This is a genomic window from Mesorhizobium sp. GW821-FHT04C10 (assembly GCF_059420305.1).
This window is the reverse complement of the sequence record NZ_JBWKTL010000002.1, coordinates 230,687-288,357: the sequence shown is the minus strand read 5'-3', so window position 1 is coordinate 288,357 and position 57,671 is coordinate 230,687. Positions and strand designations below refer to the sequence as shown.

Sequence of the window (57,671 nt, the reverse complement as noted above, 5' to 3'; positions counted from 1 at the left end):
CCAGGAAGACGACGTCAAAAAAGCCCCGCTCCGCGGTGCGGGCCATGTCTATCCAAGGTTGCAACTTATGAAAATTCGTCTGGCCCTTCCCTTCGGGATGACGCCAGTAGCCGTGGCTGTGGTGATTGGGCGTGACGTGGGCAAAGGCATTGTAGATCAGTTCGCGTGACATGAGCGACATCCGGCCAAGAGAAAACAGAAGAAGTTGGATCGATCGTCAGCTGACGCCTGCCAGCCACGACTCCGGCGGAGCAGCGCCGTTGACGAGGAAATCGCCCACAATGCGTTCCTTGTAGATCACAGGATTGTGGGAAGAGACCGTGCGGGCGTTTCGCCAAAAGCGATCAAAGCCGAGTTCGCGACTGAGCGCCGAAGCGCCAAGCCCGTTGAAAAGCGTGGTCACTGCCTGCAGGACCTGGTCAATGACGACTATCTGAGCCTGGTAGATCGCGATCTCCAAGGCAGGAACATCGACGGGAATTCCGGACTTCGCGGTATCATACGCCTGCTGGAGATTGTGGGCGGCGTCGATCGCCAAAGTGGTGGCGGCCGCAACCCGCGCACTCACATTCCCCAGGAGCTGCAGAACCTGCGGGTCTTGCCTCGCAACGGCCGCCGCGCCGTGTGAGAAAGTTCTCTTGCGCTGGGCGACATAGCGGACGGCTTCCTCCGATGCCGCGAGACCAATTCCCGCAATCGTCGCGAGGTGAACCACCTGATAGAAGGCAATCTGATAGGGAACGCGTTTGTCCACGGGTATGACGTCTTGTGGAGAGACCTCCACCGCATCGAACACGGCGGTTCCACTGCCGGTCAGGATCTGGCCGAAACCGTTCCAGTCATCGACAACGGTTACTCCCGGCGCCTTCGTCGATACGATGACCAGAACGGTCTCGCCGTCCTGACCGCGAGCGCCAACGCTTACCCATTCGGAGAACAGGGTTCCGGTGGTATAGAACTTCTTGCCGCCTAGTCGCCAGCGATCACCGTCCGTCGAAAGTGCCGTGGAAAAGCCTTTCCAGGCCGCATCCCCTGGTTCGGTCCAGGCCGGAGATACGAGTTCGCCCGCGGCGACCCGCGAACGCCACTTCTTCGAAAATGGCTCCTCCACTGAAAAAAGCAACGTTTCCACGAAGCCGAAATGCCCTCGAAAAATCTGAGCAAGGTTTGAATCGGCTTCCGCGAGCTCGACGAGGAGCCTGAACAGATCGACGAGACTGGCCCCATGCCCGCCCTCATCCTCGTCAAGCCGCAAGGCGCCAAACTTTTCAGCCTTGAGCCATTCGATCTCCTTCGTCGGAAGGCGGCGGTTCGCGTCCCTTTCCACGGCTCCCTGTCGTATGCGCTCGAATACAGGGCGAAATTTCTTGGCGATCTCCTCGTAGCGATCGCCGTGGAAAAGAGCGGGCTTTTTCCATTGGAGCGTCATCGTGTTCTCCTGAGTGCGAAATTCAATATTTCTTGCCAGAACAAGGATTTTTACTTAATGGCCAAGGCATCATCTTTTCCACGACTGACCAGAACTGCCACAACGACCACAAGACCCTTTATGATCATCTGAGTGTAATCAGTAACGCCAAGAAGATTCAGGCCATTGTCGAGCAGCACGATGATCAGGACCCCGAGCAATGTCCGGTGGGGCCCCCCCACGCCGCCAGCCAGGGAAGTACCTCCGACAACGATTGCCGCGATCGAATTCAAGAGCAGATCGGAACCGAGCGAGGGTCCCGCGCCACCGAGGCGTACAGTGACGACCACTGCTCCGAGAGCGGCAAAGAGGCCACAAAGCGCGAAGGCATAGATCTTGTAGCGCCGCACCGGGACGCCGGCCGTATGGGCGACAACCTCACCGCCGCCGATCAGATACATGTAGCGGCCGAAACGCGTTCGCTGCGCTATGAATATGGCGATGCCCCACAAGATGACGGCGAAAAGGAAGATGTTGGGAATGCGCGGGATAATCTGACCGATCGCGATCCACTCCAGGTCGAAGACCTGAAGCTGCACCGCACGCCCCTCGAGCGTTTGCAGGGCGACGCCGGTGAAGATGGACAACGTGCCTAGCGTGACGATAAAGGACGGTATTCGCCCGAAAGCGTAGATCGCTCCATTTATGGCCCCGAGCACCAGGCCAACAACAGCCGCGACGAGCAGCATTCCGAGCCCTATGTCGTGATAGTTGAGCAGCCGAACGGTGATTGCGCCGATCAGCATGACGATCGCGCCAACCGAGAGATCGATGCTGCCCATCAGGATGATGAACGTCGCACCCGCGCCTACGATGAGCAGCGTGCCAGCCTGACCCGTAACGGAGGTAAGGTTGCGCCAAGTGGCAAAAGACGGGCTCGTCAGCGAGAATATTACAATCAGGGCGACAACCACCGCGACCGGGAAAAGCAGATTGAGATCCAGGGCTTGATACCGAAGACGAAGGGGGGATTTCGCCGGACTACTGGCTTCGACAATGCTCATGCGGGGACACTTCTTGAAAGATCGACAAGTACTTTGGATTTTTCGGAAGACATGTTTCCCGGGAGCATGGAAGCGACGAGGTCTTTCTCAGCGGGCTTCTGCTCCACCGGTGCCGCCACTTCCTTGACCAGACGTCCGCGCTGCATGATCAGCACACGGTTTGACAGGCCGATCAGTTCCAGAAGCTCGTCGGTGATAAGTACGATGCCTGCGCCCTTGTCGGCGAGATCGCGGATAATCCGATAGATTTCCTGCTTGGCGCCGGCATCCACGCCGCGAGTAGGATTGTCGAGAACGAGAACTCCGGGATTCCTTACCAGCCATCTGGCAAGGACAACTTTCTGCTGATTGCCCCCCGAAAGACGCGCGCATCTTATCGTCGGCGTACCAGAACGAATGGCAAGCGATGCGATGTAGTCGCGTGCCGCAGCCGTTTCCCGTTTTGGCCGCCAGAAGCCCAGCCTGGAGGCGAAGAGATCGTAGCCGCTAGCGAGAGAGATATTCCAGGAAAGCCTTTGCCCAGCGATCAAGCCTTCGGTGAGACGCTCTGCCGGAATATAGGCAAGCCCTGCCTTTACAAGCTTGCGGATTTGCGGCCTCAGCGGCGAACTCCCGCCGAGGATGATGCTCCCTTCCGTTGGCGGAACGACCCCCGCAATGCCTTTGCCGAGGGGGGTCTTACCCGAGTCCAGAAGGCCACCGATGCCGACGATCTCGCCAGCCCGTACCGAAAGGGATATGTCTTCGTAGTCGCCGCGCCTGGACAAGGCCTTGACATCCAGTACGATCGGCGTTCGCACTCCTATATCGGCCCTTTGCCGCTTCTCGAAATAATAGTCCGCCGCGCGCTCCCTTCCCACCATGAGCCCATGTAAGCGCGATTCATCTGCTTCTTCCGGCCGTAGACGCGCGACAAGCTTGCCGTCCTTGAGGACATAGATCAGATCGGAGTGAGCAAGCACCTCCGACAGGCGGTGCGAGACAAACAGCAGGGAACTGCGCTGTCTCAGACGGTCAAGAAGGTCGAAGAATACTTTCTCGTCGCGGCGATCGAGTGCTGACGTGGGCTCGTCAAGCAGGATGAAGGGATGCTGTACACCCGCGAGATGCGTTGCCTGAAGACAGGCCCGGGCAATCTCAATCGATTGTCGCCGAGAAAAATCATAGTCACCGGTGCGACGGCGCACGTCGACATCGATTCCCGCTTCGTCAACGATGCTCTGCGCGGCGGCGATTGCCGCCTTGCGATCGACGACCTGGCCGAAACGGACAAAATCCGCTTCAAATCCTAGAATGAGGTTTTCATATACGGGCACTTGCAGGACGAGCGATTGCTCTTGGAAGACGCGCGAGACGCCAGCCCTGACAGCTTCGCCATAACCAGCAGGCGCAAATGGCTTGCCGCCAAGCCACAACTTGCCGCTGTCGGCCTTTACCAGACCGCTGAGAATATTGAGCAAGGTTGATTTGCCGGCGCCATTCTCCCCTATGATGGAAACAACGCTGCGCCCGGGAATGTCGAAAGATACATCGGAAAGGACGGTATTGGGACCGAAGGCCTTTTCAAGGCCTTCGGCGAAAAAGAAGGTCTCGTTGGCTGCCTTGCTCGAGACGGCCTGAACGGGCGCTGCTGTGAAATCGTCCCTAACGTTCACGACGACATCTCCAAGGAAAATGCCCAAACGTCATGCAGGCTTGTATGGAGACGGGCCGTCGAGTTTTATCTTATAGTGGGCATCATACTCCGCCTTGACCGCTTCCCACTCTCCGCGCGCGCGCGCATCCTTATACGCCTTGGGATAGTCCCAGCCGCTTGGCTTGGGGAAAGTCTCCCATTGGGTATCAAGATCGATAGGAAATAGTTCTGCCTGCGGATCCCAGTCATCGGGATGAAGAACCTTGGAAAGCCGCGCATAGTCGAATGGCTCAACGTCGCCATTGTCGACGTACCGTTCAAGATAGGCATCCACATTGTCCGACGTCAGGATCGTGGTGTTCCAATGCAGCTGCCGCTCGGCAGCCCGGGGAACCCAACCATGAGAAACATCGTACAGACGAGCCGCGAAAAGTGCGCCGGTGTATATCGGATTGTTGGCGCTTGTCGTCAGCAGTGCCCCATCCTTAATCGAGCGAGCTGCGAGCGAAGTGCCGTCGTTGCCAGCTACAAATATCTCTTTGCCCGCACGGATGCCCGCATTTCTCAGCGCCGCAAGCACACCCTGTGCCTCGTCATCGTTCTGCGTGACAATGCCCTTGATGTCGGGATTACGCGAAAGCAGCACCTCCGTGGCCTTTAGCGATTCCTCCCGAAGCCAACGGCCAGGCTGCTGATCGACGAGACGCGTCTTGGGGTAGTCGGGGAAGGCAAGATCCCGGCCGCGATTGCGGGCGCGTTCTCCCCATCCTCCCCCGTTCGGAACCAGATCCGCTTCCGTACCGACGACCGCGGCGATATCGCCGCCGCCGAATTCTTCCGTCACCTTCTTCAAAAGCTCAGCGGTCAGGAGCTTGTGGGAGCGAACTTCATTTGGAACCGCGTAGAGCGTAAAATATTCTCCTGCGTCGAACGGCGTGTACCAATCGGGAATTGACCACGAGGCACCGAAGAATACTTTTGAATCGGCGGCAAGCCGCGCTACACGCGGAATGGCACTTCCGTCGACAATGTTGAAAAAACCACCCGTCGCATGCGTGGTGCCCAGTTCTTCGAACTGGTTTAACTGTCGCGCCGCGTTGATCTGGCCATCAAGCAATGCATAGCTGAAGCCATACACCTTGGACGCCGCTTCGGCCCCCTTGCTGACGAGCTGATTGTATTCCGTGCTGGCACTCCAGGCCAGATAAGCAATCTTGCCTGACGGTTCGGCAATAGCGACCTGCGGAAGCCCGAGCGCGCCCGCCGCCGACCCCGCGACAAAGGCAGCTGATGCCAACGATAGAAAATCGCGCCGGGAAACACCCTGCGTGTCGAGCCTATCCATATGACTATCAACGGTTTTTTTGTCGGAGAAATCAGGGAACCTATATCCGCTGCTCATATCAAACCAACCTTCAAATTATGTGCCGGATCGATTAGTAGGGGTAGAAATGCTGCAGTGCGAGAAACGGTTTTCCAAATTATATAAAATCGATAGACTTAATGATCTAATAGGCTATCCGTCTCCGCTATCCTAGGCCGGATATCAGCGGAACGTATGGCCCATCCGTTCGCAAATGGGTTCACGTCCTGAGCGGCCTGCTGCGCTTCAGCTCCAGCCGACCAGGCTCGCCAGAGGGAGTTTAAGCGACAGAGTGAGTCCACCGGCATGCCAGTCGCTGGTTGTTGCGCCGCCCGAGCCTTGCGGCGCCGCTGCTTCTTGCGACAATTGGCTTGCGAGAACAGCCGACCCGTCAGTTTGATGAACATCGTCACCGCATCGTCGGCGAGCTTGATAACCTGCGCCACGATCAGCGCGTGCCGACGACTCGCGTTAAAGTCGTTGGCCAGCCAGGCTGCGTGGCGTTACTCTCTCACGCACCATCTTGTCCCATCGTCCGGACGATATGCGAATCTGCAATTTCGGATCGATCTCCAGCGTGCGCGGGAAGGCAAGCCGTTCGGTCAGGCCGACCAGGTTTGACGCTCCCGGCGCTTCTTGCGCCGAGCGCAGCCAATGGAAGCGCGTCAGGCCGATCGACGGGTCAACCTCTAACAGCTTGTCCAATGAGGCAAGCCGATCGGGCGGGATACCTTCGACGAGTTCTTTTTCGGCGCGTCGCAAAGCTACCCCACGACCGGCAAGGCCAATCTTCTCGATAGAATGCAGCGAAGGAAGGAGCGCAGGTCGTTTCCGGAACTAGGCAACGACTGCTGTCGCGATCGGCAAACCGTGATCGCCATTAGCTGCCGCATCGATTGCGGCCACCGACGCGAAACAGCGTTATCGCGACACCAAGCGAAATGACGAGATCTTACTCCATCAGCAGACCGTCCATTGCTGCACCAAGATCACTGCACTTCAGTTGTGTTAACATAGGGCATCTGTCCACGGCTCGGGCAGGAGATGAAACTTGGTACCGCGTCGAACAACGCGTGCGAAGCCCGGGAAGTCGATATGCGCTCCCGCAACCAGAAGTGCACTGGATGCAACGTCCTCGAACAACGTCGAGCGGGTCAACGCGGCTTGAGTCTGATCACAATCAAAGGTCATTGTGACTTCCGGCCTAGCGATCTGAATTTCAGGTATGTGAATGATATCACCCCAAATCAGAAGTCTATCACCCTGCGACTCAACGAGATAGCCGGTATGACCAGGCGTGTGCCCGGGTAGAGGCATGGCGTTCACGCCCGGAAAGACCTCGACAGTACCTTGGAACGGTCTCCATCTATCGCGGTAGGGCTCGACCTGCGCTCGACCAGTCCTGAAAAAGAAGTCACACCCCAGCTCTGCCGCTGCAGCCATTCTCGCATCGTCAAACCAGTGTTCCAGTTCGTCTTGATGCATCACAAGCGCAGCATTGGGGAAAACCAGACCGTCATTCGACAGGTCTGTGAGCCCTGCCGAGTGGTCGGGATGAATATGTGTGAGCAGGATTGTATCGATCTGAACTGGAGTCAGGCCCGCGGCGGAAAGGTTATGGAGAAGTCGTCCGGCTGTTGGCCCGAAGTAGGAACCGCAACCCGTATCGATCAATGCCAAGCGTCCAGCGGAGTGTACCAAGAAGCAGTTGATCGCGGCCCGCCGTGCTGGCCGAAATTGCGCTTTGAACATCTTCAGCGCTTCTTCGTGATCGATATTGCGGATCTCTTCTATTCCGGCATCCGCATACCCATCCGATAGCGCCGTGACGACGATATCTCCGACCCGGCGGTGATAAACGGCTGGTGCTTGAGACCGTGGTTTTTCGATCATGCAGCTCTCTTCCTTACACACGTTCCGGCCATCGGCCGCCAGTTCCGAGAAACCTATCAGGATACATCTTCTCATACGCCATGGCTGCACTGAGAACGTCGTCGTCGGCACTGCGTGGCCCGATGATCTGCATGCCTATCGGCAAGCCTTCGCGGCTGAACCCGCAGGGGACAGAACAAGCTGGTTGCTGACTAAGATTGATTGGAAAACTGAACGATGACCATTCGACCCAGTTCCGTAGGTCCGAACCGGGTGGAATGTCATGCCCAGCTTTGAAGGGGAGGATTGGGACCGTTGGAGAGATGATGAAGTCGATTTCGGAGAATGCCGCCTCCATCGCCGCGCCAAATCTTCCCCGTGTCAGCTCGGCCTCCATACGCTCTACCGCGGTAAATTGCTGGCCGATTTTCGCAGCCTCAAGAAAGCCCGGATCGAGCATGTCGTGCCTCACGGGGTCTATCGTGGTCAAGCGATAGGCCGCACCGACTAGCCAGTGGCGGTCGTAGACATTCAGCAGTACTTCCGAAAAGGGTAGTATGAACTCTGTGACCTGCGCGCCGGCTTGCCGTAGATCGTCCAACACTGACTCGATCCCCGCAGCCACCTCGGCATCGACACCGCCGACAGGCGGTGTTTTCCAGTACCCGATCGTTTTACCTCGCCAATCGAGATTGGTCGGCAGAGCAGACCGGAACGCTGTTGGAGGCTGGGTCCAGTCGGAGAGATCGCGGCCAGACATCACCTCCAGCATTTGGCTTGCATCGCGAACGGTGCGCGCAATTGGCCCTATATGGGCTACAGTTCCGAATGAACTTGCGGGGCTGAAGGCGACGCGCCCATAGGTCGGCTTATGACCGAAGACGCCAGTGAACGCCGAGGGGATGCGTACCGAGCCCCCTCCGTCGGTGCCGAGATGCAATGGTCCCGCCCCGCAAGCCGCTGCCACGGCACCGCCACCTGAAGACCCACCGGGTGTCCGGCTATAGTCCCATGGGTTGCGAGTGATGCCACATGCGGCACTATCGGTGACAGCCTTCCAGCCGAATTCGGGAGTCGTTGTCTGAGCAATCAGCACCGCACCCGCGCTGCGCAATCTGGAGACAGCGGGCGCGTCATTGGCGTGCGGCGTTGTATCGCTGGTAAGGCTACCGTACCGCACAGACCATCCCTTTACCGGCACCATGTCCTTGATGGTGGTGGGTATCCCGTCGATGACCGACAACGCCTCTCCGGCCCGCCAGCGAGCCTCCGCCTCGCGCGCAGCGCCTAGCGCTGCGTTGCGGTCGATGAAGCTGAACGCGTTCAATACTGTCTGAACCTCTTCCGCACGATCCAATGCAGCTCGGACAACTTCGATTGGAGACAGATCGCGCTTCTGGTAGGCCAGAGAGAGGGCACTTCCGTCCAACCGACAGATTTGTCGAGACGCGCTCATCGACGCGCCGCCCATGATATGCGCAATCGCTCCGCCAATACCGCTGCTATCAAAAGAGCTCCGAGGATTATCATCTGATAGTAAGACGAGACGTTTACGAGGTTCATGCCATTGCTCAAGATTGCGATGAACAGTGCGCCCAGCAGAGCGCCCAGCAGCGAGCCCTCACCGCCACGCAACGAAATCCCTCCCAAGACACCCGCAGTGATGGATTGGAGAACGAAATTGCCGCCGAGATTGGTGTCGCCCGTGGAGACGCGCGCGCTCAGGAGGATGCCGGACAGGGACGCCAGGGTGCCGCTTGTCATGAAGACGAGGATGATGTGGCGACCGACGTTGACGCCTGAAAGGCGAGCCGCCACCGCATTGCCGCCGACGGCGTAGATGTAGCGGCCGACACGGGTCCGGGTCATCATCATATGCAGCATCAGCGCGACGACGGCGGCGATATAGACCGACGTCGAGATGCTGCGCAGATCCGGCGTGCCGAAGAGGTCGACGAACCCCTGCGGCAGACCTGTGACGGGAATGCCGCCCGATATCTGATAGCCGGCACCCGCTGCGATGCCTGCGACGCCAAGCGTGACGATGAAGGAAGGAACGTTCAGATAGGCGACGGTCACGCCATTGGCGAAGCCCAAAATGAGCCCAACGAGCAGCCCTCCCGAGATCGCGATCAGCATGGAGGCCGGCAGGTCGAAGCCGTTCATCGTGAGCATAACGAGAAGCGCGGCCGACACGACGCTCGTCAGCCCAAGTATGGCCGCAACGGCCAGGTCGAAGCCGCCGCTGATCAGTACGAGCCCCTGCCCTAGCGCGACCAGCGTCAGGTAGGAAGACTGGTTAAGGATGTTGATCAGGTTGTTGAGGTTGGTGAAGCGCGTATTCGCAAAAGCGAAGAACGCGAAGACCATAAAGATGAGCAGGCTGATGACGCCCGTGGTTCGCAGGCGCGACATCATCCAACCCCGGAGCCAGGAACCGCGGGCCGGTATTGCGGCATTCGACTGCTGGGTAATGGTCATCCTTGCATCGCTCCTTCAGTCTCGGCCACCCGGTCACGCTTCACAGCAAAGAAGGACGAGAGGACAGACGATTCCGTGATTTCCTGTTGCTGGTATTCAGCGGTCTGCTCACCGAAGGCGAGTACGTAGACCCTGTTGGTCAGATGAAGGATCTCCTGCAGGTCCGATGAGATCAGCAGGATCGCAGCGCCGCCCTCGCAGAGCTCCTTAAGGATGCCGTAGAATTCGAGGCGCGCTCCAACATCGACGCCGACAGTCGGCTCGTCGACGATGAGGACCTTCGTGTCGCGCAGGAAGGTTCGTGCGAAGACTACCTTTTGCTGATTGCCACCCGAATAGGCCGAGACACTCCTGTCAAGAAGCGCCGGCCTGAGCTTGAGGCGGTCCAGCACCTGCTTGACCTTGGTTTTCTCCGCCTGGCTCTTGAGCATTGGCCCCGCGGTGAAGGCCGGCAGCTTCAGGCAGGAGAGGGTCGCGTTTTCTTTGACCGAGCGATTAAGAACCAGCCCCTGGCGACGTCGATCGGGCGGCAGGTAGACAACGCCGGCGTCTAGCATCGCCTGCTGCGACACCGAGCGTACCGGCTTGCCAAAAACGCGCAGCTCGCCGGAACCGAGCCGCTGCTCGCCAAAGAGCGTGCGGCCGACCGCCGACTTGCCACATCCGACCAGGCCGGCCAGGCCAACGATCTCACCAGTACGCACGCTGATCGACACGTCGCGGAACCTGCCGGAAGCGGCACTGGCATGCTCAAGGGCGAGCGCCTCCGGGCCGGGCCGATGCTGGATTCGGGGATAGATATTGAGTGCCTCGCGCCCGGTCATCAGCGTGATCAGCCGATCTTCATCGACCTCCGTGACCTGCTCGGTCGCAATCCGCCTCCCGTCGCGCAGGACGCTGATCCTGTCACCGATCGTTTTGATTTCGGCCATGCGGTGGGTAATGTAGATGATACCGATCCCTTCTTGCTTCAGCTGCCGGAGGATCGAGAAAAGGCGCTCTGTCTCGACGCCGGTGAAGGAGGTTGTAGGCTCGTCGAGGATCAGCAGCCTCGGCCTGGCCTGCAGCGCCTTGGCAATCTCGACCATCTGCTGCTCGGCGCGCGACAGGCTGCCGACCTGGGCGCACGGTTGGATCGATATTCCCAGCCGCTCAAAGGTACGCTCGACGTCCATGTCCATGCGGCGTTCGCTGAGGAGACCGTTGCGCGTGGTCTCACGTCCGAGAAAGATATTGGCTCTCACCGAGAGCGTGTGCACGAGGCTCAGTTCTTGGAAGACGACGCTGATCCCCCGCCCTCGTGCCGAGCGCGGCGAGGCCGGAGGAAGGGCAACGCCATCGATGAGGACTGAGCCGGCATCGGCGGCGTAATTGCCAAGGATGATATTGACAAGCGTGGACTTGCCCGCGCCGTTCTCGCCGAACAGGACATGCACCTCGCCGGAGCGTACGTTCAGCGAGACACCTTCCAGCACGCGGACGCCTGGAAAGCTCTTCTCGATCGCCCTCACTTCAAGAAGGGGGGTGTCCGAAACGCTCGGCAGACCGTCCACGTGCGGCGCGATCATGGCTTGACCGAGAAGACCGGGGTGAAACCGTCCGGAGCGAAGCCCGCCGATGCCGCTGTCGACGCGGCGTTCTGCTTGGTCAACTTCTGCGGAACCGGCCAGACCTCGGCACCGTCCTTGAGAGTGCCCTCGACCGCCTTTACCCCCATGTCGAGGCCGATCGACGCCATCCAGACGATGTTGTCACTCAGCGCCCAGTCGATGTCGCCGTTCTCGACCGCGGTGCGCACCGGGCCCGTCTGGTAGGTCGAGCCGATCTTGACCTTGCCGGTGAGGCCGGCGGCCTTGATCGCGCCGATTGCCGCGTCGGCGGCAACCGCGTTGCCTATGACCCAGTCAAGATCCGGCGTCGCATTTAGCGTATCGGCGATGAGGTTGTACTGCGTGTTCTTGTCGGTATCGCCGTATTTGATCGTAGTCACCTCGATCTTGGTCCCTTCGATGCCCTGCTTGAAGCCTTCGAGGGTACGGGCCGCCCAGTCGGCACCGGCAGGTCCGGGAAAGAGCGCGACCTTCACCGCGGCGTCGCCGACACTCTCCTTCAGATACTGCGCGCTGGCGAGGCCGGCTTGGAAATAGTCGAGGGTGGAACGCCCTGCCAAATTTTCACCGGATGCGATTCGAGGGATGATGTTGATGACGGGGATGCCGCTCTTCTTCAGCGAAGCCACCGCGGAGGCCACGCCATCGGCGCTGATCGGCGCGACCAGGATGGCCTCGGCGCCCTTCACGGCGCAATCGTTGAGCTGGTTGACCTGAGTGCTCAGATTGTTGAACGACCCGGCGTTCAGAATGTCGACGGAAACGCCCAGGCGCTTCGCCTCCTCGACGATCCCGTAGTTTGCAGCGATCCAGTAAGGATCCTGCATCGTGGGGAAGCTGACGCAGATATAGCTCGCCTTCGCCGCCTTCTCCGGGGGAGTCCAGGTCGCTTCTGTCACCTTCGTGACGTCAGCCGGATCCGGGATGAAGATCTTTATCGGTTGCGAAACGAGGGCAACCCCATTCTGCGCGAGTCCGGGCGCCGCAAATTGAAATCCGATTGCCATTACCGCCGTCGCGGCGAGAATGCGCTGGGTCGTTTTGTGCAATGTCATGTTCCGTCTCCAAAGGGTTGATCTGCCGGTTATCCGGCATTGTTGTCAGGCGTTGCCTGCGCTGCCCGCCCGTGCAGCGTCAGGACATCTGTCGCGGTCGGTCGGCTGGCACCTCAAGCGCGTCCTTAGGCGGCCTTCTTGGCCGTGCCGGTCGGAGTCGCCCATCTGTCCACGAAGGCAAGCAACTCGGCATTGACTTCTTTGGGATTTGTGGCGCTGAGGAAGTGATGGCCGCCCTCAATGGCCTTGAACTCGACGTTCCTGGCGCCGGTCAGCAGGCCATATTCGGTCTTGGCATGCGCCACCGAATACACGACGTCCTCAGTTCCATGAAGCCACAGGACAGGGCACTTCACGAAGTCGAGACGGCCGCGTAGCCCATCACGATCACGCAAGTTGATAGTGCACATGCGCAAGCGGCGCCGGCCATCGTTGCCTCTGAAGTTCCTCTTTAGCCGGTCCGTCCAGAACGCGCGTGTCTCGGCATCGATATTGGCGCCGAAGGCCGGATCGACGAGGTCATCGCAATATTGATCGGACGGCACCCAGTCCGGACCGACTTCCGCTGCGAGGTCGCGGATCCAAGGATCGCAGAACGCGTGTGCGTCCCAGCATCCGAGCTCACGACTCGCTGCGCTCTCATAGTCTGTCGAAGTGCCGAGTGGGATGACACCTTGGATCTTCTCAGGCGCGAGGATCGCCATGCGCAACGCGATCCAGCCGCCCTGCGAGGTTCCCATCACGAAAGCGGCGGGGATGCGTAGGCGGTCAAGCACTTCGAGATTGGCGATCGCACTGTCCCAGTATGTGAATTGTTCGCCAGCTGTCTTTGTCTCCCCGTGCCCGTAGGGCTCGAGAGCCAAAAGGTTGACTTTTGTAACAAGTTCGCTCTCGGCGAACTGCGCGCGGTAGAGCTCAGCGGAGGTCGTGAAGGAATTCACGAGCACGACGGTCGGTAGAGCGGGATTGTAGTCCGCGGCAAATCGGTAGCCGATTTGTGAGCCGCCAAGATGTGAAATTTCGATGGTTTTCGTTGTCGACACGTGCCGTCTCCTGATGCGTGTTCAGAATTCAGTAGCGTCTATTTGGCCCTTATTCCTTTCTCAGCTTGCGCATTAAGCAGCAAGAATTGCGGTTCTTGCCCGCGCGTAGTTTCGGGCTGGTGACGGCGCTATCTCGCAGACTTTTGGACAGCGGCGCACCGGGAAGCCTGTTGCGAACTATCGCCTCCATCGCCATCGCGGCCCTAAGCAATTCGCTGTCACGACCAGGCCCACCGGAAAGCAGGAGCGCGGTGTGGAGGCCATGCCCATCATGGCCGCTCGGGATCGAAACGCCGCCCCAATCCAGGAAGCTACCGATCTGGGTATTGCGCAGCATCAGCCTATTCGTCTGCGCAAATGCTTCGTCGTCCTGTTCCAGCAGAGCCATCGCCGGCGCAACGCAGGGCATGGTAGGCAACGAAGGTGGACCCATCGAAAAGCGGTTCCTTCTTTCATAAGGAACGGGCCTCGCGGATCGCCTTTTCCTCGGCAATGCCGATTTCGGCAGCCTTGCGAAGTCGCGCCCGCACACACGGATCCATTCGATCCGCCGCATCCCCTAGCATCCGGTTTCGGTGGGCCTCATATGCCTCAACGGCCACGAGCGTGTCGAGGCGCGAACCGACGGCCAGAACCGGCACAGACCTCTCCTCCACCAAAACGCCTTGATCGGCCATTCGCGCGAGCGCGGTCCGGAAGTTACCGGCGACCGCAGGCTCGACTTCGTCCCAAACCGCATTGGTTGGAACAATTAGACGGAGCCGGTTGAGGTCGCCGGTGCGAAGGTCGGGATCCGAAAGCAAAGTAGCAGCCGCATCGACGATCATCACATCAACAACGAGTTCGCAAGCACGCCTACGCCTTGAAGCGGCCATCTCGAGGCAGATGTTTTGAAGCCCACGAGAGGCTGCTGCGATCCGCACTGAACCGCTTGGTCGGTTCAGATCGAAATCGGAACAAGGCCGCGCGCCACCGCGACGCCAGACCCGGGGACGAGCCACCCGGCATGCGTGCTTGGTCTGCTGATGTTGTGTTCCGAGGCGTAGCGTAGTGCGGGTTAAGTCCCAGACCGGAAAAGGCGAACTCGGTCATATTGACCTTGCCGATCGTCACAGCGCCGGCGTCAGCAAGACGTCGCACCAGTTCGCATCGGCTAGGGCTTGGCGCTCGTCCAGCCTGTACGGGTAACCTCACCCTTCAAGATCGAAAAAATCCTTCCAGGCAACTGGAATCCTGGGGAAAGATCGGCGTGGATCCGACGCGGGGCCGCTGGCCGAATAGATTATTTGGACGCTCAGGCCAAGAACGCACTTTTCGACTATTCGGTGCAATGCAGGCATCGCTACGTCGTACGAAGCGTCTCAGGCCCCCAGGCTAAGTCTGTACCGTCTTGGCGAGACGCCCAAGGCTTTCTTGAAGGCGCGAGCAAGGTTAGCTCCCGACGAAAACCCGGCGGATATCGCAACGTCGTCGATCGTGGTCTCGCAGTCCGCCAAGAGCGACTTCGCCCAACGGATGCGAGCGTCAGCAATGTATTGGAATGGAGCCAGCCCGGTGGCGATCTTGAAAGCCCGGCAGAAATGAAACGTGCTCAGGCAAGCGACCTTCGCGAGCTGATCGAGCGACATGTCCTCCCCGAGGTGGGCATGGATGAAGTCGACCACCCGCTGGAGCCTCGCCCTGTCAAGACCCTTGGTAGATCGGACCTCGAAATAGGATTTGGTGAAGTTGCTCGTGTCCTTGCGGACGTAACGTTGCAGCAGTCTGGCTGCGGCGGCAAGAGCATAGGAGTCTAGCACCAATTGGCCCGTCGGTCGATCAGCGACGCATTGCATCAACTCTTCCGCAACCGCAAAGCCGATGCTTTCCAGCAACGGGTCGCGCAATCCACCCGTGTAGAGCAAGCCCGAACCTTCGGAACTTCCGTCGACACATTTCAGCGTGCCGAAAAGATCGGTCGGCATGGACAAGTGAATCATGTCGAGTGGACCGGAATCGATCTGCAGATATCTGACCGAAACGCCACGCGGGCAGATGCTGGCCGACCCGATACGCGATTTGTATCGCTGCTCAGGCCCGTCTGCCCTCCTGCGGAAGTTTGCACTGCCAGATAAATTAACGATCACCTCGGTAACCGATTGGACGAAGGATTCGCATTCGAGTTTATGATGTTTGTAGATCGCCGCGGTGGCACGGCTGTTCCACCCCATTTGCGCGGATGACTTGAGGAGTTCACTTCCTCCGGCCTCGTATCGCGCCCCAACCGTGGCGTAATCGGAGGAAGGACCCGGCCAACCCGTGGCACGCATCGAGGGGGCTGAAACAGGTACAGTCTGGTCCACGCTAGGTGCGAGCCTCTACAATACTGGCCTCTCTTAGCGAATTCATACCTCGGGGCAGGCTGCACAGCAAGTTGCCGGCCAAGGGCCGCTTGGTGCGATCGAAAATCTCGGACAATCATTCTGAAAACGCGAGAGCGGCGGGCGCTCGTAAGGGGCGAGCGCCTCGTCGCAGACAAGGGGGATGAGGCCTTCTATCCAGCCTCCCGCAGGGCGACGGCCGCACGCGCAAACGCCAGCGCCGATGACAACCATGCCAAGCGTCCAACTCATACGCCAAGCCCGATGAAGATCTTGCCATCTTCTATCTTCACGGGATAGGTCCTGAGATTGATGCAGACTGGCGCGCCGCGTGCCTCGCCCGTCTTGTAGCTGAACCGGCCATTGTGCTTTGGACATTCTACCGCGTCGTCGAGCACGAAGCCGTCGGCCAGATGGACCTTCTCGTGTGTGCAGAGGCCGTCCGTCACGAAATATTCGCTTTCGGGGGCTGCGATAGATCGCAAAGTCCTACCGTCATGATCGAATCGTAGCGCCTCTTCCTCGGCGAGGGCGTCCGATACGCATGCTCGGCTTCAAATCACCAGCATTGGCCGCGATCATCCTGTCCGGCATCGAAATGGTTCACATAATGCGCAAGCGACAGGCGAGGTACGCCTTCAATCCGAACCCATCCCTAGCAATGCATTTCGAAATCCTCGCCGCGTGATTGGCCTCGCATTAGGTCTCTGCACTCCCATTCAATCGTTGCAACAAAACCGTCAGGCCGCTGGACGAATTCGATCGACAATCTGCGCAACTACCCCCGGTCGAGAAATTGGGCTACAGTTGCGCCGAAGGCATCGGAGCGGACAGCACGCAATCGCGGTCAGGCGGACTGCCTAGTTTTGCGCAGGTAAGGTAGAACAGTATCGAAGGCGCCGAACCGCTTTGCGGCTTCTTCGTTGGACACCGCTGCGGTAATGATGACATCATCGCCCTGCTTCCAGTTGGCAGGAGTTGCGACCTGATGCTTAGCCGTCAACTGAATCGAGTCGATCGCGCGCAGGATTTCCTCGAAGTTGCGGCCGGTGGTCATCGGGTAGGTGAGGACAAGCTTGATCTTCTTATCAGGGTCGATAAGGAAGACGGAGCGGACAGTGGCATTGTCGGCGGGCGTGCGACCTTCCGCGCTTTCGCCGACACCCGCGGGCAGCATGTCGTGGAGCTTGGCTACTTTCAGGTCCTTGCCGCCGATCAGCGGATAATCGACCTCGAAGCCGGTAGCGGTGCGTATGTCGCTCTTCCATTTCGCATGGCTCTCGACCGGGTCGATCGAGATCCCAATGATTTTTACACCCCTAATGGCAAATTCACCTTCGAGACCGGCCATTGCGCAAGGACTGCCCAGTTGTCGCCGATCCATTCATGGAACGAGATCAGGCCTTTGGAAGTATCGGCCCGGAAGTCGGGGGCGATGTCGTTGATGCGGAGGCTCATGTTTGATCCTTTCGTGATCGTTGAGCGAAATAGGGATGATGTAGTGGTCAGCGCTGCAAACCCAGCCGTTCCATGACGACCGGGAATGCACCAAGGGGGTGAGCTACACCTGTAGGCGATGACTGCTGCATGAAGTCAGGCGTCAATTCGGACACGCTGTTGACGCCGAGCAGCGCCATGACGATTACCAGTTCCTCCTCCAAAAGCTGGAGAAGCCGGTGCAGGCCCTTTCGCCCGCCGGCGGCAAGAGCCCAGGCCTGCATCTTGCCTATGCCGACGGCCTTCGCGCCGAGAGCCAGTGCTTTGACGATATCCGTCCCGCGCACGAAGCCGCCATCGACGATAACGTCTAGCTGTCCGCCAACCGCTTCGATGATCGCCGGAAGCATCTCGATCGTCGCGGGTGCATGGTCTAGCGCCCTTCCCCCGTGATTGGACACGTAGATGGCATCGGCACCATACTCGACCGCGAGGCGCGCGTCCTGCGGCGACATCACGCCTTTCAGGATGACTTTGAGACCCGAATGCTGCTTCAAGGTCGATATCATCGACCAGTCCATACGAGCGCCATCGAGACCGTCTCCCTCAGGTCCGCTCGGCTGCCGGCCTTCCCTCACCTCACGCAGGAGCGACGAGTAAAAGCGCTCGACCTTGAAGGCCGTCGACACCTTGCTCATCAGATCGCGCTCGCGCCGGGTGTAGAAAACGGTTTCGCTGACGAGAGCGATGGCCTGGAAGCCAGCATCCGCTATAGACCTTGCCAGCGTCTCGAGCGGGGGAAGCCCGGGACGCGGATGCAGAGCGTAAATGGAGGTGCTCGGCGCAGTTCTGCCGACGATGTCGTAGGCAGGTGCCGCATACCCACTCAGGACATGGAGGATCCCGAAGTCGCGTGCCACCTCGGCGGGGGCAAGCGCTGCATCCGGATCAAGGAGATGAACGGAGCCGATCGGGGCAAGAACGACAGGAATACGCAAGGGCATTCCCACGAAGTTGGAGCCCGGATCGATGCGGCTTACATCACGCATGATGCGTGGTAGCAGCGCCAGGCTGTCGAGCGCCACCCGGTTTCGCCTGACGGTCGTCTCGGTTTCTGTTCCGTAAGTCACATAGTCCCAGACGTCAGAGGGAAGGTTTTTCCTGGCAGCCCAAACGACATCCTGGATCGTCGCAAAATCGGCGGAGATTTCGGTCAACTGGCAATCCTGATCAGGAGGCGGAAAGTTTGGCGTTGCTGCGGGCGAACCGCTTTTCCAGCAGATGCGCTAGGATCGAAAGCGGATACGCCATGACGACGTAGAAAGCTGCCGCCACCGCGTAGATTTCCGTCGGCATGAAATACTCGCTGCTAAGAGAGTGCGCGCGCATCATCAGTTCCGGTGCGGTGATGGCAGACGCGAGCGACGTCGATTTCAGCGTGATGACGGCATAGTGGGTGATCGGCGGCACCATGACGCGGAAGGCCTGCGGGATCAGGATATAGCGGAGAGCCTGTCCTTCAGTCATTCCGATCGACAATGATGCCTCGCGCTGTCCGGAATCGACAGAGAGTATCCCCGAACGGAAGATTTCCGAGAGGTAGGCTCCGTTGTTCAGCGTGATAGCAATCACCGCCGCGGTAAACGCCGTGAAGCTGATACCAACCGACCCCAGACTGAAGTAGATGATCAGCATCTGTGTCAGAAGTGGGGTCCCACGGAACAACTCAACAAATCCTGTCGCCCCTCCCCGTAGGATTGCTCTTCGGCTCGTTCGCCCTAGTGCTAGCAACAATCCGAGCATCAGCGACAATGCGAATGCGAGAATGGCGATACGAATCGTGACGAGCGCGCCGTCGAAAAGCTCCGGCAGCCACAGAAACACATCGCTATCGAAGAGCCCGCCGCTCATGACGCCGTTCCGCCATATGCCCGCAGCCGCTTTTCAAGTGCACCTGCCGCCCTGCTCAATGTGAGACTGAGGACCAAGTAAATGGCCGCAGTGTAGAGATACAGCAGATCCACCGCTCCTATCTGATTGGCAAGGTTTTTTGCCCTGAACATCAGTTCAGGCACGGCGATCACCGACGCTATGGAACTGTCCTTCAGCAACTGGATCAGATAGTTGCAGTAGGGTGGAAGCGCAGTCCGGCTCCCTTGCGGAAAAATGATATACCGCATCGCCTGGGGGGTCGTCATTCCGATTGAAAGCGAAGCTTCACGCTGACCGACCGGGACGGCAAGCAAAGCCGCGCGAATAATCTCCGTCACATACGCGCCGCCATGAATTCCGAACCCGATCAGGGCAGTCGGAATCGGCGAGAAGCGGATGCCGAAGGATGGAAGGCCGTAATAGATCACGAAAAGGAGGGAGAGCGTGGGTATGGCGCGGGCGAGTGCGACATAGGTCGACGAGACGGCGCGAACCGCCGCGCGCCTGCTCGTCGAGAGATAGGCAAAGAAAACGCCCAAGATGGTCGCGACCACGCCGCTGCCGAGCGTGACGAGTATGGTCATGCCTGCCGCTTGAATCAGGATACTAGTGATCTCTGGCAGGCGCTCAAAGAATTCCGCGTGCACGGCAACTTCTCCTGAATCAAGAATGCCGGGTTTCGCGGGAAAGGATTCGGGAGAGGAAAGCTGCAGTGCGGTCGTGACGTGGCACCCTGAGAACCTGGCTCGGCGGTCCCATCTCGACGATCTGCCCGGCATCGAGAAAAGCCACCCGGTCGGCAATGTCCTCGGCGAAGTGCATCTCGTGCGTGACCACGATCATCGTCGTTCCAGACCTTGCCAGCATTCGCATGACGTCCATGACCTCACCCACGAGTTCAGGATCAAGCGAAGCAGTGGGTTCATCGAACAGCATGAGCTTGGGACGCATCGCAAGGGCGCGACTGATGGCGACGCGCTGCTGCTGCCCTCCTGAAAGCGTCGCCGGATAGGCGTTCAGAAATCTCGACAATCCCACCATTGCGATGAACTCGCATGCGGTCGCTTCGGCCTCTTTCCTGGGTAATCTCAGAACCTTGGTGAGGCCGATGCTGACGTTTTCAAGAACGGTCAGATGCGGAAAGAGATTGAACCTCTGGAACACCATACCGATCTCGCGACGCCGTTCGGCAAGACGGCGACCCTTCAAATGGTGGGGATCTTCCGATGCCCAGATCGGGCTTCCATCGATTGCGACGGATCCGGCACTTGGCGTCTCCAGCAGGTTGATACACCTTAGGAGCGTCGATTTTCCCGATCCGCTCGGGCCAATAAGCGTCAGAACCTCGCCGGCGGCGACGTCGAGATCTATATTCGTCAGCACCGGCTCGTCTTCGTACCGTTTTGACAAACGCCTGATCTCGACGAGAGTCTTTGCGGGCGTGACCGCTTGGGCCGACACATCGCAGTCAGTCATCTTGATGGAAGCGGTCAGCATTGCTCACGCAAAATAGCCGCTGAAGTCCTTGGGCACATGCGTACCTGGCCCTAGGATCTGGTTTTTGTCGTCGCGATCGACGCCGATTCTGGGGTTGCTTGTCAATGGCTGGAAATACTCGGGGTCGTCCAAACCGTATTTCGCAAAAATCTCCTTCGACTTTCCGCTTGCCAGAGCCCATTTCAAGCCGGCATTGACGGCGTCCAGCAGATCGGGGTTGTCGAACGAAAGCCCGAACACCGACTGGCTTCGCCCGGTCAGGATCGCAAACTCCGGATCATGCTTGAAGACGATATGCTTGAGCTTCAGGCTGGGATCCCGTTTGGTCGCGAATGCGATCAGCGTCGGATCGAGCACGCCGAAGTCCAGGCGGCCCGACGTCAGGTCGCGGATGACGGTGGCGCTGTTGTCGTAGAATTTGACGTCAGCGACGTTCGGGATTTTCTTGAGATCAGGCGTGGAAGATGCGCCGGTCAATGTCCCAACGGTGAGCCCTGAAATATTCGCAACGGTCACTTCCCTGGGTAGATCGCGATCCGATTGTGTGATCGCGCCATATGTGACGTAGTAGGCTGGGTCGGACAGAGCGATCACTTGGGCACGCTTTGCCGTCCAGCGCATGTTTCCGAGCATCAGATCGGCTCGGCCCGACCGCACGGCCTCGATGGTGCCCGCATTGTCGACGGTCGCCGCCTTTACCTTGAGCCCAAGCTTCTCGGCGATCAGTGTGATGATCTCACCGTCTGTGCCCGTCAGGCGCTCGCCCTCGATGCCTGATGCCGGCAGTTCGCCAAGCGCCGCGACAGTCAGGAAGCTTGGCTCTACGGTTTTAAACTGCGGCACAGCAAACGCGAACCTTGCCCCGCCGGCTGCAGCAAACGCCCCGGCCAGGCCGGCTTGAAGTATCGTACGGCGTCGAATTCCATTCGTCAGCATGTTGAAACTCCCTCGGTTCAGACGGATTAAAACGGCCTGCGCAGTTGCTCGCGCTCGGCGAGCGCGGCCCTAAAAGCAGGGATGATGTCCCTGCCGAATTCAGGGATGTCCGCCAGCCTGTGGAAGCCGTCTAGAATGAACATGTTCACGCCGGCATCGACATAATCCAGCAGAGCGGCGACGATCGTCGACGGACTGCCAACGAGAGCGCTGGATTTGCCTCGCTCGGTGACGCCCGAAAGGCCTGTCCACAGCGCCCGGTCGTGGCGTTCAGAAATCCGGTTGGCCTCGACTTGCCGACGGTCACCGGCGCTTGCATCGCGCCCATCCTTCGATGGCAGCCACCGGGTCTCTTCTGGTCGAAGCGATTGCGTCTGCGCCAGCGCATCGGCCTTCAAGGCCTCTGCCTTTCTCCAAGCAAGCTCATCAGTCGCCCCGACAACCAGTCTGACGAGAACAATGATGCCCGGTCTGTCCGGCCTTCCGGAACCCTTCGCCGCGTCGTGAATCTTGGCGATGTCCTGCTTCAAGAATTCGAGAGGCTGCGCATAGAGCGCATAGCGATCGGCCTCTGCGCCGCCAACGTCATAGGCGATATCGGAATTGCCGGCAAAGTAGATCGGTATGCGGGGCTCTTGCCTGGGGAAGATAGACGCAACGAACCCGCGGATGTCGTAATGCTGCCCGATGAGATCGAACGGCTTGCGCTCGGTCCAGGACTTCTTGAGGATCTGTATGAATTCCTTCGTCCGGACGTAGCGGTCCTCCTTCCCGAGCGGATCGCCGTTCTTGCGCGTGCCATCGCTTTCGCGCCCGGTGATGACGTGGAAACCGATCCGTCCGCCCGATATCTGGTCGAGCGTCGCATAGCTTCGCGCGGCCCATGTGGGATTGATCAAACCCGGCCGATTGGCGACGAGAAGGCGGAGCGACTTCGTCTCTGCCGCCGCCAGCGCGGCGATCTGCAGGCTGTCCGGGCCGTCGCTACCGACGCCGATCAGCGCACCGTCGAAGCCAGCATATTCATGCTCGCGAGCCTGGCGCTTGATGTACTCGACATCCAGGCTGGAGCCTGTCGCCAGATGCACCTCCGACTCGTCGCGGTGCGTCAGATGCCCGTAAATTTCAACCGTCATCGAACGACCCTCATTCTGCCGCCTCAAGCGGCGCCTTGGAGACCCGGCTCAGTTCCTCATCCACGTCGAAGAGTTCGACCGTGATGTTCTTGTATGCGGGGTGAAACGTCTGGTTTGCCCGGGCCGCCAGCCACGCTTCGGCCGAGGGACGATCCTCGAACAGGAACAGGCCGCCACCGCGCCGCGCCTTCTCGTCGCGCAGCCAGACCTTCCAGAGGAAGCCCGGTATCTCGGTGCGCCGCTCGGCAGTCTTGATCTTGTCGGCGCGCGTGACTCCGTCCTGGAAATCGCTGTCGTAGTTCACCTGAGCGATCACAAAGCCCATTTTTCAAACTCCTGCGGATGTTCATTCGGCGTACAAAAACCAAGTTGAAGTGTCAATATGTTTTGATCATATATCTATGTTCATGAAATACTATGATAGTGTGTACATATTTGCTGCAACATACGGTTTAGAGTCGCGACAGGCGGAAGGGTTTGATATCCGGCTCAGGAGGGTGACCCCGGTAGATGGATGCGGCCAGTTCCCGGCTTGTGGTAGCCCCAGATGATCCCCATGGGCGGGCAATGGCCACCGTAACGCCAGTCCATATCCGATCGAACTCCGTCCTACTGTAGCTGCCGACACAAATGGTTAGAACGCATGAACTATGCGCAATTATGTTCAGTTTGAAAAAACATATTACGTCCGAAGGTCAAAATGATTTTTCATTTCTCCGCTTGGGGCCTATATGTGTCCACGTAACGGTGAGAATTCGAGGCTCGGGATGTCGGTACAGGTGGGCGAAGTGATCGATGCGGAACGGTTGGCTGCCGCATGTCCTACACGTGAGCCGAACGAGATAGCCGCCGTCATTGCATACAAGATTTTGACGCGTGAATTCCCGCCCGGAGCCCGCCTTCCCACCGTGAGAGATCTGGCGCTGAAGCTGGATGTGAGTTCCAGCACCGTCGCGAATGCATGGGCAAAGCTCCGCAGCGACGGACATGTCGAGACGCGGCGGCGCGGCGGCACGTTCATTATCCAGCAGGGCAGCGTGCAGGATCCGGGTGTGCCTCCAATGCGTCTGGATTTGTCGTCCGCGTCGCCCGATCCCGAACTGCAGCCAGACCTCGGCCCGGCACTGGCCGCCGGCTTGAAGGTTTCAAATCTGCATTCCGCCAAGCTGGACTACATTATCGAGCCCTTGAAGGAACAGGCTCAACGGGAATGGCCGTTCGAGGCGGAAAACTGGACGGTTGCCGGAGCCAGTTCCGAGAGCATACTGCTCGCATTGAGCGGCGCCGCATCGCCTGGAGACACGATTGCCGTCGAGCAACCCACGACGCCACGCCTGCTTCAGATTATGTCACTGCTCGGTCTAAAGGGAATTGGCGTCGAATGGGACGCAGAAGGTCCCAGCGTCGCCTCTTTGGGGAGGGCGCTGCAGAACAAGCCCGTGGCCTTCGTGTTTCAGCCGCGCGCCCAGTTGCCGCTCGGATTGTCGATGAGCGCCAAACGGGCAAAAGAGCTGGCTGGCGTCTTGAAGAGCCTTCCAGACACGTGCGTCATCGAGGACGATCCGCTTGGGCCGATTTGTATGGCTCCCGCGGAGAGTATTGGCAAATGGCTACCCGACCAGACGGTTTTGGTTCGCTCGTTTTGCAAGGCATTCGGCCTGGATCTCAGATCTAGCATCATCGGCGGCAGTGCCCGGCATGTATCTGCAATTCGTCAGTCCCGTTCGATGGGCATCGGCATTGGCAGCCGGATCCTGCAAGGCGCCCTACTTTATCTTCTGACCGATGCCAGCACGCAAAAGATGATGAATAGCGTGCGACAAGAGTACCGCAAAAGGCGGACCCACCTCGTCAACAGCATACGTGCTGCGGGTATCCACGTCCAAGAGCCCGGCGACGGTCTTGCCATATGGCTACCAGTAGACGACGAATTGAAAATGATTGCGACTCTCGCTTCGAAAAACATGGTCGTTGGCGAAGGAAGTCGCCACTTCTTGCAGAAGGCACAACCACATATCGCGATCCACATCGGTCCGCTCTCCGGGGCAGAAAGCCTGATCCATACGGTTGGATCATTACTTAGTATCGCGCGATCGGTCGAAAAGTCGTCACCATTCGATTGATCACAAGAGAGGATCTGTACTAACAACAATGCGGCCCAGCTTGTCATAGTGTAGATCTGCAAGAGCCCAGTCTTGACATATGCTTGGCCGCCACCCGCCCGCCTTTGGACACACTATCGGCATCGCTTCACACCCAATCTGGTGGGAGCTAGATGTACTGATCACTCGAAGTGAAAGATCCGTCCGACCTAGACCGACAAGGGATCGAGACGTCGGGCCCTAAATTGGGAACCCGTGGTATAGCCAAACATCTTTTGGATGCGGTCGCATCGCCAGATATGTCGGCAGGCAGCGCTGCTGGTTCCGCAACTGGCAAATTACGACTAGCTTTCCCTTAGGCGTTGGCCATGGCGCCGGCGAGTTGCCGAAAGGTTACGACGCCGAGCGGCTGTCCGGATGCCGAGACAACCGTCACATCACCCTCAGGGGCGAAAGCGAGCGTTCGGATAGCCTCTTCGAAGGTTGTGCGAATTCTAATCGTTTGCCTGCCCGTTGCGGCATTGGCCCGTAGAGGTGTCATGATGGCGTCGACGTCGCGAGCACGATAAGAAAGACGGTAAGGACTTGGCCCCATAATATCCTTGTCGCCGGCACTTCTTCACCCATAGTCGAACAATCGGAAGCGAATGAGAAATGCCGGATTCTCGCGCGTACAAGAAGAAAAAGATGGTCAGAGCAAGAAAGCGTAGGCGTACGTAGAGAGACCTACTGAATGCGAGGTTTGATTTGAACGGGATCAAAAATGAATCGGCACCTCCTTACCTTACGTCAATACATGACAGCGGCGCTTGGTATAGATTTGTGTTGATGCAACTGGCAATGGCTGCAAAAGATCGAGCATGTCGGGCGCTGCAGGCGTTGAAGGGCAACCAGCATCGGCCAACTTTCGTGCGGCATGCTTAATTCGCACGCGTCCTTGAGACTTGGAGCTCACTGCGAACAAATGCAAGACAAGGTGGCATCGACAAAGAGGCAGCCGGCAAAGAACGGCCAACGGCATGCCATTGCTGCGGAACTGATTGCGGTGCTGGTCGCGGTGACGATTGGTCAGCCCCGCGTCATGACCATCGATCGTGGTCAATCCTTGCCCTCCGGCCCATTCGAGCTTGGACACCGTTCGCTACAATCTGGCCTGAGGGATTGGGTCGAACAGCAGACAAGACACCCTTTGGGTTACATTGAGCAGCTCTATACCTTCGCCGATCGCGACCGCCCGGCAAACGAGAGCGCGCAACGTGTGGTTTCGATCAGCTATCTCGCCTTGACCCGGGAGGAGCAGGCGGCGCCCGCCGACAAAGCCGCTTGGCGCAACTGGTATGATTATTTCCCGTGGGAAGATCACCGAGCCGGTGTTCCCTCCGCAGTATCGGACGTGATCGGTCCGCGACTAAGGGCATGGGCGAATGCAGCTGACGATCGCCCCATGCACGATGACCGCTGGCAACGTGCAGCGATCGCCTTCGGCCTTGATGGCTACGCCTGGAACGAGGAATTGGTGCTGCAGCGCTATGAACTGCTTTACGAGGCGGCGTTTGTGGAAGAGGCGGACCGTAGCCACGGTCCAGACACTGCGCTTTCGGTCTTCGGCCGAGCCATGCAGGCCGATCACCGTCGCATCCTGGCCACCGGCATCGCCAGGCTGCGCGCCAAGATCAAATATCGCCCTGTCGTCTTCGAGTTGATGCAGCCGACATTCACGCTCCTTCAACTTCAGCGCAGCGTCGAGGCGCTGGCCGGTCGGCTTGTCCACAAGCAGAATTTCCGGCGGTTGGTTGAGCAGCAGGAACTGGTCGAAGAGACCGGCAACTCGACGACCGACACTGGCGGTCGACCGGCGAAGCTCTTTCGCTTCCGCCATGGCGTCTTGGCCGAGCGCGCAGTCGCAGGGACGAAATTGCCACTTTCACGTGCTTGACTTTCCTTATGCTCCCTATAAGCATATGCCCGTAATATACTCTTAGTGAGCATTAAAGGGATGGAAAAATGGCGGAAGTCTTGGCTAGGAGTTCCGCGCTCTATGACCGCGTTCGGCGGGTCATTCCATCTATCGAGTGGCCGGCATTCACCGATGATATCGACGCCATTCTCGGTCTGAAACGGCAGCGCAATGCCGTCATACTGGCCCACAATTATCAAACGCCGGAGATCTTCCACTGCGTCGCCGACATTGTCGGCGACAGCCTCGCGCTCGCCCGCAAGGCGATGACGGTCGAAGCTGATGTCATCGTCCTCGCCGGCGTGCATTTCATGGCCGAGACGGCCAAGTTGCTCAACCCGGACAAGACGGTGCTCATTCCGGACACGCAAGCCGGCTGCTCGCTCGCCGATTCCATCACCGCCGAAGATGTCAGCCTGCTGCGGCAGCGTTATCCCGGCATACCGATCGTCACCTATGTCAACACCTCCGCCGCTGTGAAGGCGGAGGCCGACATCTGCTGCACGTCGGGCAACGCCAAGGCAATCGTGGAGGCACTCGGCGTTCCGCAGGTGATCATGCTGCCGGATGAATATCTAGCACAGAACATTGCCGCTCAGACCGCCGTGAAGATCATCGCGTGGAAAGGCCATTGCGAGGTGCATGAGCGCTTCACCCCCACCGACCTCCGCCAGTTACGCGAAGACCATCCGGGCGTCACGGTGCTGGCGCATCCCGAATGTCCGCCGGAGGTGGTCGCGGAAGCGGATTTCTCCGGCTCGACGGCCGCCATGTCCGACTATGTCGGACAAAAAAGGCCGGTGCGGGTCGTGCTGATGACGGAGTGCTCCATGAGCGACAATGTCGCGGTGGACCATCCCGATGTGGAGTTCATCCGCCCCTGTAATCTGTGTCCGCACATGAAGCGGATCACGCTCGCCAACATCCGCACCGCTCTCGAGCAAAACCGCCATATCGTCACCATCGACCCTGAGATTGCCGGCCGAGCACGGCTGGCCGTCGAGCGGATGCTGGCGATATGATCGCCGACACCCGCAGCTTCCTTGGCAGACCTATTGTTATCGGCGGCGGCGTTGCCGGGCTGATGACCGCGCTTCATCTGGCGCCAGAACCGGTGCTTCTTCTGTCTCGGACACCGTTGGGAGCTGACGCATCGAGCACGTGGGCGCAGGGTGGTCTGGCTGCCAGCCTCGGCGATGATGACAACCCGGCACTGCACCTTGCCGACACGCTCGCCGCCGGTGATGGACTGTGCGACACAGAGATCGCTCGACGCATCGTGTGCGCGGCACCCGCCGCGATCGAGGATTTGGTGCGCCTTGGGGTCCGCTTCGATCGTACGCCGGCAGGGACAATGCACCTCGGGCTGGAAGCCGCGCACTGCCGACGGCGCATCGTTCATGTCGGCGGCGACGGCAGCGGGCGCGAGGTCATGCGTGCCTTGGTCGCGGCCGTGCGTTCCACGTCGTCGATCGTGGTCGTGGAAGGCGTTGAAGCGCGCCGGCTGGCGGTGAGCGAGAATGCGGTCCGGGGCGTCTGGGCAAGCTGTTCGACAGGTCCGCTGTTCCTCGCCACAGGACGGGTTGTTCTCGCCTCGGGCGGGATCGGCGGCCTGTTCCACGACACGACAAACCCGCTCGGCAGTTGCGGCCAGGGTCTGGCACTCGCCGCACGCGCCGGTGCAATTCTTGCCGATCTCGAATTCATCCAGTTCCACCCGACCGCGCTTGACGGGCCCTGCCGTCCGATGCCGCTGATCAGCGAGGCGGTTCGCGGCGAAGGTGCGATAATCGTCGATGAAACCGGCCAGCGCTTTCTCGACGGCTTGCAGGGTGCGGAACTCGCGCCGCGCGACGTTGTGGCGCGAGCCGTCGGGAAACATCTTGCAAATGGCCATCGCGTCTATCTCGATGTGCGGGACAAGCCCGGCCCAACATTCGCGCGGCAGTTTCCGACGATCGCATCGGCCTGCCGTCAGGCTGGCATCGATCCGGCGCGTGATCTCATTCCCATCCGGCCGGCTCAACACTATCACATGGGCGGTGTCGCCGTGGATGGCTCTTGTCGTACCTCGGTTGCGGGGCTTTGGGCTTGCGGCGAAGTCGCCTCGACCGGGCTGCACGGTGCCAACAGGCTTGCCAGCAACTCGTTGACCGAGGCCATCGTCTGCGCGCGCTGGGTCTCCGAAAGCCTAGCGGCAACCACCGTGTCGCGAACACAGCCGGCGATTGCAAACGACTACCCCTCCCCCAATCCGGAGACCGTGCACCCTCTCCTGGCGCGCTCGCTCGGCATTGTGCGGGACGGTGAAGGTTTGAAAACCACTGCACGCGCCTTGTTGCCGCTCGCCGAAAGCAAGAATGCGGCATCGGATCCGGCGGCTGTCGGGTTGATGATCGCGATCGCCGCCTTGTCGCGCGAAGAAAGCCGCGGCGCTCACTGCCGCGCAGACTTTCCGCATCGCGCCGCCGTCGCCCGACGTTTCGAGCTCACGCTCGCCGACGCGTTGGCGGCTGCGCGGGAACTCGCACACGCCCCGAACCTTGAAAGGGCCAAGTGATGAAGCTTTCACCGCTTCCCACGGTCATGTTTGAGCCGCTTGTACGGGCAGCTCTTCTCGAAGACCTTGGCAGGGCCGGCGACGTGACCACGGACGCCGTCGTACCAAAGGAACACCATGCCAGGACCGTGCTGGCGGCGCGTCAGTCCGGCGTTGTCGCCGGCCTCGATCTGGCGATGCTCGCCTTCCGCCTGATCGATCCTGACGTCGAAATCTCGGTGGAGCGGGCAGACGGCAGCAACGTCACGGATGGAGAGGTCATTGCCTCAGTGGTTGGCCCGGCCCGGGCCATTCTCACAGCCGAACGAACAGCACTCAATTTCCTGTGCCATCTGAGCGGTATCGCTACGGCCACGGCATCGATCGTAGCTGCGGTTCGCGGACATGGCGCAAAGATTGTCTGCACGCGCAAGACGACCCCCGGTTTGCGTGCAGTCGAAAAGTACGCCGTGCGCGCAGGCGGCGGATCCAATCACCGCTTCGGCCTCGACGACGCCATCCTGATCAAGGACAACCACATCGCCATCGCCGGCGGCATTCGCCCCGCGCTCGAGCGAGTACGAAGGGGGACCGGTCATCTGGTCAAGATCGAAGTCGAGGTCGATACGCTGGCCCAGCTGGAGGAGGTGCTTGGCTTCGCCCCCGATGCGGTCCTGCTCGACAACATGTCCCTCGACCATCTCCGTCGTGCCGTCGCAATCGTTGGCGGTCGCGCTATCACCGAGGCTTCTGGCAGGATCACATCCGATACGGCGCGAGCGATTGCCGCGACCGGCGTCGATCTGATTTCCATCGGTCGACTGACCCACAGCTCACCGATCCTGGATATCGGCCTCGACTATCGGGGCTCATGATCGCCCGAAGAAGGAGTAGAAGCAGGTCAGATGTCTTTTCCGATCGTCGTCATCGGCGTTGCCTTGTCACCATGCACCGTGCCCCAGGCGGGGAAACCGACCTTTTCTCTGGCGCAGGATGAGTTGGAGATCTGAATGGGCATCCATGGCGAGCCAGGTATTCATCGAGGTCCGTTGCTGAAGGCTGATTCCGTCGCCGACGACATGCTCGACCGTCTGCTGGCGGAGGCCCCCGCTGCATCGCAACGACCAGATTTCTCTTCTCGTCAACAGTCCGGGCGCCACCCCCTCTCGAAGAGCTTTACATTCTATTTCGGCGCGTCGCCAATCGCCTTGACGACTGGACGTAAAGATCGTTCGGCTTCTCGTCGGGCGCTATGCAACGTCTATGGAAATGACCGGCACTCTATTACCGGCACTCTATGTCTAGTTTAGGTATCGTGTCACGATACCTAAACTAGACAACCAGTTGATGCGATGGCTAGAGGGCGGCGACGGCCGCAAGCGCCAGCGAAGCGCCGAAGATTGCGCCGAACAATCTGGATCGCGTTTGCGGAAGGCTCATCGAGAAATCCTGTTCACTGTGAAGTTGATTTGAATTGATTGCGCCTCGTCGTGCTCTCACGCTGGACGCCTTCTTTTCTGTGGGGCTCTAGTCCGTCTCGAGATCGAATGTCGCGGCATTTCGGCTCGGTTGATACCGCGCCATTCTTACAGAGCGACCAGCGCCGTGACTGGCTCCAAATATCCGCGATTTGCCGTCAATTCGGAAATCTGTGCCCATTTTGGCCGAATGGCGGATTGGCTTTCCGAGCTCGGCTTGAAGTTGATTTTCGGAGGTCGCCTAGGCAGATGCCTTTGCGCGTTGCCTCTGAAGCTGAAGCCTAGTCCGCGAACACCGTGGTGAACTCTGGCGCGCCGCGCAGCGTGTTGCTCACCGTGCAGATCGTCTCCGCATCCTCGGCGATTTTCCACTTCGTGGCCGCGTCGATATCCCCTTCGATTGCAAGGACAATTCTGAACTGGCCGATGCGGGAAACATCGCCGTGCGCTTTACTGCCCGATACGTCGGCGCGCACGTCGTGCAGCCCGTCACCGACGCCGAGCCTGCCGGCCGCGATGCGGGCGCTCAACACCATGCAGGCCGCCAGGGAAGCATAGAGCAGGTCGAGCGGGTTGAAGCCCGGCTGGTCGACCCCGGTCGCGATGTCGATACGGCCTTTCGTCGGTGTGGTTACCGTCGGCTGCTCGCCTAGGCGCAGTGTTGCGGTGGCGCCGGTCTGCCGCGTTCTGACCCTCAGGCCGCTCATTCAAATTGTCCTTTCCGATCCACACGCCGGCGTCTCGCCGGCACCTCAAGCGGCCGGCCCGACATCGCGGCTCGCCTTGATCGCCGCGATATGTTCGGGGCCTATGCCGCAGCAACCGCCAACGATCGTTGCCCCCTGTTCCACCCACAGCCTTACCCATTTGAGATAGTTTTCGGGGTCAAGGTCATTCCTGATTTCGGAAATTCCCGCATATGGCGTGTCGGAAGGTGGCTCGGGCAAAAGGCATTGGCGTAGACGCCAAGTTCCACCTTGCGCTTGCCCGATGCGGGGATCGCCTTGCGAGCCGCGACGACCGCGTCGCCCATGACCTCGGGCTGGCTGCAATTGAACAAGATCCCCGATGCTCCAGCCTCAACCGTCACCGCTACCGCGTCGGCGACGGGCTCGCCAGATCTCAGCTCCGGCGGGCCGGCGCGCCCATCTTCGTCCTTCAACGTGTAGGAGACAAAGATGGGCAAGCGCGACGTCCTGACCGCCGCGAGCGCCTTCAACGCCTCGACGGTGGAGCTTTGCGTCTCGATAAGCCAAAGATCGATGTAGGGAGCAAGTCCCGCAACTAGGCTTTCGAGGATGCGTGGCGCTTCGTCGGCCTTGAAATTGCCGGGCCGGTAGCTTTCAAAAAGCGGTGGCAGCGACCCCGCGACCCTGATGTCACCAGGCGCCTGGTCGGCGCCAGCCCGGTCTCAGCGCGAATATCGGCTCGTGGATCCGCATTTCATCGCGATGGTCCATGGTCCAGCCATGAATGAAAACGATGTCGCGGCCTTTCCCCTCGCTTAAATGCCACATAGTCCCCTCGCAGATAGCTCAGCGTGAACGCACCGCCCGCGCGAGGTGCGCGAGCGGTGCGATTGCAAGGCGGGTATTCTCGTGACGCCGTTGGCGGATCAGAAGTCGAGGCCGCCGCCACCAGGGCCGCCAGCCGGCAGCGCCGGCTTGTTCTTGACCGGAGCGTCGGCGATGAGGGCCTCAGTCGTCACCAGCAGGCCGGCAATCGATGCCGCGTCCTGCAATGCGGTCAGCACCACCTTGGCCGGATCGAGAATGCCGGCCTGCAGCAGGTCGACATAGGTCTCGTTCTGCGCGTCGAAGCCGAATGTCAGCGACTTGTTTTCGAGAACCTTGCCGACAACGATCGATCCTTCTACACCGGCATTCTCGGCGATCTGACGGATCGGGGCTTCAAGTGCCTTCAGCACGATGCTGATGCCCGCCTGGATGTCCTCATTGTCGCTCTTCAGCCCATTGACGGCGCTCTTTGCGCGCAACAGCGCGACACCGCCGCCCGGCACGACGCCCTCTTCGATAGCCGCTCGGGTCGCGTTCAGCGCATCGTCGACACGGTCCTTCTTTTCCTTCACTTCAACCTCGGTCGCACCGCCGACGCGGATGACGGCAACACCGCCGGCAAGCTTGGCCAGACGCTCCTGCAATTTCTCCTTGTCGTACTCCGAGGTTGTTTCTTCGATCTGGGTCTTGATCTGACCGATGCGGGCCTTGATCTCGGACTTCTTGCCGGCGCCATCGACCACAATCGTATTTTCCTTGTCGATGCGGACCCTCTTGGTGCGGCCGAGTTGCGCCAGTGTAACGTTTTCCAGCTTGATGCCGAGATCTTCCGAGATGACCTGGCCACCGGTGACGATGGCAATGTCCTCGAGAAGCGCCTTGCGGCGATCACCAAAGCCCGGAGCCTTGACGGCGGCGATCTTCAGGCCGCCGCGCAGCTTGTTGACGACGAGCGTAGCCAGCGCCTCGCCCTCGACATCCTCGGCAATGATGAGCAGCGGCTTGGAGGTCTGCACCACCGATTCCAGGATCGGCAGCAGCGGCTGCAGAGACGACAGCTTCTTTTCGAAGATCAGCACGTAGGGTTCATCGAACTCCACGACCAGCTTGTCGGCATTGGTGACGAAATAGGGCGAAAGATACCCGCGGTCGAACTGCAACCCCTCGACCACATCGAGTTCGGTCTCGAAGCTCTTGGCTTCCTCCACCGTGATAACGCCTTCCTTGCCGACTTTCTCGACAGCTGTCGCGATGATCCGACCGATTTCGGTCTCGCCATTGGCGGAGATTGTTCCGACCTGCGCGACCTCATCGGAAGAGGCGACCTTGCGGGCGCGCTTGCGGATGTCCTGGATCGCGGTGGCGACAGCAAGATCAATGCCGCGCTTGAGATCCTGCGGGTTGAGCCCGGCAGCGACGAACTTCGCGCCTTCCTTGACAATCGCCTGGGCAAGAACGGTCGCGGTGGTGGTGCCGTCGCCGGCGAGGTCGTTGGTCTTGGACGCGACCTCGCGAACAAGCTGGGCGCCGATGTTTTCGAACTTGTCCTCGAGTTCGATCTCCTTGGCGACGGTAACGCCATCCTTGGTGATCCGTGGCGCGCCGAACGACTTGTCGATGACCACGTTGCGGCCCTTCGGGCCGAGCGTCACCTTGACGGCGTTAGCGAGGATGTCAACGCCGCGCAGAAGGCGGTCGCGGGCATCGGTTGAGAATTTTACTTCCTTGGCAGCCATGTTGAATACCCTGTCTGGCAAAGCGCCGCGCATCGTTCATGCAGGCGCGTCACGCTCCGGATTTGATGAAATTGGCGTACGACCTTTCGGCAATCCCTTCGGGTCGCCGAGCGGAGGCGTCAGGCGATGATTCCGAGAATGTCGGATTCCTTGACGATCAGCAGGTCCTCACCCGCAATCTTGACTTCCGTGCCCGACCATTTGCCGAACAGCACCTTGTCGCCCGCCTTGACATCGAGCGGCACCAACTTGCCTGATTCGTCGCGCGCGCCGGAGCCGACGGACACGACCTTGCCTTCCTGAGGCTTTTCCTTGGCCGTATCCGGAATGATGATCCCACCCTTGGTCTTCTCTTCACTATCGAGCCGGCGGATCACCACCCGATCATGCAATGGTTTGAAACTCATAAAGCCTATCTCCTGTGACAACGCAGAGCCTGTTGGCTTGCGCTCAGCAGGACTGGCACTCGATCCCTTGGAGTGCCAGAAGACTTTAACGGATGGATCGGCGACCCCTCAAAGCCGGCGATTTCTTTGATCCAGCCGGGAGTAGCAAGTATTTCTGAAAGGCAGGTTGGTCGGAGTAAGGTTTGCCGGTGTCCCAATATTAGGGATTTCGCACGAAATGGATGAATGACCCCTTCTTCCACTCCGCGAATTTGAACGAGCCGGTGCCGATGAACTTGCTGTTTGCCTCGGCGTTGCGGAAGTCCATCATCCCTCCATAGAGATGGGTAGGCAGTACGGCTTTATTGTGCACGTAGAGGAAGGCCAGGTAAGGAGCCTTCAGCGTGAACACCACGGTGTATTCGTCCGGCGCGGCGATGTCCTTCGCCTCCGCCAGATCGAGCCTTGAGCGAGCCTGAAGCGCGGGCAGGAATTTCTGGAAGCTGAACACCACGTCCCTGGCGGTGAAGGGCTGGCCGTCATGCCATTTGACGCCATGGCGCAAGTTGAAGGTGTAGACGAGATCGTCATCGGAAATCGACCAGCTCTGCGCCAGCCGTGGCCGAGGCTCCGCTCCGATTGGAATTGACCACATAGCAACCGGAGACGATGGCGCCCATTGCGCCGGCGGTCACCCATTTCTCCTGGCTTGTCGAGGTGGCTCTCGGAACGACGATCAGGTCGAACACCTTGTCGCTCGCCAGCCAGGGACCAAAGGGCATCTCATTCGTGACAAGGATGTTCGGTCTCGCCGCCTCCACCTGCCGACGCACTGCATCTCATCATGCTGCCCCGCCCGGTTCCAGTCCTTCCGGCCATTCCACGAATGTACAAATCGTCATTGATGCGAATCTCAGGATAGGCTCGACGGATCACGCCATCTTGTCACGATATCGACGACGAAAGTACAGAGTACGAACGAAGAAGCCGCGAAGATCGTTGTCCCGATGACGACGGGAAAGTCACCTTCGAGCGCCGAGTTGATCGCCAGCCGGCCGACGCCGTCCAGTCCGAAGATCGTCTCGGTGACGATCGCCCCGCCCATGATGACAGCGAGCTCAAGACCGCCGAGCGTGATCACCGGATTGAGGGCGGCCTTCAATGCATGATCGTAATAGACCCGCCATTCCGGAACGCCCTTGGCGCGCGCGGTCCTGATGTAGTCCTCGCCCAGGACCTCGAGCATGCTTGCGCGCACCAGCTGCTGGAAAATGCCGATCTCGGCAAGCGACAGCGTCAACCATGGCAACGCCAGATGACGCGCCCATTCGAACGGATTTTCCGTAAGAGGCACATAGCCGCTGCTTGGAAACCAGAAGATCCCATAGTTGGAGAACTGGAAGAAGAGGAAGTAGGAGATCAGGATGCCCGAGAGGAATGTCGGCACTGACAGGCTGGCATAGGCGAAGCCCGATATAAGCCTGTCCAGCCAGGAGTCCTGACGGCGCGCGGCAACCACACCGAGCAGGATCGAAAACGTCATCCAGATGACGACCGCGCCAAGTGCCAGCGACAGGGTCACGGGCACCTTTGAGAGGATGAGCTCGGTGACCGGTGTCTGCTTGCGAAAGGAATAACCCAAACCCGGCGGCCAGTGCGCAAGCCCCATCGGCGCGCCCTGGATGTCGGGGCCGCGGAAGAGGTAATACCACAGCTGCAGATACCACGGTTCGTTGAGGCGCAGCGCATGCGCGATGGCGTCGATCGCCTGCTGGCTGGCGTTGCGGGGCGCCAGCATCGCGGCCGGATTGCGATACGCGATGCGGGTGATGAAGAACGCGATTACCAGCACAATCAGAAGCGTCGACAGCGCCCGGAAGATCAGCTCGCCTGTATGCCGGATCATCGCGTCACCTGCCGCGGCGATGGGGGTCGAGGACGTTGCGCAGGCCGGCGCTCAGCGTGTTGAATCCGGCCACGGTCAGGAAAAGCGCTATGCCCGGCCCGAGCAGGAACCAGGGCTGCAACTGGTAGAGTGAGGAACGCTGCGCCTCGGCGATCATGTTGCCCCAGCTTGGCTGCGGCGCCTGCACGCCAACGCCGAGGAAGGAAAGCGTCGCCTCGGCGATGATGTTGGTCGGCAATTGCACCGCCCAGTAGACCAGGATCACCGATGCGATGTTCGGCAGGATTTCGCGCACGATGATCCTGCCCTTCGATGCACCGATCGTCTGCGCGGCCTCCACCAGCGGGCTGCGGCGCTGGACAAGCACCAGGCCGCGCGTCAGCCGGGCGAAGTAAGTCCACGAAAACAGGGTTATGATCAGCACGACCACCAGCGACGGCGCAACGAGCGGCTTGCCGTCTTCACCCCGGTTCAACGACAGCAGGCTGAGCGCGGTAACGATGAACGGGAAGGACAAGGCCACGTCTACCACCTGCGAAATGACGCGGTCGACGCGGCCGGCAAAGAAGCCGCTGACGAGGCCGATCGCGGTGCCGATGATCATGGCCAGCGTGGTCGCCGGGATAGCGATGGCCAGCGACACACGGGCGCCATAAAGCGTGCGCACCAACACGTCGCGGCCATTGCCGTCGGCGCCCAGCGGAAATTCGAATGTCGGACCGGTCGGCAGCCCCATCTCGGTCAGCGCCGTATCGCGAAACTGCTCCGTCACCCCGTGACCGAGCAGCCATGCAACCACCGGCGCCAGCAGCGCGCCGGCTACAACGAAGCCGATGATCAGCGCGCCAATGCAGAACGACCTTTCCGTGAGCAGCGCGCGCAGCAGCAACAGCCTGTAGGACCGAACGATCTCACCATGTCCCGACAGGAGGCCATCCTGAACGGACGCAAGCGAATGGACCTCAGGCATGCGCGGCGATCCGCTCGGGAACCGGGTCGTGCCTAAGGGCCTTGCCGGGAATCGCGTCTATCAGCCTGACCGCATAGGGATGACGCGGAGCGCCGAAGACGCGCGCCGTCTCGCCGGCCTCCACGATGATCCCCTTCTCCAGCACGATGACGCGGTCGCACAGTTCGGACACGACACCCAGATCATGCGAAATGAACAACAGCGACAGGTTTCTTTGCCGGCGAATGGCTTGAAGCAGCTTGATGATCTTCGCCTGCGTCGTGATGTCCAATGCCGATACGGGCTCGTCGGCGACGATCAGCGAGGGTTCGAGCGCAATGGCGCGCGCGATGGCCACGCGCTGCCGCTGACCTCCGGAAAGCTGCGCTGGAAAACGGTCGAGCACGTCGCCTGAAAGTTCGACATCGCGCACCAGTTCCTCGACGCGCCGGCGTATAGCGACCGCATCCAGCTTCGTGCCGATGATGAAGGGTTCGGCCAGGATGGAGCGAATACGACGCCGCGGGTTCAGGCTGGCATAGGGATCCTGGAAAATGACCTGTATGTCCGACCGCAATTTCCGGTCGATGCTGACCCCGCCGGGGCCAGGACGCGAATAGGTACGCTCACGCAGCGAGATGCTGCCTTCGTCCGGCTGGTCGAGGCCGGCTATCAGCCGGCCAATGGTCGACTTGCCGGAGCCGGATTCGCCGACGAGGCCGACGATCTCGTTCTCGCGGACCGTGAAGGAAATATCGCTGAGCACCGGCCTGAGCAGCGCACCGGCGGCGGAACGACCCGCGAAAGAGCGTGCGACCGCCGACACAGAAAGCAGGTCGGGCGCCGTAGGCAATGGTGACTGTGTACCACGAGCAGCCAAGCCGCCGAGCCGTGCCGCGCCAAGCAACTCCCTGGTGTAGGCCTGTCGCGGCACTTTGTAGATCAGTTCGGCCGAAGCTTGCTCCACCACCTGCCCAGCGCGCATCACCAGCACATCGTCGGCGATATCCGAAACGACGGCCAGATCGTGGCTGACGAAGATCATGGCCGTCCCGTGCTCCTGCTGAATTCGCTTCAGCAGATCGAGGATCGAGGCCTGCACGGTGACATCCAGCGCCGTCGTCGGTTCGTCGGCGATGATGAGGCCGGGATTGAGCGCGATAGCCGCCGCGATCATGACGCGCTGGCGCATGCCGCCGGAGAACTGCCTGGGGTAGTCGTTCACGCGGGCTAAGGGATTGGGAATGCCAACATCGGCCAGACGGGCGAGAACGCGCTCACGCAGTTCCTTGCGCCCCACTCTGCGATGCGAGGTGATCGTTTCCGCGATCTGCTGGCCTACCGTCTTCAGCGGATGCAGGTTGCTGAGCGGATCCTGGAAGATGAAACCGATGTCGGCTCCCCGCCGCCGACGAAGATCGGAGGCGGGGAGGCCCAGTATCTCATCGCCCTTGTGCAAGACGCTGCCGCGCACGTTGGCCCCCGCCGGCAAAAGGCCGGTGGCGCCGAGCAGCGACACACTCTTGCCCGAACCGGATTCGCCGACGATGGCGAGCGTTCTGCCCGGTTCGGCGGCGAAGGAAACGCCGTGCACCACTTCCGAGGCGCCGAATGCGACGCGCAGATCGGCGACGGAGAAGATGGACACTTGTGCCTCCTTTTTCGGTGCAGCCCTGCTATTGTTTGAGGGCTATGTTGGTGATGTCGGCATTCACCGCGAGCGACGACCACACCCAGTTGGCGAGGCGATCGGAAGTGACCACGACCTTGCGTTTCTCGAACAGCGGGATCCAGGGCAGGTCCGTGGAGACGAGCTGGTCGGCTTTCGTCCAGATCGGTTCCGGATCATCGGACGGGTAAGCCTGCGCCGCGAGCTTGTTCAGCTCCGGATTGCTGTAGCAGATGGCGTGGACGTTGCCGGTCCCGCAGGGCGCTGCGTCTGAGTTCAGCCAGCCGCCGAGCAGCATACGTGTGCTCGGTCCCTGCCAGTCCGGCGAAAAGCTGCCACCCAGGGATACGTCCCAGCGGCTCTTCGGATCTTGGATGAAGGCATACCACTGTGTCGGCGGAATCGGGATTAGGTTGAGCGTGATGCCGGCTGCGTCCAGATCCTCCTTCACCGTTACCGCGATCGCTTCGTACTGCGCATTTCCGCGATAGATGGCGTCGAAGGCTATGCCATTCGGATAGCCTGCCTCGGCAAGCAATTGCTTGGCCTTGACCGGGTCGCCCCTATAACCTTCGGTTGGATAGGGATCGAACTTCTCGAAACCAAGGATGGTCGAGGTGATGATCTGGGTGAGCGGCACGGCGCCGATGGAACCGGCCTGGGTTTGCGCCAAATGCTCGCGGTTCACGGCATAGGTCAGTGCCTGCCGCACCTTCAGCTTGCGCAGCGCCTCAGCGCCTTCCGATTTGGCTTCCGGACGGGCATTGAAGGTGATGAAGTTCGCCGACCCACTGTTCGTCACATGGATATTGGGGCTCTTCTGCGAAACGAAGCGCTGGATCGTCGGGATGGGCGGGATGTCGAGATAGAGCGACAGATCGGCCTCGCCGGCGATGATCTTCTGGACGACGCTGTCCTCGCTGTTGGCGGTGAAATCGATGTCGATCTCATCGACGTAGGCCTTGCGCGCCTGGTCGGACTCCGGCTTGAAATTCTTTGCCTTCTTCAGCACAAGCTTCTGGCCCTGATCATAGGTGTCGACATAATAGGGCCCGCTGGACGGCAGGTTCTTTCGCGAGTCGAGCGAGTCCGGGAAATATTTGGACGCGATCTCTGGCGCCACCGGCGACACGAAGTTCATCGAAAGGATATTGAGGAAGTCGTAGTTCTTGGTGTCCGACTTGATGACCAGCGTGTGATCATCCGGAGCCGAGACGCCGGCAATCTCGTGCGTGTCGGTGAAAGCCTTCGTCGCTGCGAGATCGCCGGTGGGAACCTTCGCGAAATCCTTGCAATAGTCGACGAAGCCGGAGATCACGAGGTTGAAATAATTGATGGCGGCCACCTGCTTGTTCGGATCGCAGAAGCGCTTGACACCGTAGACGAAGTCGCTGGCCACGATCTTGCGATCGGTTGAGCCTGAGAAGAATACATCGTCCTTCAGATGGAAGGTGTAGACCTTGCCGTCATCGCTGACGTCCCAGGACTTTGCGAGGTCCGGCACCAGCGTGGTGTCTTCCTTGAGACCGGCTGGCGAGCCGGGATAGGTTACCAGCTGACGCGTCGTCGCGCGCAGGATTTCCCAGGAATCGATGCTGTAGCCGGTGAGTGGATCGAAGGCGTCGAGATCGGACTGGATCGAGGCAATGCGCAGAGTCCCGCCAGGTTTGATATCTTCCGCCTGCGCGGAGTACCCAAGAACAGAAAGCGAAATAATTCCTCCTGAAATGGCTTGAAATACCATATTCGCAACACGAGTTGCCATTAAATCTCTCCATATTAATGATATTCCCTGCAGATATAATTACATTCGTTGATTGTAAATTTGAGATATAATCACCTATTTTTCATATACTCATTCAAACCCCATTTTATATTGAAACATTATATTAAAACATTGTTCCCGAATGCGGCAGAGCGGGCGCCATGAACAGCGTGTCGAGCGCTTCGACGGCGGCACGGTCGAAGGCGCCGAGGCGCCCCGTTTGTGCAAGCTGCCACCATTTCACGCTGCCGAGATAGGCGGCGGAAACTGCGGCCACATCCGTGACGACGGCGGCGGGAAGATTGGTTCGCTCCGCCCCCTGCGCCGAGAGGCGCAACCGGGTTGCGTTTTCGGGCAAGACGGCATCTGAAACCTCGAGCACCACGCTGTCGGGCCCTGCGTAGGTTCGAGCTGTCAGGGCCTTTTCGACGTCAAGGAGTCGCAGCCATGTCTCGTCGCGTACGGCTGATACGCGAACGCTTCGGAAGTCCTCGAACAGCCAAGGCAGCAGGTCGTCCACCGGGCGGCTCCAGAAGACGATGCGATGCGGCAGGTCGACCGCCAGCAGATGCGCCACCAGCGCGACATAGGCATCAGCACTGTAGGCCACGATGTCATCGACGACGATGGTGCGTTCCGAGCTGGTGAACCAGCTGTCGAGACCGACAGGGTGATAGCGTACGAAACCTGTTTCGGACCCTTTTTCGCCGTGGACCGCGACATAGGCGGGACCGCCGCTTTTCGTTTGCCGCAACGCCTGGAAATCCCACCAATAGGCCGAGCGCGCGATGACCCCCGCGCGCGGGGCCGGCTGGCCCGCATAAATGCGCGCCTGCACTGCCCAGGCATCGTCTATCTCGACCAGGCGGATCTCGTCCCCGGATCTCCGTCCCGCCCTCAGACGCGCACGCGGTGTGTCGACCTCGAAACTGACGGATGTGTTGGCGATCGCATATCCGAAATTACCGTAAATGCGCGCGTCGGATGCCCGCAATGTGGCCGCCGCCTCGCCCCGCTCGCGCGCGCCTCGTAACTGTGCCTCGAACAGGGAAGTCGCCACGCCGCGCCGCGTATGCGTGGGCAGCACCCCGACATGGGTGACGGCGGCCTGCGGCAGCCAGGCACCGCCCGGAACCACGATCTGCCCGGAATAGGAGTCGGTGGTGCCGACAAGCACTTCGTCCTCGAAGGCGCCCCAGGTCCGGTCCGGCTCAAACAATTTGTCGACCAGCGAGTCGTCGATCGGGCCGAGCGGCGGCAGGCCGACCATCGCCGTGCGGAATGTCCGCACGGCTTGCCTAAGCTCGGCCTTTCCGGTCAGCAGGCGCACATCCAGTGTCATGACGCCTTCCATGTGGGCAGAACTTCGGGCCCCCTCTCTTCCGGTCTGGGTGGCCGCGAATAGGTGCGTGGCCTTGGCACGGCTTTCCGTACCCAGGTTTCGAATTCGACGTCCCCGAAGCCCGGATGTATCTGAATTCCCGACATTGTCTTCTCGTCATGCTCCACTGTGACGACCCATCAAAGGCCACACATGCTTCAGGCCGCGAGCAGCCCCTTCGATTTCAGGATCGCAAACGCGCCCTCGGCGAAATGATAGGCTTCCTCGACATGCGGCTGACCAGACAGGATGAAGTGGTCGAAGCCGACGGCGTGGTATTCCTCGATGAGGGCTGCGACCTGCTCATGGCTGCCGACGATCGCCGTGCCGGCGCCGCCGCGAACCAGGCCGTAGCCGGCCCACAGGTGCGGCGATATTTCGAGATCGCGCACGCGGCGCGCGGTGAGCGTTGCGGTGGCGCCGTGCAATGCATTCATGCGGCGCTGGCCGGCCGATTCGGTGCGCGCCAGGATGGCCTGCGCCTGCGCGATCCGCTCCGGCGTCAGTCGCTCCAGCAGCCGCTCGGCTTCCTCCCAGGCCTGCGCCTCGGTGTCGCGGCTGATGACATGCAGGCGAATGCCAAAGCTCAGCCGGCGCCCTTCTGCGGCGGCCAGTTCGCGCATATGCGCCACCCTGGCGGCCTCGGTTGCCGGACTCTCGCCCCAGACCAGATAGGTATCGACATGGCGGGCGGCGACCGCCTGCGCGGCAGGACTTGCACCGCCGAAGAAGATGTCGGGAAGCGGCCATTTGCCGAAATCGATCTGCGCGCCCTCGATATCGTAGTGCCTGCCCTTGAAATCGAAGCGCTGGGCCGAACCGGCGGGCAGCACCACCCCGCGCAGGATCTCGAGGAACTCCGCCGTGCGCTCATAGCGCTGGTCGTGGCCGAGGTGATCACCGAAGCGCTTCTGCTCCAGCGGATCGCCGCCGGTGACGACGTTGAGCAGCAGCCGGCCGTCCGATATGCGCTGGAAGGTCGCCGCCTGATGGGCGACAAGCGTGGGCGAGATCAGGCCCGGGCGGAAGGCGACCAGGAACTTCAGCCGTTTGGTGACCTGCGCCAGCGCCGCCGTGGTTATCCAGGCGTCCTCGCACCAGGTTCCGGTTGGCGTCAGCACCGCCTCGAAGCCCAATGTCTCGGCGGTCCTGGCGATCAGCGAGAGATAGTCGATGGTCGCTTCGCGGAAGCGCGAGCGCGACGGGCCATTGCCGAGGTGGGAATCATCGCCCGAACCGACAATCTCGCGACTGTCACCGTTGGTCGGCAGATACCAATGGAGATGGATGCTGCTCACTCGGCCGCCTCGGCGACCGTACCCCAGCTCGAGCGGTCGCGTGCGGCGGCACCCGGATGGTCGTCGCGAAGCCCGCGCTGGCCCGCGCCCTGGAAGCGCTCTCGGATCGTGGTGCCCGCCGCGCCCCGTTCGCGGATGAGGCCGCGCCGCCGCAGTTCCGGCACCACGAATTCGATGAAATCCTCGAACGTGCCGGGGTTGACGACATAGGCGAGGTTAAAGCCGTCGACACCGGATTCCTCGGCAATGCGCTCCAGCTCGTTGACTATTTTCCGCGGCGAGCCGACTAGCTTGGGATGGATGCCCCCGAGCCCGATATAGTCGGCGATGCCGGCGACGGTCCAGCGCCGGTCGGCGTCGATGCGCGTCAAATTGGCGAGCGCGGAACGGCCGGCATTGGTCTCGATATATTCGAGCGGATGATCGAGCGGATATTGCGACCAGTCGACACCGGTCCACGCCGAAAACAGGGCAAGGGCGGCCTCGACGCTAGTGTAGGACAGATAATCCCTGTACTTGGCTTCGGCCTCTTCGTCGGTGGCGCCGGTGATCACGGTGACAGCGGTGATGAACTTGATCGCGTCCGGCGCCCGGCCGAGCTCAACGGCGCGCGCGCGGATCGCCTCGATCGAGCGGCGGATGGTGGCCGTGCTGGTGCCGCCGAGGAACACCACCTCGGCATTGCGGGCCGCGAATTCGCGCCCGCGCGGCGAGGTTCCCGCCTGGAACAGAAGCGGCGTGCGCTGCGGGCTGGGCTGCGCAAGATGGGCGCCGGGCACGGAAAAATACTTGCCGTGATGGCCGATCGGATGGACCTTGGTGGGGTCGGTGTAGAGCCCTTTCTCGCGATCGTGAACGACCGCTCCGTCCTCCCAGGATCCTTCCCAGAGCTTGTAGGCGACATCAAGGAATTCCTGGGCGAGATCGTAGCGCTCGTCATGGTCGATCTGGCGTTCGAGGCCGAGATTTTTCGCTGCGGACTCCAAAACCGAGGTGACGATATTCCAGGCGATGCGGCCCTTGGTCAGATGGTCGAGCGTGGTGAACTTGCGGGCGAGGAGATAAGGCTGTTCATAGGTCGTCGACACAGTGATGCCGAACCCAAGGTGCTTAGTGGCGGCGGCCATCGCCGACACCAGCAGCAGCGGGTCGTTCACCGGCGACTGGGCGGCGGTGCGCAGCGACGCGTCCGGCGTTCCCCGGAAGACATCGAGATGGCCAAGCGCATCGGCGAGGAACAGCGCGTCAAAGCCGCCCTCATCGAGCAGCTTGGCAAGCGACGTCCAGTATTCGAGGCTGGTGTAGGTGTGGGCGCGGTCGCTGGGGTGACGCCAGAGGCCCGCCGAGACATGCCCGACCACGGTCATGCCGAAGCCGTTGAAGATGAGAGGCTTTGCCGCCTTGCCCTGGGAATCCGTCATGGTTCGGCTCACGAATAGTAGGTTGGCGGCGGCACGCGGCCGTTGAGGGCAAGGTCGCCGACTTCCAGCACCTTGTAGTGGACGGGGTCGTGCAGGCTGTGCGTGCGCACGTTGCGCCAGTAGCGGTCGAAACCGAACGAGCGGGCGGTGGCGCGGGCGCCGGTCAGCTCGAAGATCCGCGACGTCACTTCCAGGGCGACTTCGGTGGCATGCACCTTCGACTGATAGGCGATCGCAGCGGCCTTGCCGCGTTCCTCGGCGGTGAGATCCTTGCCGCGCTCGAAGGCGCGCTGCACGGCTTCGCCGGCGGCATCGGCGAGCGCCTCGGAGGAAGCCAGTGCGATCGAAAGCCGGCCGAAGCGCTCGATGACCAGCGCATCCTCCGAGGCCTTCTTCGCCGGCGAAGACAGCCACGGCCTGCCACGCTGGGTGATGTAATCCCTGGCATCTTCCAGGGCGGCAAATGCCGTGCCGAGATAGAGTTCGCCAAAGGCAGCATGGACGATCGGCACGTGCAGCGTGACTGCAGGCGGGTGGACGGTGTCCTCAGGCCAATGCCCGACCAGATCGTCTGCGGACGCGGCGACATTTTGGAGCGCAGCGCTGCCACTGACGGTGAGCCGCTGGCCGATATTGTCCCAGTCATTGCCGAAGCTCAGGCCGGACGAAGGATTGGCGACGATGAATTGGCCGATATGGTCGCCGGCATCACGGCCGGCAATGCGCGTGCCCGGCGCAAGGCGCACCCAGACCTGCAGCGTGTCGGCCACTTCAGCGCCGCTGGTGAAGGGCTTGGCGCCATTGAGCACGAACCCGCCATCCACCTGCCTCGCCTCGATCAGCGGCTCATAGGCGGCCTGTGCAATGCCGGCATGGAACCAGCCCTTGTTGAGGAAACCGTCCAAACGCCTTTCGATCAACGCCTTGTTGCCGCTATCGAGGCCGATGGCCGTGCCGAACAGGTGGTAGATCGTGATCTGGGCGATCGATGTATCGCCCTTGGCCAGAATGCGGATGATCTTGAGCACTTCGGCCGGCGTAGCGCCGCCGCCGCCAAATCGCTTCGGAATGTAGATCGTCAGCAAACCGGCCAAACGCAGGAGGTCGATCTCGGCATGGGGCGCTGCCCCGGCCAGATCGCGGGCGACGGCGGTTCGCTTGAGCTCGCGCACCACCTCCTCGGCCTTCTCGGCCCAACCCTGGAAATCGCTGTGCTGCTCGCGCTGAACGGTGGCGTGGACGGTCACGATGCCAAGGCCTCCGGTTGGCCGATTTGAGAGAAGGCGTGTCGCGCCGCGGCATGATCGGCGGGTGGGCGGCTGTCATGGCCGAAGAGCCGGGAGCGCAGCGAGGAGCCAGCATCTTCGCGGATGCGCCCGCGCCGGCGCAGTTCGGGAACAACATGCGCGGAGAAATCGATGAAACTGCCCGGACTGACCACATGCGTCAGGTTGATGCCGTCGGTATCGGTCGCTTCGAGCCATTGCTCGAGTTCGTCGGCGACCGTCTTCGGCCCGCCGACGAAGGATTTGCCGCGCCCGAAGCCGCCCTCCGGCGAAAAGGCCTGGCGCAACGTCCACTGGCGATCCGAGGCCGGGTCGTCGAACATGCGCAACAGGGAGCGGTTGGAGTCGGTTTCGATATAACGGATGGGCTGGTCGAGGTCGTGCCTTGAAAAGTCGATGCCTGTCGTTGCCGAGTAATGCACCAGCGCGCCCTCGACGTCGTAGTGCGCCCTGTAGTCGGCGAGCTTGGCGGCGGCGGCCGCGTCGGTCTCGTCCGTGATCACCGAGACCGCGGAGATGAACTTGATGCTGCCGGGCGCCCTGCCTTCATCGCGGGCAAGCCGCTTCACCTCGGCGACATTGCGCCTGATGCCATCGATGTCGGCGCCGGCGATGAAGACCACTTCAGCGTGACGGGCGGCAAAGCGCTGGCCACGCGGCGAGCCGCCGGCCTGGAACAACACCGGCACCCGCTGCGGGCTGGGCTCCGAGAGATGCGGACCTGGAACATCGAAATAGCGTCCGGAATGGCCGATCGGATGGACCTTTGCCGGATCGGTGTAGAGACCGTCCGGATTGGCCGCACTACCACGGTCGCGCACAAGGGCACCGTCTTCCCAGGAGCCCTGCCAGAGTTTATAGGCGACCTCCATGAACTCGTCGGCGATCTCATAGCGCTCGTCATGCGCGACCTGCTTGGCGAGGCCGAGATTGCGGGCAGCACTGTCGAGTTGCGAGGTGACGACGTTCCAGGCGATCCGCCCCTTGCTCAGATGATCGAGGGTGGTGAACTTGCGGGCGAGCAGATAGGGCTTTTCATAGGTCGTCGAAACGGTGACGCCAAAACCCAGCCGGCTTGTCGCACCGGCGAGCGCGCTGACCAAAAGCAGCGGATCGGCCACGGGGGACTGGACGCCCTTTGCGAGCGAGGCATCATAGCCACCGCCATAGACGTCCAGAAGGCCCAGCGCATCGGCGATGAACAGGCAGTCGAAGCCGCCCTCCTCCAGCGCTTTGGCGAGTTCGATCCAGTAGTCGAGCTCGGTGTGTCGATAAGCCTGGTCGGCGGCATGGCGCCACAGCCCGTAGGCGACGTGCGAGACGGCATCCATCGTGAAGCCGTTGAGGATGATGGGGGGTTTGCTCATTCGATACGCAGACAATGAAAATTCTTTATCTATAGATTTAGTATTGTTTTGGGTGGAAGGCGTGGGGATTTTTCCCAAAAAAGACTGCGTTCGTGACAAACCCTTGCGGACGGCCATGTCTGCCGTCGTTCTTGCGGTGCCGGTCACTTTCCCGCCAAGTCGATCTGTTCAAGGCGTCCATCGCTCATCGGCAGGCATTGACGAAAGTTCCGGATAGGCCTTCGGCACGCTGCGGCTTCAGATCGTCTCCAACGGTCGAATCCAATTAGAAATGGCCGCGGGAGGCCGAAATCAGACTTGAGCAACCTGGAGTTGTTTGGACAGAAAAGTCCGACTGGTCCCTGAAGGCAGGCAGGCGACTCGCCGAAGCGGTGCCATCCGTGACGCTCGTAGAAGGCCGGAGCTTGGAAACTGACCGTATACAGCACGGCAGCTATGCATCCGCACCGTCGACCTTCCTCTTCGAAGGCACGCGGGATCGTCGTGCCGATACCGGCGTGTCCATGATTTGGAGCAATGTAGAATAGATCGAGAAAAAGAAGACCGAGGGACGAACGGCCAAGCGCCCACCGATGATTCCATCCGTCGAAGGGTCTTGCGCCACGCGTTCAATCCACCGCCGATCGCCTCTTCCATCTCCGCCGTGATGGTGTCTGCAAGAATAATCCGTGGTTGAGCCACAGCATGCTCCGCGTTGATCCGGCACTATGAACATAACAAGAACAACGAGTTTACGTCCATTCCCTTCGATCTAATTCGAATGGCTTGGCCAGATTATCGATGGCCCAAATCCCGGAACTGTGAATTCCGGACTTCCCACGCGGTTCAAGACAAGCGTTCGGCTCCATCTATTCCGCCGCGACCTTGGCATGCAGGCGGTTGCCAAGTGCGATGCCGACCTCATGGAGGGCTTGTTCGACGCGGGCTTGGATCGGCTGCGACGCCAGTATGCCTTCGACGAAATCCTTTTCCGATGCATAGACTGCTGTCGGCAAAGTGAGCGCTTCGAAGAAACCGAAGAGCGGTCGCAGCTGATGCTCGATGATTAGCGCGTGCCGCTCGCCACCGCCAGTGGCGAGCAGAACCACCGGCTTGCCCCTGAGCGCTGTCGGATCGACCAGGTCAAAGAAATGCTTGAACAAACCCGTATAACTGCCCTTGTAGGTGGGTGAGCCGACGACGAGGACATCGGCCGTGACGATCCGCTGGAGAACCGCTTTCGCCCGCGCATCCAGGTCGTGCAGCGATATTGCGCTTCCCAGGCTAGGGCCCAGATCGACGATGTCATAGGTACTGGCTGCCAAACCATGTCGGCGGGCGATCTCTTTCGCCAAGTGATCGACAAAGCCGCGCGTCTTCGACGGCCGCGTGAAATTGCCGGAAAAGCCAATGACGGTCGAATGGGCCATAGCGGGAACCTCGAATATCTCGGGCTGCCCGCCCGCTGCTTATGGCCATAATTTCATAGACATTGCCGCCGGACGAAAGGAATGGACTGCTGCGGGAGTTGTGATGTCGGAATAATTTTTCCGCGAAGGTCTCCCGGAAGACAAGGGAAGAGTTTTCAGCGGGCAGAGCTTTGGCCAGCCGCCCGCGGTTCGGTAAACTATTCTCGAAGTGAGTCGGTGGAAAGGTGCGTAAAGCAGGACGACGTGGCCGTACGACGTTCAGCCATTGCCATCCTCCGGGAGTCCCGCAACGCCGCCAACAGCTATCAGGTATAGACCGCCTTTGGCGATTCAAACAGATCCTGAACTTTGGCGCTTTCGACGATCTGACCGTCCTTCATGACGAGGAAATTGTGGCACAGGTGCTGCACGACACGGAGATCATGCGAGATGAAAATCATGGCCAGTTGCAAATGGCGCCGAAGATCGGAAAGCAGGTCGAGGATCTGTGCTTGTGTCGTCATGTCGCGCGCGGAGACCGGTTCGTCTCAGATCGGGACGGCAGGCCCCGAGGCCAAGACTTGTGCGATTGCCACTCTTTGGCGCTCTCCTCCAGACAGTTCAGAGCCACGCCGCGGCATCAGATTGGGATCCAGTCCAACCGTTTCCAGCAGGGAGGCAACCCGGCGGCTCCGGGCCAAACGATCAAGCACTGTCCATACCCGGAGAGGCCCGTCAACGATACGGGCCACGTCGAAGCGTGGATCGAATGAACCGAATGGATCCTGCATGGTCGTCTGAATAGTGCGCCGACGAGAGCGGCGCACCTTCTCTCGCAGCGTGCTTCAACGCTCGCCGTCGAGCAGGATTTCCCCTTTTTCGGGTCTAAGGACCGCCAGCAGTAGCTTTCCGAGGGTCGTCTTGCCCGACCCCGATTCGCCCACAACGCCCCGCGTCTCACCGGGAAAAAGGTCGAATGAAACGTCCTTGACCGCCTCATGCCGAGTGCCGTCCGGGCAAGTAAAGGCGGGCGATACGTTGCGGACCTCGATGACCGGCTTTCTGCTCCGGTCGACCACCGTATGTTCAAGGGGCGGATACTCCTCTCCCGGCGACGAAACCAGCCACTGTCCCCATGTCTTCACCGACGGAACAGCGCCAAGCAGGCGTTTGGTACAGTGGCGCGGGGTAGGCAGGATTTCGTGAGCGACCCCCATCTCAACGATCCGACCGTTCTGCATGACCGCGATTCGATCCGCGATTTGAGCGACAACCGAAAGATCGTGCGTGATCAGCAGGACGGCATGCCCCGCACGCGACAGACTGCGGAAAATAGAAAGCACTTGCGTCTGCAACGATACATCGAGTGCGGTTGTCGGCTCGCACTAACTTGTAGACTTAAGGGGCTATCTTGATGCGCACGCCCCTGACGATTCCAAGTCAATCGCGGCCCTCGCGACTGAATTGTGTGGGACACTCGTAACCTACGCTCAAGGCACACAAGTCAAGGCGACGCTGCCTAGAACGGAGGTGTCGGCGAGGCAGTCTGGAAATGCTCGCGCAGCGTCTCTGTCTCGTACTCGTAGCGGTACAGGCCGCGCTTGCGCAGAATAGGCACGAGTTCGTCGACGATCACTGCGAGCCCATCGATCAACCGATCGGGCTGCAAATTGAAGCCGTCGATGGCTCCGGCGTGGAACCAATCCTCGATGTGATTAGCGAGTTGCTCGGGAGTGCCGACAAATCCGGCATGACCCGATCCTGTGTATCGCGTCTGCTTGAGATATTCGCGAACGGTGGGGTTGGTTTTGCGGATCTGTGCAACGATCGATTCGCGGAAACCTATGCTGCCCAGGAAAGTCTGGATGTCCTTGATAGGGCCAAGGACATCCTCAGGAAACGGCTCATCGAGTTCGAGTGTCGAAGCGTCGTAGCCGATCGCTTGCGATAGCCAGGCGGTCGAATATGATGGTGGGCCTGCGTCATGGATTTCATCGCTTCGGCGACGTGCCTCTTCCTCGGTACTACCCAGGCTCAGCAACAAGCCCGGGAGGATCTTGATGTCGTCGGGCGAGCGGCCATTGTCGCGTGCGAAACCTTTGACCAGGCGATAATGCTCGATGGCTTGATTTTTGGTGAGTTCGGCCGCGAACACGCCTTCAGCGACGCGTCCCGCCAGTGCGCGACCCTGCGGCGAACCACCCGCCTGAAAGATGACCGGGTGACCTTGTTTCGACGGCGGCACGCGCAAACGGCCGTCGACATCGAAGAACTCACCATGGTGATGCACGTCGAGACTCGTGGCTGCCGACTCCCATAGCGCCCGCACGACATCGACGAACTCGCTCGCACGTTCATAGCGGTCGTCGCGAAAGGGGATCTCGGGCATCCCGAAGTTGCGCGCCGCAGGGACGCCACGAGTGGTGACCACATTCCACGCGGCACGGCCGCCCGTCTGATGGTCCAACGAGAGCAAGCGCTCGGCAAGTTCGAAGGGGTCATTGAAGGTCGACGAGGCGGTGGCGACCAAGCCCACGCGCGAGGTCGCCGTGGCGACCTGCCCCCAGTTCACCGTGGGTTCAAGGCGGATCGGATTGGCATCATAGGCCGGGTCACCCAGCAGCGGGCCATCAGCCAGAAAGAGGGCGTCGAGGGTGCCGCGCTCGGCGGTTTTGCCAAGGGTCGCCCAGTAATCCGGGTCGATGAAGGAATCCTTCTTCAGCAGCGGTGTCTTCCATGCCGCCGGGAGATAGCCCAGCACCAACACGTTGATGCCGAGGAGCACGTGCCCGGATCGCCTGTTCGTCATCAGTGATGCTCCGTTGTCGCCTATAGAGAGACGTGCGGCTTCGGCGACGGGAAGGCGGCGCGCGCCGTGGACGGCAGCGGCGCCGGTGCGGACAGGTTGAGCGCGGCACGCAGGGACCCGCCAACGGCGACAGGAGCGAAGCCATCCGCAAGCCACCGCTCGGCAGTGTCGAGTAGATCACCCACCGACTGCTCAAGGCCCGCGCGCAGGACGACGCCCGCGATCTTACCTGCGGGCGGCTCCTTGCCGAGCGCCACCACCGGCACCGACCCTGCGGCACCGAGGACAAGCTCGATCGGGTCATCATCACCCACTGGCGGGATGTCCACTGCGGTTGCGGCGTACCACGCGATCACCGACGCCCCCGTCGCAGGCTCGGGCGCGTTCAACGGCCCCGCGATCGAGAAGCTGTTGTCGATATCGACGTGCACGATGCGGTTGGACTCCACCAGGATACCGGTATCCCGGTTGCCGATGATGGAGTCGTGTGGCCAGCTCTGCTCAAGGGCGCGCACCGCGCGGGCCGCGTCGTAGGCCGTCTGCGCGTTGAGCGACGCACCGCCACCAAGCCCCGCACCGCCCCAAGCCGGCGCTTCCTTCGGACCATCGGGCGCATAGGCATCGCGCACCCCGATCAGCACGCCGCTGCGACCACCGGACAGGTGGGCAAGGGAGGCGACGCGACGCGCGATGTTATAGGGATGGTCGCGCTGCGGAGTCACAGCGATCAGGAAACGACCGTATTTCGTGATGCCCGCCAAGGTCGCGCCGACCGCGCTGCTCGCAAGCGTGACCGGTGCCGGCGCGCTGCCATCGACGCGGTCGATTCCCAGCACGCTGAAGGCAGCCGGCAATGTGTCCCACCGGGACAGCAGCGCGCGGCTTGCGGTGAGTTCCACAAGGTGCGGTCCGGCCAGCCCAAGCGCGAGGTAGGGAGCTGTCATCGCGCCCTCTCCTCAGTTGCCTTGGCCACCGCGGCCGAGCCGGGCGATGCTCGACTGGGGCGGAGTGTCATTGACCAGATAGTCGCCCAGGATGCGTGCCTTGTAGGCGACGGGGTTATGCGACGCGAGCGTACGTGCATTACGCCAATGACGATCGAGCGCGGTTTCCTCGGAGGTCGCCGAAGCGCCGAGAGCGTCGAAGACATGGGTGGCCGCGTACAGGACACCGTCGATGATCGTGAGTTGCGCCTGCGATACAGCCACTTCTCCGGCCAAGGCGCGCTTGTCGCGCAGAGCGACGTCGCCGACCGCGTGGGCGGCGGCAATAAGGTCGAGCGAGTTTGCGGCGAGGCGCAGTGCTGCCTCCGCCGAGAAGACCCGCACCGATATCTCGCCGATCACCTGCAGCAGTTGCGGGTCAAGCGCAGGTACGGGGTTGAGACCTTGCGGATAGTTGCGCCCGCGCGACTTGAGCGCCGTGATGCCGTCGCGCAAGATCGCGCGAGTAATACCAGTGAGCACGGCCAACAATGCCGTTTGGTAGAAGTGGCCTTGGTAAATTACGCGTTCGTTCGCCGGGAAGACGTCACCCTCACGCGCGATGGCATCCCGGTAGGTGGCGCTGCCGCTTGCCGTGGTGCGCTGGCCAAAGCCCGGCCAGTCGTCGGCGAGCACGACGCCTGGCTGGTGGCGGCTCACCAAGGTGGTGATGAGCGAGCCATCCTCGTCCTTGCCAATCACGTCGAGCCAGTCGGCATAGAGGCTGCCGGTAGCATAGAACTTCGCGCCGGTGACTTTGTAGTGATCGTTCTCACGTGCCACGGTCGTCTTGATGGTGGCGTAGGTGCCATTGTTGGCTTCCGTCCAGCCCCCACCGACGAACTCGCGATCACGGAAGCGCTGGAACCAGCGGTCGTTGACTGGCGACGGCCGCGCGTTGAGGCGGTCTTCGATGAAGGCCAGGTGATTGCGCCATACGTGAGCGACATTCGCGTCGGCTTCCGCAAGCAAAGCCAGGAGGTAGAACGTCTGCTCGAGCGAGGCCCCCCACCCGCCAAACTCCCGGGGCACACGCACCAGCGCGAAATCGGCATCCTTGAGCCACTGCACCTGCTCGAAAGGAAAGGTGCGATTGCGCTCGCGCTCGACATTGCCTTCGGCGATACGGTCGAAGATCGGCTGAAAGCGCTCCAGGAGGTCTTCTTCCCTTGCCACAGCGGTGCGCAAGTAACTCAGCGACGTAGGGGCATCCACTGCCGTCATCTTTGTTCTCGCCTTGTTAGCGACGCCGCGTCAGGAATTGGGATTGGCTGGCTTTGATTGCGGGATTGTCTGGTCACGCGTTGTGCTCCGCAGCCGGCGTGGCCGGTATCCGATAGCAGGGCAGCCACACCAGCTTTACGTCGAAACCCATGGTGGTGCCCATGTGTGCCTTGAATGATCAACGCATCGACCTCCGCATCGGACGGCCATTGCCATTCGCGCTGTCCCCGCCAGCGCCTCGCGGGAAATGCAAACCCGTGCTTTCCAAAAAAATCCGAAAGTTCATAGTGACCTATGTCGATGCCCATTGATTTAGTAATTTATGCAATGGAACACCCCGCTTGGCGCGGTCCATTCGTTCTAAAAAATATGCCCGCTGGGGAAAATCGTGCGCCGCTCTCATAAGCTTGCCCCCTCTACCGCGTGCTCACGATCTCCCGGGAGTCGGGTAGGGATGCTCCGGCTTTAACGGAGAAAGGATTGGACAGTGGCAAGGACGCCGCACTCCTTTCAAACCCCTACGGAAACAATCTCTTCGGCGGGAAAGGCTTCAGTGCTGAGGACAGCCTTTTCAACCGGTTGCCGTATCCAACCTTTTGCCAGTACCCGGCGCGCGGTCGGGCAACGTCAAAGAGATCGCAAGCCACGGCGACGTGCTGATCGCGCACATTGAGTTCGCGAGCGATTTCCGTCATCGGCTTGGACCATACAAGCTCGAAAAGGGCAGCGCGGCTTAGTTTATGCATCATTCACTCTCGGCATTTTCGAAGAGCCAGCCCCAGTCTACAATCGTCGTCGTTAGCCGGAAAACACCAAGCCCGACCAAAAAAACCACCTTGATATGCGGCGCGGCGTATCGTTGAAATGCGGCTAAGCTCCAAGCCTGGCGAGCGGATCCTGCCTCTTCCGAGGCGCAAAGCAGCGGCGGCACTTCAAGATATGTCGCCAAAAGTATCCGGCGGCTTTAGGATAAAACCAGAGACTCAAAGCGCGCCGCTCGAATGCGTTTCGACGCGACGCGCGTTTGTGAAGACTTGTGCTTGGCGAGCCGAGCCGATCTGGCGAATGTGTGCCTCGCTCCGACAAGTACAAGAGTTTGCCCCTTGCCGATCACGGATCACAGCGCGCCCGGCTTACAGCCCGAAGCGAGTGTCCTTTCCAGCATCATCCTGCCTGCTTGGCAAGCAGCCTGTTCTTGATCAGGCCGACTATCGCCTGAAGAATGACGCCACCGACACCACCGCCGACGAGCTGCCCGACAAGCGGCCCGACAGTAATCCCGCCATCCGCCGCCGCTGCGGACAGGGCAGGAACAACAGCTGCCAGGATTTGACCACCGCCAAGCCCGCCAACAACGCCGACAATCGTATTCACGGCATCGCCCAGATCGGTCGTTTTCACTGCCTTGCCAGTCCCAAACCCACCAACGGCGCCGCCAATAAGCTGAACCGCCACCGAAACCAGATCGACTGCCATTTATCCCACTCCAACGTTTCAGATTAAGTCACAATGGTATGATCGAATAAGGTGGCACGGGCGAAAAGCTTTTGTATTGCTCGCAATGAATGAAGGTTGGAAATAGTCTTCGAATATTCAGTAGTCGGCGAATTAATCTTGCCGCAACACGCCATCGCTCGCCGCAGTCAATTGTGGAACGCTATCGCCCAACTGAGCAAGGAACAGGCCAGCCTCCCGGGCGGCACGCCGCCCTCGAGGCCAATGCGGATCACATAACCGGCACGAAGCCGTAGCCTCCAACGCGGTAGATCAGCACGGGAGCCTCGCCATTGACGACAATCGCCCGAACCCGTCCCAGCACGACAGCGTGACTATGCCGTATGATGCCATCCTCCCGCCGGATGAAGCGGCAGCTCAGAGTTCAAGTCGAACAGCTCTTGATGAGATCGGTTATCATGCTATATATGTAATCATCCTCACCAACCTAACGGAGTTGGATATCATGGCACTTTCCAATGACACCATCGAACTATCGGGATTTGGCGCACTCACCGGAACGCCTAAGCAGGTTGGCGATCAACTTGATCGGCTGACAGCGGAACAGGTCATCGCACTAACGTTCGAGCATGGGAGTGAACCCGCAGTTCGGGCTCTAGCCGACACTGTCGTCAGCATTGCGCCGCTGGTCCGAACCATCCTGATGCGTCGCCAGCGTGAGGCAATCAACTTGATAATTGAGGCCCTGGTCCCTCAGGTGCCGCCCCCGCAGCATATGCTTGTCGAGGCGCGGATGGCGGCCGAGGCGAGAAAGGCCGTGCTGGAAAGCGGTGATTGGCTAACCGCTCCCCAAATCGCTAAAATGGCTGGGTTCAGCACAAGCAACCCAAGTGCACAGCCAAACAAGTGGAAGAAAGAAGGCCAAATCTTTGCCGTTCGGCATCGGGGTGTAGACTATTTTCCCGGCTACGCTCTGGATTCCGCCGCCGGATATCGGCCGATGAAACCACTCGCTAAAATTCTGAGCGTCTTACACGGGAAGAAGGATGACTGGGGGCTCGCCTATTGGTTTGCATCCGTCAATAGCTTCCTTGGAGGCAAGCGTCCGCAAGATGTGCTCGCTGCGCAACCCGAGCGCGTTCTTGCGGCGGCCGAGGATGAGTTGGTAGGCGCACTCCATGGCTAAATCAAAGATTGGACGGGGACCCCTGACAACTCCAGTTCCCGTCCCATCAGACCATTTGCAAGACAACATCACGCGAGCGATATGGCCAGCGGGTCAAATTATCCATCGTATTCATTTGAATCTCTACGCCGGCGCGGAATTCAATCCAGGCTCTAAAGGCAACGCCCGATTCAGCCCGATAAAGCGTGCAAATGAGGCAAGTATCCCAACTCTGTACGGCGGTACGACCTTTGACTGTGCGGCCATGGAAACCGTCTTCCATGATGTGCCATTCGCCGCAGGTCTGAAGACTTACGATAAGGTGAAACTTGCCGATCAAGTCTATTCGCAGGTGGTGCCACAGAGGGATTTGGTCCTAGCTGATTTGAGCGTCACCGCGCTGAGGAAACTCGGCATCAAGCGCAGCCAGATCATTGACACTGAGAAGGACCGATACCCTGCAACACGCTCCTGGGCAGAAGCTATTCACGCACAATGCCCAGATATCCAGGGCCTTTGTTGGATTTCTCGGCAGGACGACCGGGCTTTCGCGGTGATGCTATTTGGCGATCGAATTCCGGCAAACATGTTGGTGCAGTCCGGCGCGTCGCTCGATTTGACCGGCAACTCTGACGTCTATTCCGAGTTGCTCGAACTCGCCGATCGTATCGGCGTAAAGATCGTAGGCGTCAGCTTCTGATGGCTGAAACGGGCGACCAAGGCAAATCGGGAGACAGCAACGAGGTAGTTGTTGACCTTCCCAGCAGCGTCTTCCGGCAACCGTCTGATCAGAGTGTGCCGCTATCAAGAGGGCCACGACCTGACGGTTTCACTCTATGGTTGGCGAGCGCTCCAGGTCCTGATCGCCCTCCGAGCACTGCTATCGGGCCCTCGCCATAGGCTCCGACATCATCCCATTCGAGATGACACTTGGCTTTGCCGGCCCTGCCCTTGCCCAGCAAGAGCAGGCGGCAACGGCGCGAATAGGTTGGGCGGTCAATAGGGTACCCGCCGAGTCGCCGCTCGTTGTTTTATCACCCCTTCAAATACTGTCGTCAGG

Annotated in this window: 51 protein-coding genes and 6 pseudogenes (1 of these 57 cut by a window edge); 9 read left to right on the top strand and 48 right to left on the bottom strand. The window is 60.3% G+C overall.

Annotated features, from left to right (window positions below; all coding sequences use genetic code 11):
• The 17 genes and pseudogenes from AC07UC_RS34905 to AC07UC_RS34825 form a co-directional block, all read right to left on the bottom strand.
• Positions 1-172, bottom strand: partial view of an NtaA/DmoA family FMN-dependent monooxygenase gene (locus tag AC07UC_RS34905; RefSeq protein WP_494909284.1) — the start only. The gene continues 1,247 nt to the left of window position 1, outside the view; the window shows 172 of its 1,419 coding nt (coding positions 1-172); its start codon is at positions 170-172; the stop codon falls past the left edge of the window.
• 45 nt (positions 173-217) lie between these two features.
• Complete coding sequence (locus tag AC07UC_RS34900) at positions 218-1,429, bottom strand: acyl-CoA dehydrogenase family protein (RefSeq protein WP_494909283.1); 1,212 nt, start codon at positions 1,427-1,429, stop codon at positions 218-220.
• A 50-nt stretch (positions 1,430-1,479) separates the two neighbouring features.
• The gene (locus AC07UC_RS34895) at positions 1,480-2,472 is read right to left on the bottom strand and encodes an ABC transporter permease (RefSeq protein ID WP_494909282.1); all 993 of its coding nucleotides are present in this window, start codon (positions 2,470-2,472) and stop codon (positions 1,480-1,482) included.
• Positions 2,469-4,127, bottom strand: a complete 1,659-nt coding sequence (locus AC07UC_RS34890; protein ID WP_494909281.1) for a sugar ABC transporter ATP-binding protein — start codon at positions 4,125-4,127, stop codon at positions 2,469-2,471. Before AC07UC_RS34890 ends, AC07UC_RS34895 begins: the two co-directional genes overlap by 4 nt.
• A gap of 30 nt (positions 4,128-4,157) precedes the next feature.
• Positions 4,158-5,510, bottom strand: coding sequence for a sugar ABC transporter substrate-binding protein (locus tag AC07UC_RS34885; RefSeq protein WP_494909280.1), 1,353 nt, complete (start codon positions 5,508-5,510; stop codon positions 4,158-4,160).
• A gap of 236 nt (positions 5,511-5,746) precedes the next feature.
• Positions 5,747-6,383, bottom strand: a pseudogene (locus AC07UC_RS34880) (Tn3 family transposase); the annotation flags it as partial.
• Positions 6,384-6,479: 96 nt separating this feature from the next.
• A complete protein-coding gene (locus AC07UC_RS34875) occupies positions 6,480-7,364 on the bottom strand; it encodes an MBL fold metallo-hydrolase (protein WP_494909279.1) in 885 nt (294 codons plus the stop codon).
• A 13-nt stretch (positions 7,365-7,377) separates the two neighbouring features.
• On the bottom strand, positions 7,378-8,814 hold the full coding sequence (locus tag AC07UC_RS34870; protein ID WP_494909278.1) for an amidase: 1,437 nt from the start codon (positions 8,812-8,814) through the stop codon (positions 7,378-7,380).
• Entirely contained in the window at positions 8,796-9,758 is a 963-nt protein-coding gene (locus AC07UC_RS34865; RefSeq protein WP_494909277.1) for an ABC transporter permease, read from the bottom strand. The genes AC07UC_RS34870 and AC07UC_RS34865 overlap by 19 nt, the downstream gene beginning before the upstream one ends.
• A gap of 62 nt (positions 9,759-9,820) precedes the next feature.
• Entirely contained in the window at positions 9,821-11,392 is a 1,572-nt protein-coding gene (locus AC07UC_RS34860) for a sugar ABC transporter ATP-binding protein (protein ID WP_494909276.1), read from the bottom strand.
• Positions 11,389-12,489: a TMAO reductase system periplasmic protein TorT gene (torT, locus tag AC07UC_RS34855; protein ID WP_494909275.1), complete on the bottom strand. Its 1,101-nt coding sequence runs from the start codon at positions 12,487-12,489 to the stop codon at positions 11,389-11,391. Before torT ends, AC07UC_RS34860 begins: the two co-directional genes overlap by 4 nt.
• 125 nt (positions 12,490-12,614) lie before the next feature.
• Positions 12,615-13,532 carry an alpha/beta fold hydrolase gene (locus AC07UC_RS34850; protein ID WP_494909274.1) on the bottom strand — a complete coding sequence of 306 codons (918 nt, stop codon included), beginning with the start codon at positions 13,530-13,532 and terminating at the stop codon, positions 12,615-12,617.
• A gap of 49 nt (positions 13,533-13,581) precedes the next feature.
• On the bottom strand, positions 13,582-13,920 hold the full coding sequence (locus AC07UC_RS34845) for a hypothetical protein (RefSeq protein ID WP_494909273.1): 339 nt from the start codon (positions 13,918-13,920) through the stop codon (positions 13,582-13,584).
• 64 nt (positions 13,921-13,984) lie between these two features.
• Positions 13,985-14,359: a hypothetical protein gene (locus tag AC07UC_RS34840; RefSeq protein WP_494909272.1), complete on the bottom strand. Its 375-nt coding sequence runs from the start codon at positions 14,357-14,359 to the stop codon at positions 13,985-13,987.
• Positions 14,360-14,387: 28 nt separating this feature from the next.
• Positions 14,388-14,726: an amidase family protein gene (locus AC07UC_RS34835; protein ID WP_494909271.1), complete on the bottom strand. Its 339-nt coding sequence runs from the start codon at positions 14,724-14,726 to the stop codon at positions 14,388-14,390.
• A 167-nt stretch (positions 14,727-14,893) separates the two neighbouring features.
• Positions 14,894-15,874: a helix-turn-helix domain-containing protein gene (locus tag AC07UC_RS34830; protein WP_494909270.1), complete on the bottom strand. Its 981-nt coding sequence runs from the start codon at positions 15,872-15,874 to the stop codon at positions 14,894-14,896.
• A gap of 266 nt (positions 15,875-16,140) precedes the next feature.
• Positions 16,141-16,437, bottom strand: a pseudogene (locus AC07UC_RS34825) (MocE family 2Fe-2S type ferredoxin); the annotation flags it as partial.
• On the opposite strand from AC07UC_RS34825, the pseudogene AC07UC_RS34820 reads away from it, so the two are divergent.
• Positions 16,410-16,580: pseudogene (locus AC07UC_RS34820) on the top strand (IS6 family transposase); the annotation flags it as partial. The pseudogenes AC07UC_RS34825 and AC07UC_RS34820 sit on opposite strands and share 28 nt — an antisense overlap.
• 159 nt (positions 16,581-16,739) lie before the next feature.
• Here AC07UC_RS34820 and AC07UC_RS34815 read toward each other — a convergent pair.
• The 8 genes and pseudogenes from AC07UC_RS34815 to AC07UC_RS34780 all read right to left on the bottom strand — a co-directional run bounded on the left by AC07UC_RS34815 (position 16,740) and on the right by AC07UC_RS34780 (position 23,155).
• Positions 16,740-17,350: pseudogene (locus AC07UC_RS34815) on the bottom strand (redoxin domain-containing protein).
• 47 nt (positions 17,351-17,397) lie between these two features.
• Complete coding sequence (locus tag AC07UC_RS34810; protein ID WP_494909269.1) at positions 17,398-18,546, bottom strand: alpha-hydroxy acid oxidase; 1,149 nt, start codon at positions 18,544-18,546, stop codon at positions 17,398-17,400.
• Positions 18,547-18,559: 13 nt separating this feature from the next.
• Positions 18,560-19,240 carry an amino acid ABC transporter permease gene (locus AC07UC_RS34805; protein ID WP_494909268.1) on the bottom strand — a complete coding sequence of 227 codons (681 nt, stop codon included), beginning with the start codon at positions 19,238-19,240 and terminating at the stop codon, positions 18,560-18,562.
• On the bottom strand, positions 19,237-19,908 hold the full coding sequence (locus AC07UC_RS34800; RefSeq protein ID WP_494909267.1) for an amino acid ABC transporter permease: 672 nt from the start codon (positions 19,906-19,908) through the stop codon (positions 19,237-19,239). The genes AC07UC_RS34805 and AC07UC_RS34800 overlap by 4 nt, the downstream gene beginning before the upstream one ends.
• 16 nt (positions 19,909-19,924) lie before the next feature.
• Positions 19,925-20,758 (bottom strand): amino acid ABC transporter ATP-binding protein, encoded by an 834-nt coding sequence (locus AC07UC_RS34795; RefSeq protein ID WP_494909266.1) that lies wholly within the window; start codon positions 20,756-20,758, stop codon positions 19,925-19,927.
• Between the two features lie 3 nt (positions 20,759-20,761).
• Positions 20,762-21,694: a substrate-binding periplasmic protein gene (locus AC07UC_RS34790; protein ID WP_494909264.1), complete on the bottom strand. Its 933-nt coding sequence runs from the start codon at positions 21,692-21,694 to the stop codon at positions 20,762-20,764.
• A 26-nt stretch (positions 21,695-21,720) separates the two neighbouring features.
• Complete coding sequence (locus tag AC07UC_RS34785) at positions 21,721-22,830, bottom strand: LLM class flavin-dependent oxidoreductase (protein ID WP_494909263.1); 1,110 nt, start codon at positions 22,828-22,830, stop codon at positions 21,721-21,723.
• 10 nt (positions 22,831-22,840) lie between these two features.
• A complete protein-coding gene (locus tag AC07UC_RS34780; protein ID WP_494909262.1) occupies positions 22,841-23,155 on the bottom strand; it encodes a YdhR family protein in 315 nt (104 codons plus the stop codon).
• Positions 23,156-23,597: 442 nt separating this feature from the next.
• Here AC07UC_RS34780 and AC07UC_RS34775 point away from each other — a divergent pair, with 442 nt between their 5' ends.
• From AC07UC_RS34775 to AC07UC_RS34750, 6 genes are all read left to right on the top strand, one after another.
• Complete coding sequence (locus AC07UC_RS34775; RefSeq protein ID WP_494909261.1) at positions 23,598-24,953, top strand: aminotransferase-like domain-containing protein; 1,356 nt, start codon at positions 23,598-23,600, stop codon at positions 24,951-24,953.
• 943 nt (positions 24,954-25,896) lie between these two features.
• The gene (locus tag AC07UC_RS34770; protein WP_494909260.1) at positions 25,897-26,868 is read left to right on the top strand and encodes an NUDIX hydrolase; all 972 of its coding nucleotides are present in this window, start codon (positions 25,897-25,899) and stop codon (positions 26,866-26,868) included.
• A 68-nt stretch (positions 26,869-26,936) separates the two neighbouring features.
• Positions 26,937-27,911, top strand: coding sequence for a quinolinate synthase NadA (gene nadA, locus AC07UC_RS34765; RefSeq protein WP_494909259.1), 975 nt, complete (start codon positions 26,937-26,939; stop codon positions 27,909-27,911).
• Positions 27,908-29,449, top strand: coding sequence for an L-aspartate oxidase (locus AC07UC_RS34760; RefSeq protein ID WP_494909258.1), 1,542 nt, complete (start codon positions 27,908-27,910; stop codon positions 29,447-29,449). Before nadA ends, AC07UC_RS34760 begins: the two co-directional genes overlap by 4 nt.
• Entirely contained in the window at positions 29,449-30,303 is an 855-nt protein-coding gene (gene nadC, locus AC07UC_RS34755; RefSeq protein WP_494909257.1) for a carboxylating nicotinate-nucleotide diphosphorylase, read from the top strand. The genes AC07UC_RS34760 and nadC overlap by 1 nt, the downstream gene beginning before the upstream one ends.
• Positions 30,304-30,438: 135 nt before the next feature.
• Entirely contained in the window at positions 30,439-30,738 is a 300-nt protein-coding gene (locus tag AC07UC_RS34750) for a hypothetical protein (protein WP_494909255.1), read from the top strand.
• A gap of 449 nt (positions 30,739-31,187) precedes the next feature.
• On the opposite strand, the gene AC07UC_RS34745 is transcribed toward AC07UC_RS34750, so the two are convergent.
• The 23 genes and pseudogenes from AC07UC_RS34745 to AC07UC_RS34635 form a co-directional block, all read right to left on the bottom strand.
• On the bottom strand, positions 31,188-31,613 hold the full coding sequence (locus AC07UC_RS34745) for an OsmC family protein (RefSeq protein WP_494909254.1): 426 nt from the start codon (positions 31,611-31,613) through the stop codon (positions 31,188-31,190).
• Positions 31,614-31,658: 45 nt separating this feature from the next.
• Positions 31,659-31,757: a homocysteine S-methyltransferase family protein gene (locus AC07UC_RS34740; RefSeq protein WP_494909253.1), complete on the bottom strand. Its 99-nt coding sequence runs from the start codon at positions 31,755-31,757 to the stop codon at positions 31,659-31,661.
• Positions 31,758-31,765: 8 nt separating this feature from the next.
• The gene (locus tag AC07UC_RS34735) at positions 31,766-32,266 is read right to left on the bottom strand and encodes a homocysteine S-methyltransferase family protein (protein WP_494909484.1); all 501 of its coding nucleotides are present in this window, start codon (positions 32,264-32,266) and stop codon (positions 31,766-31,768) included.
• Between the two features lie 255 nt (positions 32,267-32,521).
• Positions 32,522-34,159, bottom strand: a complete 1,638-nt coding sequence (gene groL, locus AC07UC_RS34730; protein ID WP_494909252.1) for a chaperonin GroEL — start codon at positions 34,157-34,159, stop codon at positions 32,522-32,524.
• Between the two features lie 119 nt (positions 34,160-34,278).
• Positions 34,279-34,566: a co-chaperone GroES gene (gene groES / locus AC07UC_RS34725; protein WP_494909251.1), complete on the bottom strand. Its 288-nt coding sequence runs from the start codon at positions 34,564-34,566 to the stop codon at positions 34,279-34,281.
• 199 nt (positions 34,567-34,765) lie between these two features.
• Positions 34,766-35,200, bottom strand: a complete 435-nt coding sequence (locus AC07UC_RS34720; RefSeq protein WP_494909250.1) for an ABC transporter substrate-binding protein — start codon at positions 35,198-35,200, stop codon at positions 34,766-34,768.
• Positions 35,201-35,458: 258 nt separating this feature from the next.
• Complete coding sequence (locus AC07UC_RS34715; RefSeq protein ID WP_494909249.1) at positions 35,459-36,451, bottom strand: ABC transporter permease; 993 nt, start codon at positions 36,449-36,451, stop codon at positions 35,459-35,461.
• Positions 36,452-36,455: 4 nt separating this feature from the next.
• On the bottom strand, positions 36,456-37,421 hold the full coding sequence (locus AC07UC_RS34710; protein WP_494909248.1) for an ABC transporter permease: 966 nt from the start codon (positions 37,419-37,421) through the stop codon (positions 36,456-36,458).
• Entirely contained in the window at positions 37,414-39,048 is a 1,635-nt protein-coding gene (locus AC07UC_RS34705) for a dipeptide ABC transporter ATP-binding protein (RefSeq protein WP_494909247.1), read from the bottom strand. The genes AC07UC_RS34710 and AC07UC_RS34705 overlap by 8 nt, the downstream gene beginning before the upstream one ends.
• A gap of 28 nt (positions 39,049-39,076) precedes the next feature.
• On the bottom strand, positions 39,077-40,834 hold the full coding sequence (locus tag AC07UC_RS34700; protein ID WP_494909246.1) for an ABC transporter substrate-binding protein: 1,758 nt from the start codon (positions 40,832-40,834) through the stop codon (positions 39,077-39,079).
• Positions 40,835-40,958: 124 nt separating this feature from the next.
• A complete protein-coding gene (locus tag AC07UC_RS34695; protein ID WP_494909245.1) occupies positions 40,959-42,176 on the bottom strand; it encodes a GNAT family N-acetyltransferase in 1,218 nt (405 codons plus the stop codon).
• Positions 42,177-42,373: 197 nt separating this feature from the next.
• On the bottom strand, positions 42,374-43,513 hold the full coding sequence (locus tag AC07UC_RS34690; protein WP_494909244.1) for an LLM class flavin-dependent oxidoreductase: 1,140 nt from the start codon (positions 43,511-43,513) through the stop codon (positions 42,374-42,376).
• Positions 43,510-44,934, bottom strand: a complete 1,425-nt coding sequence (locus tag AC07UC_RS34685; protein ID WP_494909243.1) for an LLM class flavin-dependent oxidoreductase — start codon at positions 44,932-44,934, stop codon at positions 43,510-43,512. Before AC07UC_RS34685 ends, AC07UC_RS34690 begins: the two co-directional genes overlap by 4 nt.
• Positions 44,935-44,942: 8 nt before the next feature.
• Positions 44,943-46,181 carry an acyl-CoA dehydrogenase family protein gene (locus AC07UC_RS34680; protein WP_494909242.1) on the bottom strand — a complete coding sequence of 413 codons (1,239 nt, stop codon included), beginning with the start codon at positions 46,179-46,181 and terminating at the stop codon, positions 44,943-44,945.
• Positions 46,178-47,587: an LLM class flavin-dependent oxidoreductase gene (locus AC07UC_RS34675; RefSeq protein ID WP_494909241.1), complete on the bottom strand. Its 1,410-nt coding sequence runs from the start codon at positions 47,585-47,587 to the stop codon at positions 46,178-46,180. Before AC07UC_RS34675 ends, AC07UC_RS34680 begins: the two co-directional genes overlap by 4 nt.
• Before the next feature lie 143 nt (positions 47,588-47,730).
• Positions 47,731-48,114, bottom strand: a pseudogene (locus AC07UC_RS34670) (N-acetyltransferase); the annotation flags it as partial.
• Positions 48,115-48,435: 321 nt separating this feature from the next.
• The gene (gene msuE / locus AC07UC_RS34665; RefSeq protein WP_494909240.1) at positions 48,436-48,996 is read right to left on the bottom strand and encodes an FMN reductase; all 561 of its coding nucleotides are present in this window, start codon (positions 48,994-48,996) and stop codon (positions 48,436-48,438) included.
• Between the two features lie 305 nt (positions 48,997-49,301).
• Positions 49,302-49,499, bottom strand: coding sequence for a hypothetical protein (locus AC07UC_RS34660; protein ID WP_494909239.1), 198 nt, complete (start codon positions 49,497-49,499; stop codon positions 49,302-49,304).
• Positions 49,500-49,523: 24 nt separating this feature from the next.
• Positions 49,524-50,192 (bottom strand): annotated as a pseudogene (locus AC07UC_RS34655) (ATP-binding cassette domain-containing protein).
• Positions 50,193-50,494: 302 nt separating this feature from the next.
• Entirely contained in the window at positions 50,495-51,784 is a 1,290-nt protein-coding gene (locus tag AC07UC_RS34650; RefSeq protein ID WP_494909238.1) for an LLM class flavin-dependent oxidoreductase, read from the bottom strand.
• Positions 51,785-51,804: 20 nt separating this feature from the next.
• Positions 51,805-52,728 (bottom strand): hypothetical protein, encoded by a 924-nt coding sequence (locus AC07UC_RS34645; RefSeq protein WP_494909237.1) that lies wholly within the window; start codon positions 52,726-52,728, stop codon positions 51,805-51,807.
• A 12-nt stretch (positions 52,729-52,740) separates the two neighbouring features.
• Entirely contained in the window at positions 52,741-53,991 is a 1,251-nt protein-coding gene (locus AC07UC_RS34640; RefSeq protein ID WP_494909236.1) for an acyl-CoA dehydrogenase family protein, read from the bottom strand.
• A gap of 1,164 nt (positions 53,992-55,155) precedes the next feature.
• Positions 55,156-55,467: a hypothetical protein gene (locus AC07UC_RS34635; protein ID WP_494909235.1), complete on the bottom strand. Its 312-nt coding sequence runs from the start codon at positions 55,465-55,467 to the stop codon at positions 55,156-55,158.
• A gap of 355 nt (positions 55,468-55,822) precedes the next feature.
• On the opposite strand from AC07UC_RS34635, the gene AC07UC_RS34630 reads away from it, so the two are divergent.
• A complete protein-coding gene (locus AC07UC_RS34630) occupies positions 55,823-56,632 on the top strand; it encodes a hypothetical protein (RefSeq protein WP_494909234.1) in 810 nt (269 codons plus the stop codon).
• A complete protein-coding gene (locus AC07UC_RS34625; RefSeq protein ID WP_494909233.1) occupies positions 56,625-57,311 on the top strand; it encodes an RES family NAD+ phosphorylase in 687 nt (228 codons plus the stop codon). Before AC07UC_RS34630 ends, AC07UC_RS34625 begins: the two co-directional genes overlap by 8 nt.
• Positions 57,312-57,671: the final 360 nt, after the last annotated feature.

Bases quoted from the DNA above. Each gene is read 5' to 3' on its own strand.
- AC07UC_RS34900 (WP_494909283.1), bottom strand. From the start codon at position 1,429: ATGACGCTCCAATGGAAAAAGCCCGCTCTTTTCCACGGCGATCGCTAC.
- AC07UC_RS34895 (WP_494909282.1), bottom strand. From the start codon at position 2,472: ATGAGCATTGTCGAAGCCAGTAGTCCGGCGAAATCCCCCCTTCGTCTT.
- AC07UC_RS34885 (WP_494909280.1), bottom strand. From the start codon at position 5,510: ATGAGCAGCGGATATAGGTTCCCTGATTTCTCCGACAAAAAAACCGTT.
- AC07UC_RS34875 (WP_494909279.1), bottom strand. From the start codon at position 7,364: ATGATCGAAAAACCACGGTCTCAAGCACCAGCCGTTTATCACCGCCGG.
- AC07UC_RS34870 (WP_494909278.1), bottom strand. From the start codon at position 8,814: ATGGGCGGCGCGTCGATGAGCGCGTCTCGACAAATCTGTCGGTTGGAC.
- AC07UC_RS34865 (WP_494909277.1), bottom strand. From the start codon at position 9,758: ATGTCGCGCCTGCGAACCACGGGCGTCATCAGCCTGCTCATCTTTATG.
- AC07UC_RS34860 (WP_494909276.1), bottom strand. From the start codon at position 11,392: ATGATCGCGCCGCACGTGGACGGTCTGCCGAGCGTTTCGGACACCCCC.
- torT (WP_494909275.1), bottom strand. From the start codon at position 12,489: ATGACATTGCACAAAACGACCCAGCGCATTCTCGCCGCGACGGCGGTA.
- AC07UC_RS34845 (WP_494909273.1), bottom strand. From the start codon at position 13,920: ATGGCTCTGCTGGAACAGGACGACGAAGCATTTGCGCAGACGAATAGG.
- AC07UC_RS34840 (WP_494909272.1), bottom strand. From the start codon at position 14,359: ATGATCGTCGATGCGGCTGCTACTTTGCTTTCGGATCCCGACCTTCGC.
- AC07UC_RS34805 (WP_494909268.1), bottom strand. From the start codon at position 19,240: ATGAGCGGCGGGCTCTTCGATAGCGATGTGTTTCTGTGGCTGCCGGAG.
- AC07UC_RS34795 (WP_494909266.1), bottom strand. From the start codon at position 20,758: ATGCTGACCGCTTCCATCAAGATGACTGACTGCGATGTGTCGGCCCAA.
- AC07UC_RS34790 (WP_494909264.1), bottom strand. From the start codon at position 21,694: ATGCTGACGAATGGAATTCGACGCCGTACGATACTTCAAGCCGGCCTG.
- AC07UC_RS34785 (WP_494909263.1), bottom strand. From the start codon at position 22,830: ATGACGGTTGAAATTTACGGGCATCTGACGCACCGCGACGAGTCGGAG.
- AC07UC_RS34780 (WP_494909262.1), bottom strand. From the start codon at position 23,155: ATGGGCTTTGTGATCGCTCAGGTGAACTACGACAGCGATTTCCAGGAC.
- AC07UC_RS34775 (WP_494909261.1), top strand. From the start codon at position 23,598: ATGTCGGTACAGGTGGGCGAAGTGATCGATGCGGAACGGTTGGCTGCC.
- AC07UC_RS34770 (WP_494909260.1), top strand. From the start codon at position 25,897: ATGCAAGACAAGGTGGCATCGACAAAGAGGCAGCCGGCAAAGAACGGC.
- nadA (WP_494909259.1), top strand. From the start codon at position 26,937: ATGGCGGAAGTCTTGGCTAGGAGTTCCGCGCTCTATGACCGCGTTCGG.
- AC07UC_RS34760 (WP_494909258.1), top strand. From the start codon at position 27,908: ATGATCGCCGACACCCGCAGCTTCCTTGGCAGACCTATTGTTATCGGC.
- nadC (WP_494909257.1), top strand. From the start codon at position 29,449: ATGAAGCTTTCACCGCTTCCCACGGTCATGTTTGAGCCGCTTGTACGG.
- AC07UC_RS34750 (WP_494909255.1), top strand. From the start codon at position 30,439: ATGGGCATCCATGGCGAGCCAGGTATTCATCGAGGTCCGTTGCTGAAG.
- AC07UC_RS34745 (WP_494909254.1), bottom strand. From the start codon at position 31,613: ATGAGCGGCCTGAGGGTCAGAACGCGGCAGACCGGCGCCACCGCAACA.
- groL (WP_494909252.1), bottom strand. From the start codon at position 34,159: ATGGCTGCCAAGGAAGTAAAATTCTCAACCGATGCCCGCGACCGCCTT.
- groES (WP_494909251.1), bottom strand. From the start codon at position 34,566: ATGAGTTTCAAACCATTGCATGATCGGGTGGTGATCCGCCGGCTCGAT.
- AC07UC_RS34720 (WP_494909250.1), bottom strand. From the start codon at position 35,200: ATGTGGTCAATTCCAATCGGAGCGGAGCCTCGGCCACGGCTGGCGCAG.
- AC07UC_RS34715 (WP_494909249.1), bottom strand. From the start codon at position 36,451: ATGATCCGGCATACAGGCGAGCTGATCTTCCGGGCGCTGTCGACGCTT.
- AC07UC_RS34710 (WP_494909248.1), bottom strand. From the start codon at position 37,421: ATGCCTGAGGTCCATTCGCTTGCGTCCGTTCAGGATGGCCTCCTGTCG.
- AC07UC_RS34700 (WP_494909246.1), bottom strand. From the start codon at position 40,834: ATGGCAACTCGTGTTGCGAATATGGTATTTCAAGCCATTTCAGGAGGA.
- AC07UC_RS34695 (WP_494909245.1), bottom strand. From the start codon at position 42,176: ATGACACTGGATGTGCGCCTGCTGACCGGAAAGGCCGAGCTTAGGCAA.
- AC07UC_RS34685 (WP_494909243.1), bottom strand. From the start codon at position 44,934: ATGACGGATTCCCAGGGCAAGGCGGCAAAGCCTCTCATCTTCAACGGC.
- AC07UC_RS34675 (WP_494909241.1), bottom strand. From the start codon at position 47,587: ATGAGCAAACCCCCCATCATCCTCAACGGCTTCACGATGGATGCCGTC.
- msuE (WP_494909240.1), bottom strand. From the start codon at position 48,996: ATGGCCCATTCGACCGTCATTGGCTTTTCCGGCAATTTCACGCGGCCG.
- AC07UC_RS34660 (WP_494909239.1), bottom strand. From the start codon at position 49,499: ATGACGACACAAGCACAGATCCTCGACCTGCTTTCCGATCTTCGGCGC.
- AC07UC_RS34650 (WP_494909238.1), bottom strand. From the start codon at position 51,784: ATGACGAACAGGCGATCCGGGCACGTGCTCCTCGGCATCAACGTGTTG.
- AC07UC_RS34645 (WP_494909237.1), bottom strand. From the start codon at position 52,728: ATGACAGCTCCCTACCTCGCGCTTGGGCTGGCCGGACCGCACCTTGTG.
- AC07UC_RS34640 (WP_494909236.1), bottom strand. From the start codon at position 53,991: ATGACGGCAGTGGATGCCCCTACGTCGCTGAGTTACTTGCGCACCGCT.
- AC07UC_RS34635 (WP_494909235.1), bottom strand. From the start codon at position 55,467: ATGGCAGTCGATCTGGTTTCGGTGGCGGTTCAGCTTATTGGCGGCGCC.
- AC07UC_RS34630 (WP_494909234.1), top strand. From the start codon at position 55,823: ATGCCGTATGATGCCATCCTCCCGCCGGATGAAGCGGCAGCTCAGAGT.
- AC07UC_RS34625 (WP_494909233.1), top strand. From the start codon at position 56,625: ATGGCTAAATCAAAGATTGGACGGGGACCCCTGACAACTCCAGTTCCC.